Source organism: Paraburkholderia sp. UCT31, assembly GCF_014397655.1.
Classification (GTDB): Bacteria; Pseudomonadota; Gammaproteobacteria; order Burkholderiales; family Burkholderiaceae; genus Paraburkholderia; species Paraburkholderia tuberum.
This window is the reverse complement of the sequence record NZ_VZQP01000011.1, coordinates 1-56,408: the sequence shown is the minus strand read 5'-3', so window position 1 is coordinate 56,408 and position 56,408 is coordinate 1. Positions and strand designations below refer to the sequence as shown.

The following is a 56,408-nucleotide window of genomic DNA, read 5'->3' as shown; positions in this document are numbered from 1 at the left end:
GATCGCACGACATCGGCACCACAGCAGCACTTCATCGACACGCCACCCACTATCGCTACTACGACACACGGGTTTGACTTACATGAAAAAACAGATCTCGTTCATCGCACCAGGACAGACGGCCAAAGCGCTGATCCTCGTGTATCTGACGTTCTCGGTGCCGATCGTGCTGCTCGGCGTGGTGGTCGCGTTCGTGCGCTATGGCTCGGTCGAGCTGAGCACGGTGTTCAGCGCGCTGCTGCTGAACGCGATCCTCGGCTTCGTGCTGTTGTGGATCGCGTGCCACGCCTACAACTGGGTCGCGTCGCGCTTCGGTGGTATCGAAATCCATCTGGCCGACGCACCGGAAGAAGCGTAATGCCCGCGACGATCCGCGCCGCCAAGCCCGCGGATACCGGCGCGATCTTCGCGCTCACCTACGAACTCGCGCAGTTCGAGAACCTCACGCACATCTTCGTCGCGACGGAAGATAGCCTGCGCGACGCGCTGTTCGGCAGCTTCTATCAGAAGATGGGGGCGACGGTGTTGCCGGACTGGCGCGTCGTGCGCGTGACGGGCGATGCGCTGGTGCGGCTGGCTGCAAGGGCCTGAATTCCAGCGCCTCGCCCCTCATTGCTCCTCAGGCTCCGCATTCGACAGCGCATCGCCGAGCAACCCGCTCGCCTCGTCGCCCGGTAACGCCTCGACGTCGCGCAGCTTGCGGTTCATCATGCGCGTGCGCGTTTCCGCTGCCTCGATCGAACGCGTGACGGTTTCGAGCTGCGCCTTGGTCTTCGCGAGCACGTCGCCGAATTTGCCGAACTCCGTCTTCACCGCGCCGAGTACCTGCCACACCTCGCTCGAACGCTTTTCGATCGCGAGCGTGCGGAAACCCATCTGCAGACTATTGAGCAACGCGGTCAGCGTGGTCGGCCCCGCAATCGTCACGCGATAGTCCCGCTGCAGCAGATCCGTGAGTCCCGGTCGGCGCAGCACTTCCGCGTACAGGCCTTCGGTCGGCAGGAACAGCAGCGCGAAGTCGGTCGTATGCGGCGGCGCCACGTACTTCTCCGCGATCGTGCGCGCCTCCGCGCGAATTCGCACTTCGAGCGCGCGCGATGCTTCCTCGACCGCGACCGGATCGGCGCGCTCCTGCGCTTCGATCAGCCGCTCGTAGTCCTCGCGCGGGAATTTGGCGTCGATCGGCAGCCATACCGGCGTATTCGCGCCGCCGGGCTCCGGCCGCCCCGGCAGACGAATCGCGAACTCCACGCGATCGGCGCTCTTCGGCACCGTCGCGACGTTCTTCGCGTATTGATCGACGGTCAGCAGTTGTTCGAGCAAGGCTTCGAGCTGCACTTCACCCCACGTGCCGCGCGTCTTCACGTTGGTCAGCACGCGCTTCAGATCGCCGACGCCGGCCGCCAGCGTCTGCATTTCACCGAGACCGCGATGCACCTGTTCGAGCCGGTCGGACACGAGCTTGAACGACTCGCCGAGACGCTGCTCAAGCGTTGCGTGCAGTTTTTCGTCCACGGTGCGGCGCATTTCCTCGAGCCGCGTCGCGTTGTTCGCCTCGATGTCCTTCAGACGCTGCTCGATCGTCGCGCGCACTTCGGCGAAGCGCCGGTCGTTCGCCTCGGTTAGTTGCCCGAGTTGCAGGCTCAGCGTGTCGCCGAACTGCTTCAGCGAGCGGCCCTGCTCGTCGCGCGCCTGCTGCGCCTGCGCCTGCAGGCTGTGACGCACGGCGTCGAGCTGTTGCGCGAAGCCGTCGATCTTGCCGCCCTGCACCGTCGTCATGCTGCTGAACTGCGCGGCGAGCGTCTGCTGAAAATGCGCGAAGCCGCTGCTTTGCTCGGTGCGCGACACGCGCGCGGTCTCGGCGATGTCGTTGCGCAGTTGCCGCTCGAGCCGCTCGGCGGTATGCGCCTGCGCGTCGACGACGGCATCGACGCGTTCATTCAGCATCTCGAACTGTTCGCGCTGCTCCGTGCGGTCGTGACCGCGTAGCAGCAAGGCGAGTGCGATCACGAGGGCAACCGCCAGCACCGCGACGGCCGCCACCAGAATCATTGTCATGAACGCGCCTTGCCGATCACGTCGGGGTTGATCGGATTCGGCGGCTGACCGGCGCGCGGTCCTGCGCCGAGGCCGGCGATCAGGTTGTCCGCGGCAAGATTCGCCATGGCGCGGCGCGTGGTTTCGGTCGCGCTCGCGATGTGCGGCGTCAGCACGACGTTCGGCACGTTCAGCAGCGCCGGGTGCAGCTGCGGCTCGCCTTCGAACACATCCAGACCGGCCGCCGCGATGCGCCTGTCACGCAGCGCGTCGGCCAACGCCGCATCGTCGACGATGCCGCCGCGCGCGATGTTGGTGAGCGTCGCGCTCGGCTTCATCAGCGCCAGTTCGGCCGCGCCGATCGTGTGGTGGTTGCCTTTGTTGTACGGCAGCACCAGCACGACGTGGTCGGCGCGCCGCAGCAGATCCTCTTTTGACACGTACTCCGCGTTCAGCTCGGCCTCGATTTGCGGCGCGACGCGCGAGCGATTGTGATAGATGACCCGCATGTTGAAGCCCTGCGCGCGCCGCGCGAGCGCCTGGCCGATGCGGCCCATGCCGATCACGCCGAGCGTCGAACCGTATAGGTCGCTGCCGAGGAAGCCATCGTAGCTCCACTTCTGCCAATGTCCGGCGCGCAGCCAGTGCTCCGATTCGGCGATGCGGCGCGCGGCGGCCATCATCAGCGCCCAGCCGAAATCGGCGGTCGATTCGTTCAGCACGTCCGGCGTGTTGGTGCCGAGTACGTTCGCCGCGTTGAACGCGGCCATGTCGAAGTTGTTGTAGCCGACCGCCATGTTCGACACGACGCGCAGACGCGGCGCCGCGGCGAGCACGCCCGCGTCGATCATCTCGCCGGCCGTCAGCGCGCCGTCCTTGTCCGCGAGACGGCGCTTCAGTTCGTCGGCGGGCAACACGTCGCCCTCGTTCCAGTCGACGTCGAAGTACTGCTTGAGCCGGTCGATCACGTCGGGAAAGATCGAACGGGCAACGAGGATTTTCTGCAATGCAAGTCTCCGTATCGCACGTCGAGGGATAGTCTCGGCGTTGCAGAGTCAGCGTTCAAAAAAGAGCCAGCCGGTCAGCGCGAACAACGGCACCAGCACCGCGCCGGACCAGCCCAGATACGCAAAAAAGCTCGGCATGCGCACACCGCGCGATTGCGCGATCGCCTTCACCATGAAGTTCGGCGCGTTGCCGATGTAGGTGTTCGCGCCCATGAACACGGCGCCGGCCGAAATCGCCGCGAGCGTGGTCGCGCCGGCGGTCATCAAGGTCTGCGCATCGCCGCCGGCCAGGTTGAAGAACACGAGGTAGGTCGGCGCGTTGTCGAGAAACGAAGATAGCAGGCCGGTCGCCCAGAAGTACATGATGTCGCGAGGCTCGCCTGACGGATCATTGACCAGATGGACGATGCCCGCGAACGCGCCGGCTTCTCCCGCGCGCAGGATCATGATGACCGGCACGATCGTCACGAAGATGCCGGCGAACAGTTTGGCGACTTCCTCGATCGGCGCCCACTTGAAGTCGTTGCCCGCGCGGGCGGCGCGCGGTGTCCACGCGAGCGATAGCAGCGTGACCACGATCAGCGCGGCGTCGCGCACGATGTTTTGCAACGCGACGTGCGTGCCGAGCACGTCGAATGTAATTTGCGGGCGCCACAGTCCGCTCATCAACACGAGCGCGATCACCGCGGCGAGCAGCACGAAATTGATCTTGCCGTCGATGCCGAGCGGCGCGCCGTCGGGCGTCGGATCGAGGAAAGCCGAACGCACTTCCTCGCGCTGGTGAAAGTAGTACGAGTCGAGTGCATAGAAAACGGCAAGTAGCATGCCGCTCACGAACAGCATCGGGAGCGCGAGATGCGTAGTGGTCCAGAAAAAGCTCACGCCTTCGAGAAAACCGAGGAACAGCGGCGGGTCGCCGAGCGGCGACAGCGAGCCACCGACGTTCGCGACGAGGAAGATGAAGAACACGACCACGTGGGTCACGTGGCGGCGATTGTCGTTTGCGCGCAGCAACGGGCGGATCAGCAGCATCGCCGCGCCGGTCGTACCCATCACGCTCGCGAGCGAGGTGCCGAGCGCGAGGATCGCGGTGTTCAGCCGCGGTGTGCCATGCAGGTTGCCGCGCACGCAGATGCCGCCCGCGACGGTATAGAGCGCGCTCAGCAGGATGATGAACGGGATGTACTCGTCGAGCATGGCATGCGCGAGCGCGCCGAGCGCCGCGCTCGCGCCGAAGCTCACGGCAAACGGCACGATGAACGCGAGCGCCCACGCCGCGGCGATCTTGCCGAAGTGGTGATGCCAGAGGGCTGGCGCGATCAGCGGAACGATCGCGATCGACAGCAGCACACCCGCGAAGGGCAAGCCCCACAACGCCGACAAGCGCGCGCCGTCGAGCGTCTCAGCCTGCACGGACGGCGAGCACAGCGCAAGGATCGACGCAACGGCGAGCCACCGGCCCGCCTGCGAATTCATGCCGATACAGGCCGCGCGACGGCTTGCAACCGCACGCACGACAGATAACGCGTGTGTCGCGTATGCGCTGGCACGCCGCCGCGCGACGCGTTCAAGCATCCTGCACGACGATCGCATGCACCCGGTAGGGGCCGTGCGCGCCCAGCACGATGGTCTGCTCGATGTCGCCGGTGCGCGATGGTCCCGACACGAAATTGACCGCGCGCGGCAGCTCGCCGCGTTCCTTGCGGATCAGGTCGAACGCCTCTTCATGACCCGCGACGATCCGCGAGCCCGGCACGATCGCGATGTGCGTCTCCGGCAGCAGCCCGGCCGACGCATACGTCTCGGGACCGGACAGCAACACGAGCGTGCCGGTCTCCGCGGTCGCGCAGAAACAGCCGGTGAGACCGACCACGTCATTGTCTTGCGGTTTGCGAAATTCGACGGCGAGGCCGGCTGCGGCCCACGGCAGATCGCGCAGCGTTTGCCACGCGATGGCCTGCAACGGCAAACCGTGTTGCGTCAGATAGCGATGCGCGGCGGCGGGTACATCGGCGAAGGTTTGAACGGTGTCGACAGTACTCGCCATTTTCTGCGCTTCCTCGATGAAGCGCGCGCGCAGATCGGTGGGCATGTCCGGACGTGGACCGGCCGGATGACGCGCGAGATAGTCCGCCGCGGCTTCGCGCTCGGCGGCGCTCGGTTCGGGCTCGCGCTCTTGCGCGGCGCGGATGCGCGCCAGGATGTTGCGGCGGGCAATCGATGTGTCCATGGGCGAAATCCTCGTGTCGACGGCCGTGCGATATGGCGAGGATTATACCGGCCGCGCTCCGCGCGAACACCCTGGCCGAACGGCATATTGCCGCCAGTCGATAGCGCGGCGACACTGTTCGCCGTGCCCCCGAACGCGAGCAGATCATGGTCAGGCGATGAACCGAAAAGCAGTCCGCAAAGCGCGCTACCTGGTCGCCTCTTCTTCCGGCTGCGCGATGCCGAACACCTGGCGCAGATACGCGAGATACGCCTTGTCCTCGCACATGTTCTTGCCCGGCGAGTCCGACAATTTCGCGACCGGCTGACCGTTGCAACGAACCATCTTGATCACGATCTGCAGCGGGTTGTAGCCGAGGTCGTTGGTCAGATTGGTGCCCACGCCGAACGCGAGCTTGCAGCGGCCGCGGAAGCGCTCGTATAGCTGCAGCACCTTCGGGATGTCGAGCGCGTCGGAGAACACGAGCACCTTGGTGCGCGGGTCGCAACGATTCGCCTCGTAGTGTTTGAGCAGGCGCTCGCCCCAGTCGAATGGGTCGCCGGAATCGTGGCGAGCACCGTCGAACAGCTTGCAGAAGTACATGTCGAAGTCGCGCAGGAACGCCTGCATGCCGTACACGTCGGAGAGCGCGATCCCGAGGTCGCCGCGATATTCCTTCGCCCACATCTCGAAGCCGAAGATCTGCGAGTCGCGCAGCCGCGGACCGAGCGCCTGGCAAGCCTGCAGGTACTCGTGCGCCATCGTGCCGAGCGGTGTCAGGCTGTGCTTCATCGCGTAGAAGACGTTGCTCGTGCCGGCGAACTGCTCGCCGAGACCGTCCTTCAGCGTGAGGATCACTTCCTCGTGCCACTGCTTCGAGAAGCGGCGGCGCGTGCCGTAATCGGCGATCTTGCAGTCGGCGAACTCCGGACGAGCGCCGAGCAGTTGAATCTTGTCGAGCAGACGGCCACGGCCTACGTGATAGTCGGGCGTTTGCTGGGTGTTGCGGAAATAGACTTCGTTGACGATCGCGAGCACCGGAATTTCGAAGAGGATCGTATGCAGCCACGGCCCCTTGATGTCGATGTCGATTTCGCCATTGCCCTTCGGCGACGGCGTGATCGAAATGTACTTCTCGTTCAGATGGAACAACGCGAGGAACTCGATGAAGTCGCCCTTGATGAAGCGCATGCGGCGCAGGTAGTCGAGTTCGTCGTCGGTGAAACGCAGTTCGCAGAGCTTGCGCACTTCGTCGCGAATCTCGTCGATGTACGGCACCAGATCGACTTTCGGCGTGCGGCAGCGGAAGCGGTACTCCACGTTGGCGGCAGGGAAGTGATGCAACACCACCTGCATCATCGTGAATTTGTACAGATCGGTATCGAGCAGCGAAGTAATAATCATGATGGTACGAACTGGACCGCTGAAAAAACGAAAAGGGCTCACTGCACCCTTGCAACGGACGCGCTGAGCCGAGCGGCGCGCCAACCTGATGCATGTTACCCGAATGCGTCCGCATCCAGCGTGCCACCGGGCCTTCGCCGCCATTGCGCGGCCGCTCGCGGCACCCCATAAACTAATCACAAAAACATATAAGACGCACGGCCCGATGCTTTATGCGCCTGTTGACGTTACGTTACAATAGTTCTTTTGGCGTCCGCGCCCTCCCCGATTCCGCATGCAGGAGCTGCCTGAATGACTCACGTTGTGACCGAAAGCTGCATCAAGTGCCGCTATACCGACTGCGTCGATGTGTGCCCGGTGGACTGCTTTCGCGAAGGTCCCAACTTCCTCGCGATCGATCCCGATGAATGCATCGACTGCGCCGTGTGCGTGGCCGAGTGCCCGGTGAACGCCATCTATGCCGAAGAAGACGTGCCGGGCGACCAGCAGGACTTCATCGCGCTGAACGCCGACCTGGCGAAAGCGTGGCCGAGCATCACGAAGACCAAGGCACCGCTGCCGGAAGCCGAGGAATTCAAGGATGTGAAGGAAAAGCTCGCGCTGCTCACGCGCTGAGCGCGGCCGCCTGTCACCTGCCTTGGCCGTTCAGATTCAGTATCAGGATGAACGCCGAGGTATTGACAGACGTTTCAGCTGCCTCTACAATTTCGCTTCTCTGCTGTTGTTGTTCTGTTCCTCGATAGCTCAGTCGGTAGAGCGCCGGACTGTTAATCCGTAGGTCCCTGGTTCGAGCCCAGGTCGAGGAGCCAAGAATTGCAAAAGCCCGTTAATCAAGACGGGTTTTTTTATGTAGATCAAGTTGTACTGCTGTTCCTCGATAGCTCAGTCGGTAGAGCGCCGGACTGTTAATCCGTAGGTCCCTGGTTCGAGCCCAGGTCGAGGAGCCAAAAAATTTGAAAGGCCCGCATCCATGCGGGCCTTTTTGTTTTTGTGCCACGATGGACAGCCTCACGCGCGCCGCGCGCCGTTATACGATGGCGACTTCACGGCGCACGTTTCGCCCCGCTCTGGCGCCGGCCCACTCCAGACACTCAACCGGCACGCTCATGAAATCCACCTCGCTACGCATCGCGCTCGCGGCCGCCGGCACCCTGCTGCTTTCTTCGGCGCGGGGCGAAGAAATCGCCAGCGTCAATACGAATTTTCACGTTACCGGCTCCGACCGCGTGGTCGTGGAGGCCTATGACGATCCCATCGTGCAAGGCGTCACCTGCTACGTGTCGCGGGCGCGGACGGGCGGCATCAAAGGCACGCTCGGCATCGCCGAAGATCCGACCGAGGCGTCGATTGCGTGCCGCCAGGTCGGGGAGTTGCATTTCACCGGCCCCGTCAAGCAGAAGGACGACGTGTTCTCGGTCAGCATGTCGCTGATCTTCAAGTCGCTGCACGTGGTGCGCGTGGTCGACACGAAGCGCAACGCCCTGGTCTATCTGACCTACAGCGACCGCGTCGTCAGCGGCAGCGCGAAAAACAGCGTGAGCGCCGTGCCGATGCCCACTGGCACGACGATTCCGGTCAAGTAAGGGCAAGTCAGGACAAGTACCGGCAATTGACGGCACCAGCGGCACGCGGCGCGGCGCTGCACACCCGCCGCCGTCCCCGACAACGACGCGTTAAACTGACCGGTCTAGCCAGACTTTCGTCATGACCGCCACCCCTCGTTTCCGCGATTCCGCCCGCTACTGGCGCACGCCGCTACTGCCCGGCGCGGATCTGCTCACCGCCGAATATCACGATCACGAGTTCGCGCCGCATTGGCACGACGCCTACACGATCCCGGTGATCGTCGCGGGTGCGGAATGCTATCGGTATAGCGGCGAGCACCATGTCGCCGAAGCGGGCAGCGTGCCGGTCATCAACCCGGGCGAGTTGCATACGGGGTCGAAGGCGGTCGAGGCGGGCTGGCGTTATCGCGTGATGTATGCGCCGGTCGGGTTCCTCTGCGCGCTGGCCGACGAAGTCGCCGGCAAGCCGCAGGCCTTACCGTGGTTCGCGCCCGGCGTGATCCGCGATTCCGATCTCGCGACGCGGCTCGCGCACGCCCACCGTCTGCTCGAAGCCGGCGACGACGCGCTCGCCGCCGAAACCGCGATGCTCGACGCGCTGTCCACGTTGCTGGTCCGCTATGCGCGGACGCGCCCCGCCACCGCGCGCGTCGCCACCGACGACACTCGCGTCGCACTGATGCGGGAGCGTCTGACCGGCGACCTCGTCGAACCGGTGACGCTCGCCGAGGTCGCGAAGGCAGCGGGTCTGTCGCCGTTCCACGCGGCGCGGCTATTCACCCAATCGACCGGCCTGCCGCCCCACGCGTGGCGCAATCAGGTGCGCCTGCAGCGCGCGCTCGCGCCGTTGCGCGCCGGCGTCCCGGTGACCGACGTCGCCGCCGCGAGCGGCTTCACCGATCAGAGCCATTTCACGCGGCATTTCCGGCGCATGTTCGGCGTGCCGCCGGGCCAATGGCAAGGAACGCAGCGCGGTTCGTAACGCGATGCGGCACCGCCGGCGCCTGCACCGCGCGCCGTGAGCGTGCCGCCGCAATCCGTCAGCCCGTCATCAGCCATCCCCCGCTACACCGTTGCACCCCATCAGCAATCCGCCGCAAGAACGTACAAGTCCGAACGCCGGTCAGCCGCTATGCTTCCGACATCAAGGAGGCTTAGATTGACCGATTCCACCCAAGGCCAGCCCACCCGGGGCGGCCATCTCAAAGAATTCGCCGCCGGCGCGCGCGACATCATCCCGATGATGGTCGGCGCCGCGCCGTTCGGCGTCATTTTCGGCACGCTCGTTACCTCCAGCCCGCTGCATCTGTGGCACGGCCAGTTGATGTCGCTCGTCGTTTTCGCGGGCTCCGCGCAGTTCATCGCGCTCGGCCTGATCGCCGGGCATGCGAGCTTCGCCGTGATCTGGGCGACCACGCTCGTCGTCAATTTGCGTCACGTGCTGTATAGCGCGACGCTCGCACCGCACGTCGCGCATCTGCCGAAGCGCTGGCGTTGGGCGCTCGGCGCGCTGCTCACCGACGAAGTCTTCGCGGTCGCGTGGGAGCATTACCGGCATCGCGAGCCGGGCACGGTCGGCCCGTACTACTTCTGCGGCGCCGGCGTCGCGATGTATCTGAACTGGCAGCTATGGACCATCGCCGGCCTGCTGTTCGGCGCGGCCTTCCCCGGCCTGCAGTCGCTCGGTCTCGACTTTGCGATGGTTGCGACGTTCATTGCGATCGTCGTGCCGCAACTGGTCGCGCTGCGCTATATCGCGGCGGCCGTCACCGCCGGCACGCTGGCGTTTTTCTGGCAGGCGTGGCCGTATAAGCTCGGCCTGCTCGGCGCGGTGTTCGCGGGAGTCGCGGTCGGCGTGCTGCTGTCGATGTCGCGTCTGAACCTGCGTGGCGCGCGCCGTCCCGTGGAGGCCACGCGATGAACTACGTCGTTCTGATCGTCGGCATGGCCGCGATTACGTGGTTGATCCGCGCGGCCGTGTTCGTGCTCGGCGACCGGCTCGTGTTCCCGCCGCTTCTGCGCGCCGCGCTTAGCTTCGTGCCGGTCACCGTGCTGACCGCGATCATCGTCCCGATGGCCGTGTCACCGCACGGCAACAACGCCGAGCTGAACTGGCGCAATCCGCAGCTGGTCGGCGCGCTCGCCGCGATCGTCGTTAGCGCGCTGACGCGCCGGCCGCTGCTGACGATCGCAGTCGGTCTAGGCGTGTTCTTCGTCTGGCAGTGCGTGGTGCTGAAGTAAGCGCGCCCTGTCTCTACGCTCATCGACTCATCAGCGGTCCGTCGACGCCTCGCCGCGTCGCGGGCCGCGCACTCCCGTTCAAGCGACTCCCAAGCGGGCCATTGCCCGAAGCTTCCCTCCAAAGCGTCCGCGCGTCGCCGGGCCGCCCTCAAGTTTCCCGCCACCCCGCCGATATGCAGTCGAGGTCCGCTCATCGGGAGTCGTCCCGCTGGTTACGCGGCAACAGGCTGGAATCAAGCGCGTCGGCAACCGGCGTCGCATCGCCTCGGTCCGCGCGCGGCCGGGCGATCTTGCGACGGAGCGCCGCGCGCAGCCGCATTAAACGGGATAACACATGGGTCAAATCACCCTGAAGCTCAAGGACGAGACCGTCGCGTCGCTGCGCAAGGACTTCGAGGCCTTTTTACGGGTCTCGCTGAAGCTCGATCCGCAGTTCGCGACGCCGTCGTTCGAGGATTTCTTACGCGCCAAGCTGCTCGACAACATGGTGCCGCTCACCGAGCACGCGGTACAGCGGATGCTGCAAGGCGGCCAGTACGCGTGGGCCAAACGCACGCTCGACAAGGAATTCCCGGACGTCGTGTCGATCCTGATGCGGCAGGCGGGCGAGTTCGGGTTCGGTTTCGCGGCGCGCTCGGAATGGACGCCCGAGGAGCTCACCAAGCAATGCCGCGACTGGGCCGCCGCAATCGTCAAGGAAGCGGAAGGCGACGCGACGCTGGTCGACCCCCTCGCCTCGCAGATCAAGAGTACCGTGCAGGACATTCAGGCACTCGAGGAAGTGATGCAGACGCCGGCATGGCGGCTCGTCGAATCGCTGCGCCAGCGCGTCTACGAGGCGAAGGTCGCGTGCGAGACGAGCGTGGGCAGCACCGCGCGCGAGAAGCTCGGCGAACTGCGTGGGCTGTTGCGGCTAGGCATTTCGCACGGCACGTTCCAGAAGCAGGAAGCGCAGCAGATCATGGAGTATCTGCGGCTCTTGAAGCCGGAGATTTTCGTCGAGGAGCCGTACGACGTGTTCTCGCGGCTCGCGGCATGGCTGCGCAATTTCTTCGTGCCGCCGCCTCCGGTCGCGCAGCAACAGCAGCGGCAGTCGCGCTGAGCTTCCACTGACCCGCGCGGCGCGCGTCCCTTCGTCGGAGAAACGCGCCCCTGCCCGCGCGTCGATCCCAACGCGCGGTGCTAGCCGCTCAATCCCACATCTTCCTGAGCTTCGTCGCGATCTCGATCTTCGCCTGCGCGGCCGCGGCGAGCCCCGCCGCGCTCGGCGCGCTCGCCACCGCAATGCGCGGCCATGCATAGGCGTCGAACAGCGGCAGCATCGGCGTGGCGATGAAGCGCGTGCGCGACGCCCACACATGGCGGTCGCCCAGATGCGTCTGGTTGTGCACGTAAAAGCGCTGCGGCGCGACGATGTGCAGGTCTTCCTTCGCGCGCGTCATCGCCACGTAGAGCAGGCGCCGTTCCTCGTCGATTTCCTCGTCGCTGCCGGTGCTGAGATCGGAAGGAATGCAGCCGTCGACGCCGTTCAGCACGAACACGTTGCGCCACTCCTGACCCTTCGCCGAATGGATCGTCGACAGGATCAGGTAGTCCTCGTCGATCAGCGGCACGCCGGATTCGTCGCTGGTCGCGTCGGGCGGATCGAGCGTCAATTCGGTCAGGAAGCGTTCACGCGACGGATACGTACCCGCGATGCTTTCCATCTGCAGCAGGTCCGCGTGACGGATCGCGGCGTCCTCGTGATTGCGCTCCAGATGCGGCTCGTACCAGCGCCGCACCATCTCGAACTCGGCGGGCCACGGCGTTTGCCGGCCGTACACGCTCGACATCAGCTTGACGAACGGATGCCAGTCTTCCTGCGTGCGCGCGGGCGCCGCAAACGCGGCCAGCACACCGCCCGCGGTCGCGACCGGATCGCCGCCGTCCGCGCGCGCGACGATGTCGTCGAGCACCTTCGCCGCGGTGGCCGGGCCGACGCCCGGCAGCAGCTGCACGACGCGAAAGCCGGCGACGCGATCGCGCGGATTCTCGGCCCAGCGCAGCACGGCGAGCACGTCCTTCACATGCACCGAGTCGAGAAATTTGAGCCCGCCGAACTTGACGAATGGAATGTTGCGGCGCGTGAGCTCGATCTCGAGCGCGGCGCTGTGATGCGCGGCGCGAAACAATACCGCCTGCGACTTCAGCTTCACGCCCTGCTCGCGCGCCTCGAGCACCTGCTCGACGACGTAGCGAGCTTGCGCGGCATCGTCGGCGACCGTAACGAGGCGCGGGCGCTGCGCCGACGCCTTGTCGGTCCACAGATTCTTGGTGTAGCGCTCGCTCGCGAGTTCGATCACCGCGTTCGACGCGGCGAGAATCGGCTCGGTCGAGCGATAGTTGCGCTCGAGCGTGACCTGCCTGGCGGGCGGCTCGAACTGCGTGGGAAAGTCGAGGATATTGCGCACCGTCGCGCCGCGAAACGAATAGATCGACTGCGCGTCGTCGCCGACCACGGTCAGGCCGCGGCCGTCCGGCTTCATTGCGAGGAGGATCGACGCCTGCAGGCGGTTGGTGTCCTGGTATTCGTCGACCAGAACATGATCGAAACGCGCCGACAGATCGGCCGCGATGCTCGGCTCGGCGGCCATGTGCGACCAGTAGAGCAGCAGATCGTCGTAGTCGAGCACGCTCTGCTTCTGTTTGGCGTCGACGTATGCGGCGAACAGCCGGCGCAGATCGTCCTCCCACTCGCGACACCACGGAAACGCGCGGTCCAATACCTGGCCGAGCGATGCGCCGGTGTTGACGACACGCGAGTAGATCGCGAAGCAGGTGCCCTTCGCCGGAAAGCGCCGCTCCTTCGCGGACAGTCCAAGCTCGTGGCGCACGAGGTTCATCAGGTCGGCGGAGTCTTCGCGGTCGTTGATCGTGAACGCGGGCGCGAGGCCGATCAGATCCGCGTATTCGCGCAACAGCCGCGCGCCGACACTATGGAAGGTACCTGCCCACGTGAGCCCTTGCGCGAGCGCGGCGCGTGGGCCGACGGTAGCGGCCGCGGCGCCCGCGATGCGGGTCACGCGGCGGGTCATTTCGAGCGCCGCGCGGCGCGAGAAGGTCAACAGCAGGATGCGCTGCGGATCGGCACCCTTCACCACCAGATTGGCGACGCGGTGCGCAAGCGTGTTGGTCTTGCCGGAGCCGGCGCCCGCGATCACGAGCAGCGCGCCGGGCAGCGCGTCTGGCGTGTCGGTCCCGTATTCGACGGCTTCGCGTTGGGCGTCGTTGAGCTTCGCTAGCCAGGCGGCGGTATCGAACGACGGAGCGGATTCGGCGACGGTGGACACTGATCGGTTTCGCGGGTTGGATGGATCTTCAGGATGCGACGCACACTGTATATCCATACAACCTCATGCGACAAGCGCCCCTTTTTTCGGGCGCCTATCCGCCGGTCTACGCCGCGCACTACTGTTTCTTCGCGTCCTTCAGGTTGGCAGCAGCGCTGGCCTTGTCGGCGTCGGCCTGCGCGTCGGCTTTGGTCTTGTCCGCTTTCGCCTGGGCGAGCGCGGCTTTCTTGTCGGCCTTCGCCTGTGCTTTCGCGGTCTTTTTGTCCGCATGCGTGGGGGGCGCCGCGGCCGGGTGGGTCAAGCGACCGACGCCCGCGGCGCGCGCGCCTCGCAGACCCACGCGCCGCGGCATCCAGCAGGGCTTAGTGCTTGACGTCCGCGCCGTCGCCTTGCGCGGCAGCCTGCCCTTCCATATTCATCTTCATTTCGTTATTGGCGGTCTGTTTGTCCGCCTTCTGGTTCAGCTTCGCGCCGCGCACCTGCTCCTTGTACTGGTCCTTCGCGGCCTTCTGCTCCGCCTTCAATTCCGCTTTCGAGGACTTCCTGGCCGCGCGATACTCGGCGTTGGCCTTCGCGTCGGCGTCGCGCTTCTGCACGAGCGGGTCGGTGGAGCCCGAAGCCGTCAAACGGGTCGGCGGCGGCGCCTCGACGCCTTGCGCGGCGGGTGCGCCCGGGACTTGCTGCATGCCTTGCGTCGAAGGCGGCACCTGCATGCGCTGGGCGCCAGCCGCGGACGGCGGCGCCATGCCGGCGGCGCCCTGGCTCTGGATCTGCGCCTGAGCGCCGATGCCTGCTGCCGGCTGCGCGGTCTGCGCAACGGCGGCCGTCGCGGCAAAAGCAGTGAGGGCGGTACCGATCAGGAGCGAACGAATCTGGGTCATGGCTATCCTCTCTGGAGTTGTTGTGACACGGGCGGACTCTCTGGCGTCGTGATGACGGAACGTCGCGCGCGCCTCGTCCGGTCTGTGCGTCGCTGGATGGGCGGCCGGGGAGCGATCCCGGAAGCCAGCGGGCTTTGCTGCTGAACTGCACTCTAGGAGTGAAATCCGTCCGGTGCGACCAGCGTTACGGAACGTTTCACTTTCCGACAACTGAATAACATCTACTTTCATTTGCTTGCGCGAAGGGCTCGCAGGATGGCCGCGCCGCTCCGGGTGCGCTTGCTTTATGATGCGAACCCCAACGCGACCCCGTGCCCAAAGGTGCAAACGCCATGCCCAACCTCAATTTCACGCTGACCGGCGAATACGTCGAACTCCACAATCTGCTGAAGATCACGGGCCTCGCGGATAGTGGCGGCTCCGCGAAAATGATGGTTGCCGACGGCGCCGTGATGGTCGATGGCCGGGTCGAGACGCGTAAGACCTGCAAGATCCGCGCGGGCCAGGTCGTGCTGCTCGGCGATACGCGGATCGCGATCCACGAAGGCTGACGGCAGTCCGGAAAATCGCAGGACGGCACGCACCAGAATTGTGCGTCGTCCATCGACAGCGGCCGGGGGAGGCAATAAGCTGTCGGTTTCGACAGGTAAACGACGGACCGCGCCACGGGCGAGGAGTCGGCTGACCGGCTCGGCGCCGCGTCGCGTTTTTTTCCCGCCCGCTGCCCGGCCGCTCCAACGCCCGTCGGAGCGCGCGGCGAGATGCAATGCGGCGCCGCTTGCGCCCGCCTTTCGCTGACGCCACCGCTGTTGCCACCGCTGCCACTTTTCGCCGTCAGACATTCGATGACTCAACCCAGCTTCGCCCGCGCGGCCAGCCGGCCGCCGACCCTATCCCGCCACGCGGCCGACACCGCGCGGCTCGCCGCGCCGCTCGCGATCGCGCAACTGTCGCAAATGGCGATGAGCGTCACCGACACGATCCTGCTCGGCTCGCTCGGCCCCGATGCGCTCGCCGCCGGCGGCCTCGGCGCGAACCTCTTTTTCGTCGTCGTCACGCTGCTGCAGGGCGTGCTGACCTCGGTCAGCGTCAGCGTCGCGCACGCGCGCGGCGCGCGGGACGACGGCCGGGTGCCGCATATTTACTGGACCGGTTTCGTGCTGTCGGTGCTGCTGTCGGTGCCGGCGTTCATCCTGCTGTCGTTCGCGTCGAGGATCCTGCTCGCGGTCGGCGAGCCGGGCCTGCTCGCGCACAACGTCGGCCGATACGCGGCGGTGTTGCGCTGGGGCGCACCCGCGAGCCTGATCGGCGTCGGCCTGATGCGCTCGTTTCTGCCGGCGATCGGCGCGGCACGGCGCCTGTTGTGGGTGTCGATCGCGAGCGTCGGCGTGAACGGCTTCCTGAACTACGGGCTCATCCACGGCGCGTACGGGCTGCCGCGGCTGGGTTTTCTCGGCTCGGCGGCCGCGACCACGATCACCGTGTGGCTGACCGCGCTCGTGCTGATGGCGCTGCTGCATCTGCGGCCGCGCTTCCGCCATTTCGTCGTCGCGACGCGGCCGAAGCTGCCGTTGATGGGCGAATTGTTCGGCATCGGCTGGCCGGTCGCGATCACCTACGGCGTCGAGTCGACGCTGTTCCTCGCCACTGGCCTGATGGTCGGGCTGCTCGGCGAATCGCAACTGGCCGCGCATCAGATCGCGCTGAACGTCGCGTCGGTCGCGTTCATGGTGCCGCTGTCGATCGGCCAGGCGGCCAACGTGCGGGTCGGCTACTGGGCCGGCGCCGGTCAGCCGCTCGCCGCGCGCCACGCGGGCTTCGTCGCGCTCGCCCTCGGCGTCGGCTTCATGTCGATGTCGGGCCTCGTGCTGATCACCGCGCCGCACTGGATCGTCGGGCTATATCTGCATCTGGACGACCCGGCCAACGCGCCGACCATCGCGCTCGCCAGTTCGCTGCTCGGCGTGGCGGCGATTTTCCAGATCGTCGACGGGATGCAGGCGGTGGGCTCCGGTTGTCTGCGCGGCCTGAAGGACACGCGCGTGCCGATGATCGCCGCCGCGTTCGGCTACTGGGTGATCGGTTTTCCGACCGGCTATCTGCTCGCGTTTCACGCCGGCCTCGGCGCGCGCGGCTTGTGGTGGGGGCTCGCCGCAGGTCTCGCCAGCGTCGCGCTGCTGATGACGCTGCGTTTTCACAGGCTGAGCCGGCGGCAGGCGCCGACGGCCGCATCGGCCACGCCGCCCGCGCGCTCGGTTCGAGCAAGGTAGCCGTACGCTCCACTCCTGAAGCACTCCCTGTAAAAGGTAAAATGGCCGCCGCGGCCCGCGAGCGCCAACCCGCGCTCACGCGCCACGAACCGCACGACGGCGCGCCTCACGAAGGCAGGCGCCGGACTGGCGCCGCTCGCGCACTCACCATTGCCCGCTTCGCGTGCGGCTTCAATTGGCCGCCCGTTTTTGCCGCGCTTTCGCCACGGCGCTTGGCCGTAGCCGCCTCACCCGCTTTGGCGCGGCAAACGCCGCAACGCCAGCCGACACCCGGCCGCGCCGCAGCCCCCGCTTTCCCGCGATACAACATAACCAGGGACCACCCGCCATGCTTGCCCGCGTCACCCGCCTATTCCCGCTCTGGGCCGTGCTCGTCTCGGTCGCCGCGTACTTCTCGCCGGCCTCGTTTTCCGGCGTTGCGCCGCACGTCACCACGCTCCTCACGATCATCATGCTGGCGATGGGCGTCACGCTGTCGGCCGGCGATTTCCTGCGCGTGTTTTCGCGGCCCGCGCCGGTGATCGCCGGCATCGTGCTGCACTACCTCGTGATGCCGCTCGCCGCGTGGGTCATCGCCAGGGCGCTGCGCATGCCGCCCGACCTGACCGCCGGCATGGTGCTGGTCGGCAGCGTCGCGAGCGGCACCGCGTCGAACGTGATGATTTATCTCGCGCGCGGCGACGTCGCGCTGTCGGTGACGATCAGCGCGCTGTCGACGCTCGTCGGCGTGTTCGCGACCCCGCTGCTCACGCGCCTTTACGTCGACGCGTCGATCGTCGTCGACGTGCACGGCATGCTGATGAGCATCCTGCAGATAGTCGCGCTGCCGATCGTCATCGGTCTCGTCGTCAATCATCTGTTCGGCAAGCTCGTGCGCAAGATCGAACCGATCCTGCCGCTCGTGTCGATGGTCGCGATCGTGCTGATCATCGGCGCGGTGGTGGGCGGCACGCAGAAGAGCATCGCGTCGGTGGGCCTCGTCGTGATGGTCGGCGTCATCCTGCACAACGGCATCGGCCTGCTCGGCGGCTACTGGGGCGGCCGTCTGCTCGGTTTCGACGAAGCCGTCTGCCGTACGCTCGCGATCGAAGTGGGCATGCAGAACTCCGGTCTCGCCGCGACGCTCGGCAAGCTCTACTTCACGCCGCTCGCCGCGCTGCCGGGTGCGCTGTTCTCGGTCTGGCACAACCTGTCGGGCTCGCTGCTCGCGGGAGTGTGGGCGGGTCGCCCGGCGACAGGCTCGACCCATCCCGACGGCGAGCGCGCGCTGCACGCCGGGCGCGTCTGATAGAGCGGCGGCGCGCCGCGGTTCGCATCAGGTGATGGATCACCGAACCGCGGCGCCCTCCGACCGACGCGCGGCACTCTGCTGCGTTTGCAGACGAACGACGAACACGCGCCCCAATTCCCTTAGAATGGTTTTCTCGACAGCGTGCGCAGGCCTTCGCTGTCGCCACGCGAAAAGCTTGCAAAACAAGGGGAAAACAGCGTGCAGGGCCAATTCGAACAACATCGGCGGGCCGCGCGCCGCCACTCGATAGTCAGCACGACGAGGCAATTTTTCCTGCTCTGTTGCGCGGCGGCATGTGTGACCGCCTGCGCGACGAAGCCGCCCGCCACCGCGTTCGACCGCCAGCTCACGCACGCACTCCCGGCCACCGCGGATACGCCGCTGCGCGAAGCGCTCGCGCCGTTCGAGGCGAAGCATCCGGAGCAGTCGGGCTTTCGCGTGCTGGCGAACGGCACCGACGCGCTGCAGATGCGCATCGCGCTCGCGCGCGCGGCGACCAAAACCCTCGACATGCAGTACTACATTGCCAACGAGGACACCACCGGCAAGCTGCTGCTCGGCGCCGCGCTGTATGCGGCCGATCACGGCGTGCGCGTGCGCATGCTGGTCGACGATCTGAACTTCAAGGACATCGACCGCATCATGGCGGGGCTGAACTCGCACGACAACATCGAGATTCGCGTCTTCAATCCGTTCGGCAGCGCCCAGCAAGGCATGTTCGAGCGCACCACGAACGTATTCACGCAGATCGGCCACTTCACGCGCCGCATGCACAACAAGGCGATGATCGCGGACAACCAGCTCGCGATCGTCGGCGGGCGCAATCTTGGCGACGAGTACTTCAGCGCCAGCGAAACGCTGCAGTTCCGCGACATGGACGTGCTCGCGGCGGGCCCGATCGTCGCCGACGTCTCAGCGAGTTTCGACGACTACTGGAACAGCGACCTCGCCTATCCGCTGCGTGCGCTGAACAGGCAGAAATTCGACCAGAAAGAACTCGACCAGACGCGCGACGACCTGCGCCACCATTGGCGCACCAATGCCGATCCGTACAACGCGAAACCGCTGAACGCGACGCCGCTCGCCGCGCAGATTACGAGCGAGCAGCTCGGCCTCACGTGGGCGGGTGCGGAATTCAGGGCGGACCCGCCGGAGAAGATCGCGCATCCGTCGCCGGACTACGTGAGCCCGCCGCTCGCGCGGCTGCGCGAACTGATGCGCGACGCGCAGCACGACTTCCTGATCGTGTCGCCCTACTTCGTGCCGCACGCGTCGGGCGTGCAGGCGGCCGGCGAGCTCACGCGCCGCGGCATCCGCATCGCAGTGCTGACCAACTCGCTCGCGGCTACCGACGCGGTCGCCGTGCAGGCCGGCTACAGCCCGTTCCGGGTGCCGCTGCTACAGGCAGGCGTCGAACTGTACGAATTCAGGTCATACCAGGAGACGCCGAACGTGGGGCTGGTCGGCTCGCGTTCGCGCGCGAGTTTGCATGCGAAGACTTATGTGATCGACCACCAGATTCTCGTCATCGGCTCGATGAACCTCGACCCGCGCTCGGCCAATCTGAACACCGAGCTCGCACTCGTGATCCACAGCCCCGAACTCGCGAATCAGGTCGCCGGCATCTTCGAGCGTGCCATCCAGCCCGATCACAGCTACCACGTGACGCTCGCCGACGCGGCCCAGCTCGCCTATCTGCGCTCGATCGGCGCGCCCCTGTCGCCGCTCGTCTGGACCGACGTCGAGAACGGCCAGACACGCACCTACATTTTCGATCCGCAGGCCGGTTTTTACCGGAATGCGCTAACGGGTCTATTCTCGTTATTGCCTGTCAACTCGGAACTTTGAGAAGCGGAGTCAACCATGACTGAAGACGTACGGATGGAGCGCGACACGTTCGGCGAAATCGCAGTGCCGAACGCCCGCCTGTGGGGCGCGCAGACGCAGCGCTCGCTGCAGAACTTCAAGATTTCGACGGAAAAGCAGTCGCCCGAGCTGATCACCGCGCTCGCGGTGATCAAGCGCGCGGCCGCCGAGGTCAACCTCGGCCTCGGTGTGCTCGACGAGCAGAAGGCCCGCGCGATCATGCAGGCGGCCGACGAGATCATCGACGGCAAGCATCCGGACGAATTTCCGCTGGCGGTCTGGCAGACCGGCTCGGGCACGCAGACCAACATGAACCTGAACGAGGTGATCGCGAACCGCGCGAGCGAGCTGCTCGGCGGCGAGCGCGGCGAAGCGCGCAAGGTGCATCCGAACGATGACGTGAATCGCGGGCAGTCGTCGAACGACGTGTTTCCGACCGCGATGCACGTGGCTGCCGCGGATGCCATCGTCAAGCATCTGCTGCCCGCGCTGAAGACGTTGCGCGACACGCTCGACGGCAAGGCGAAAGCGTTCACCGACGTCGTCAAGATCGGCCGCACGCACCTGCAGGACGCGACGCCGCTCACGCTCGGCCAGGAATTCTCGGGCTATGTCGCGCAGCTCGAGCACGGCATCCGGCACGTCGAGTCGGCGTTGCCGCATCTGTACGAGCTTGCGCAGGGCGGCACCGCGGTCGGCACGGGACTGAACGCGCACCCGAAGTTCGCCGACGGCGTCGCCGCCGCGATCGGCAAGCTGACCGGTCTGCCGTTCGTGTCGGCGCCGAACAAGTTCGAGGTGATGGCAGCCGCCGACGCGCTGGTATTCGCGCACGGCGCGCTCAAAACGGTGGCCGCGAGCCTGAACAAGATCGCCAACGACATCCGTTGGCTCGCGAGCGGCCCACGCTGCGGTCTCGGCGAGCTGTCGATCCCCGAAAACGAGCCGGGCAGCTCGATCATGCCGGGCAAGGTCAATCCGACCCAGTCCGAAGCGTTGACGATGCTGTGCGCGCAGGTGTTCGGCAACGACGTCGCCGTGAACATCGGCGGCGCGAGCGGCAACTTCGAGCTCAATGTGTTCCGTCCGATGATCGCGCACAACGTGCTGCAGTCGGTGCGCCTGCTCGCCGACGGCGCGCACAGCTTCAACGACAACTGCGCGGCCGGCATCGAGCCGAATCACGAGCGCATCGATACCTTGCTCAACGAATCGCTGATGCTGGTGACGGCGCTCAATCCGCACATCGGCTACGACAAGGCCGCGCAGATCGCGAAAAAGGCGCACAAGGAAGGCACGACGTTGAAGGCGTCGGCGCTGGCGCTCGGCTATGTCACCGAGCAGCAGTTCGACGAGTGGGTGCGACCGAAGGATATGGTCGGACGCACCGCATGATGATGCGCTGCGCTTAGATCTTTCCCTGCGCGACTTCTTCCGGCTTCAGCTCGACGATCGCGTCGAGCGCTTCCTTCACGTCCATCGCGTACCTGGCGAGGCGTTTCTGCTCCTCGGTCTCGGGCAGGAAGGCGGACACCGGCACCGGATGGCCGTTCTCGTTGACGGCGACCATGACGACGAGACAGTCGGTGGTCTGCAGCAGTTCGCCGCCCTTCGGGTCGCCCGCGTGCACCGACACGTGGATGTGCATGCTGGTGCGGCCCGTCGCGACGACGCGCGCGCGCAGCTCGACCAGATTGCCGACGAGGATCGGCCGGCGGAAACGGATATTGCCGACGCTGACCGTCACGCAATAGCGCCCAGACCATACCGCCGCGCATGCGTAGGCGGTTTCGTCGATCCACTTCATCAGCGCGCCGCCATGCACCTTGCCGCCGAAGTTGACCGAGGTCGGCTCGGCGAGAAAGCGGAAGGTGGTTTCCGAACGGTCCAGCGGTGCGGTGGGAACAGTGCTCATCTTGACTCCGGTCAATCGGATGCATTGAAAGGAGACGATTATACGAGCGCAATATTGCGCGCGGCGCGGCGTCGATTGGGGACGCGGCGCGAAGCGCGCCGATGGGCCGAGGGTGGGCCTAGTTGTGGACGCTGATCCCTGTGTCGACGGTACCGTACATGTTGATGCTGCCGCTGCCGGCCGACCCCGAGCCGGCTCCGCCCCCCGCGCAGGCGCTGGACAGCAGAACCGCCGCGGCGACGGCGAGAAGAGTTTTCATCACATCGATTTCCTGCAAGGACAGGCTTCGATTCTAGCCTGGTGGCTCGCGACGACGCGCAAACGCGGACCGAGCCGGACACGTCCGTCGCATCGATTGTTCACGCGAAGCTGAAACATCGAATACCCGATGCGCGTAGAGTAGGAATCGTGGCGGCGGGCTTTGCGATTGGACCGCGCTGTCCCCTGTGCCGCCCATTCAGGAGACGCGCCATGACCGCCCCCCTCTTAGACGACCAGAACCACTTCCCTGGCCTGAGCCGCATCGGCGCGCTACTCGCCGATCCCGGCCGCGCCGCGATGCTGTGGGCGCTAATGGACGGTAGCGCCCGCCCAGCCGGCGAACTGACGATGATCGCGGGGCTGTCGCCATCGGCGGCGAGCGCCCATCTCGGACGGCTCACCGACGGCGGGCTGCTCGCGCTCGAAGTGCGCGGCCGACATCGCTATTTCCGTATCGCGTCGGCGGACATCGCTGCATCGATCGAAGCACTCGCCAACGTCGCGCAGGTCAGCGCGCCACAGCGCTCCGTGCCGCGTCCGGCACGCACCGTGCCACTGGAAATGCGCTATGCGCGCACCTGTTACGACCACATGGCAGGCGAGCTGTCGGTGCGCATGTTCGAGCGCATGCTCGAGCGCGGACTGTTGACGCAAGACGGCGCATCGCTCGAAGCGACCGCGCAGGGCGTCGCACGCTTCGCCGACTGGGGCATCGACATGGCCGCGCAGAAGACCCGACGGCGGCGCTTCGCTTGCACCTGCCTCGACTGGAGCATGCGCCGACCGCATCTGGGCGGCGCGCTCGGCGCGGCGTTGCTCGATGCGTGGTCGGCGCATGGCTGGGTCGAGCGGACCGAGCGGCCGCGCGTGCTGCGCGTCACGCCGGCAGGCCATCAACAATTCGATGCGTTTCTGGCCGGATAGACCGTTCACCTGCCGGCGGCCCGACGTGGCGAGACCTTTTGTTACACGCCAGTGAATCCACCTTACAAATGAGCGATTCTTGAAACATAGGCGGCAAGTACAGTGACTGAACGGACCCGGCCCATTGCCACGTCCGTCGGAGATCAGTCATGACACACGCCAAGCAGCCCGTGCAGCATGCCGGGATCCGACGCCGGATGAGCGGCTATACGCTGATCGCGGCCGCCGTCGTCGCGCTCGCGACGCAGAGCGCCCTGGCGCAGCAAGCGACACCCGCGCCACAAGCCGCGGCGGCCGTCGGGCCGGGCGGCGATCCGTCGGGCGGCGATCCGTCGGGCGGCGATCCGCCGGGGCGCATCGCCCGGCTGAACTACACGGCCGGCGCCGTGACCACCGAGCCCGCCGGCGCGACCGACTGGTCGTACGCGCAGATCAACCGGCCGCTGACGACCGGCGACCAGCTATGGAACGACCAGAACGCACGCTCCGAGCTGCACATCGGCTCGACCGCGGTGCGCCTCGGCCAGAACACGAGCCTCGACGTGCTCAATCTCGACGACACGACCGCGCAACTGAAAGTCGCGCAAGGCACGCTATCGACGCGCGTGCGCGAGCTCGCGCCGGGCTCGTCGTATGAAATCGACACGCCGAACCTTGCGCTCGGCGTAAATGGTCCCGGCGACTACCGCGTCGACGTCGCGCCGGACGGCAGCAGCACGACCGTCACCGTGCGCAGCGGCAGCGCGATCGCGTACGGCGACGGCGGCCAGGTGCCGGTCGCGGCGGGTCAGCAGATCCGCTTTGCCGGCACCAGCCTGCAGCAGCTCGCCGACAACCGCGCCCCCGCTGTCGACGAGCTCGACCAGTGGGCCGCCAGCCGCGACGCGACCGAAGACCGCTCGCTGTCGGCGCGCTACGTGTCGCGCGACATCCCCGGCTACGAGGACCTCGATGCCAACGGCACATGGCGCGAGACGCCGCAGTACGGCGAAGTGTGGTTGCCGAACGCGACGCCGGCCGGCTGGGCGCCGTATCACGACGGCCACTGGGTCTGGCAGGCGCCGTGGGGCTGGACCTGGGTCGACGACCAACCTTGGGGCTTCGCGCCGTACCACTACGGCCGCTGGGCCGAGGTCGACGGCACGTGGGCCTGGGTGCCAGGTCCGCTCGAAGCGGACGCGGCGCCGGTCTATGCGCCGGCGCTGGTCGCATTCGTCGGCGACGACGACGGCGGTGTCGACTGGGGTGTGAACCTGGCGGTCGGCGGGGTCATCGCGACGGGCGTCGCGTGGTTTCCGCTCGGGCCGGGCGAGCGGTGGCATCCGCATTGGGGCGCTCACGACCGCTGGAGCGCTGGGTACTACAACCGCGTGAACCGCACGACGATCGTCAACGACTACCGCCGCAACGTGAACATCCACAACACATACGTGAACTATCGCGTGCCGGGCGGGGTGACAGCCGTGCCGGCGACAGCGTTCGTGCACGGTCAGCCAGTCCGACGCTTTTCGCAGAAGGTCGATCCGGCGCAGTGGCGCAACGCGCGGATCAACCCGGGCGCACCGGGGATCGCGCCGGTGCGCGAAAGCTTCGGGTCGGATCTGCGGCGCGCGAACTACCGGCCACCGGCGAGCGTCGTCGGCCGGCCGGTCGTCGCGACTCGCAATCCCGTCATGCCGGCCGCTTATCACGACGAACTCGCGCAGCGCTTCGCGCAAAGCGGCGGTCGGGTGCCCGGCGGCGGCCAGCCGGTCGTGCGCACCGCGGTGCCGGCGCATATGACCGGCGCACCGAGCGCGCTGCCGATGGCGAATGTGCGGGTCGTGCAATCGCATGTGCCGGGACGTCCGCCGGGGATGGCCGCGGGTGCGCCTGGCGCGCCTGGCGCCCCCGGCGCAATGGGCGGTAACGGCCCGCATGGCGTCGAGCAGGCTGGCCAGCGGCCCGGCGAAGCCGGCGTCGTGGGGCCGCATGGCGAAGCGCCGCAAGCGCGTCAGGGCATGCCGCCGCAGATGGTCGGCAAGCCGCGTCCGCCGCAGCCTGGCGAGAGTGGGCTCGCGGGCAATATGGGCCATCCGTCGAATGGTGTGCCGCGGCCGCCGCAAGCAGCCGGTGGGAATTCAGCCAACGCGGCGGCGTACGCACGGCAGCGCGGCGCGCCGCAGGAATGGGGCGCGGTCGGCAGGTCTCAGCCGGCATGGACGCAGCCGCATACCCCGATGGCGCAGCAGGCACCGCGCATGGCGCAACCGGGCGGCCCGCAACAGCCGCGCTTCGCGCAACAGGCCGGTATGTCCCACCCGCCGGACAACCCGGCCGCGCAGCAACAGGCGCGTGTGCCAAACCGGCATCCGCCTGTGACGCAACAGGCGCCGCGCGCCGTCCCGCCGCAGCAACCGCGTCCCGAACCACAAATGCAGCAGGCGCAACAGCCGCGTGTCGAACCGCGTCCGCAGCCGATGCCGCAAGCCTCTCGGCCCGAACCGCAGTTCCAGCAGGCGCAGCAGCCGCATTTCGAACCGCGTTCACAGCCGATGCCGCAAGCCCGGCCCGAGCCGCGTCCGCAGATGCAGCAGCCACGCCCCGAACCGCGGCCCCAGCAGGTGCAGCAGCCACGTCCGCAATCCCAGCCGCAACCGCAACATGCCGAGCAGCACCAGGGCGGCGGCAATCGCGACGAGCATCACAAGAGCTGAGCAGAGCTGAGCAGGACGCCTGCCGTCCCGGCAACAATAAAGCCCCGCGATGCAAACCATCGCGGGGCTTCTGTTATTCGACGACGACGAGAGCGAGCGCTACCGCCCCGCTCCCACCGACATCAGATCGCCATCGGCGCCGTCAGCGGGTCGTGATGCCGATAGCCGACCAGAGAGAAATCCGCAGGCTCGATCGTCTCGAGCCATTCCGGCTCGTACACGCCGGTCTTCGCGTAGTCGGGCACGCGATCGGAAATCGCGAGCCGCGGACTCTCGTACGGCTCGCGCTCGAGCTGCTGGTGCAGCATATCGAGCTGATTCTCGTAAATATGCGCATCGCCGATGAAATAGCTGAACCAGCGCGGCGTATAGCCCGTCAGCCGTCCGACCAGATGCAGCAGCGCCGCGCCCTCGGTCAGATTGAAGGGCGTGCCAAGCCCGACGTCGTTGCTGCGGATATACAGGCACAGCGAAATTTCGCGGCGCGTAACGTTCGGCAGAAACTGGTACAGCAGATGGCAAGCCGGTAGAGCGATCTGGTCGAGCATAGCTGGGTTCCAGGCATGGAACAGAATGCGTCGATCGGCGGGATTCTGCATGATCGTGTCGAGACACTGGCGCAGCTGGTCGATCGCCTTGTAAAGCAGCACCTTCGAGCGGCCTTCTTCGTCGAACTGCGTGATCACGCGAAAACCGCGCGCCTGCGCGTCAGCGAGTTGCGCACTCGCGCTGGCGTCGAGCACCTTGTAGGCCGGCCACTTGCGCCATTGCACGCCGTAGACATCACCGAGATCATCCGGGCCCTCGCGATACGGATTGGCGAGCCACTGTGCGTTCTGATTCGCGTTCCCGTCCCACACCTTGCAGCCGAGCTCGCGGAAATCCGCGGCGCTGCGCGAAGCACGCAGAAACCCGACCAGCTCGCCGATCGCCGACTTGAACGCGAGCTTCTTCGTCGTGACCGCTGGAAAGCCTTGTTGCAGATCAAAGCGCAGCATCGCGCCGGGCATGCTGATGGTGCGGATGCCGGTGCGGTTCTCCTGCCACGTGCCGGTGTCGAGAATCGTACGGACGAGGTCCAGGTATTGTTTCATGCAGTTTCCTTCTGCGCGGCGCGAACCCGATCAGGCGCGCACACGGAATTGAGCAAAACCCGATTCTAACAAGCGCGACCGCACGCCGCCGGGGCATGGCGCGCCCCATGGGGAATATCGAGGGAAATATCAGACGGAAAGGAAAACACCGCCGTACGCGATATACGGGCGGCAAACACGTGCATGCAAAAGTGCTTCGACGCGACGCTTGGCCGGCTGGCGTCGCTGCGCCCGGAAGGCACAGTCAATCCGTCCGAACCGGCACAGCCCGAGACCCCCGGCGACGCGCCAGACCTTCACATGCCACGTCGCCCGTCTCGCCGCTCGCCCGCGCCGCCTACAGATGCTGCACCGACGCCGGCAAATCGCCGTGCGGCGGCGCCATCGGCTCGGCTTCCATATGACGCATGCCGTGCGAGCACAGCAGCCGGTAGAGCGTTACTCGTGAGATGCCAAGTTCCTGCGCCGCGTCTCCGAGCCGCCCGCGATGCCGCAGCAACGCAAGCTCGATCGCCTGACGCTCGGCCGCTTCGCGCGCCTGCGCGAGCGACACCGGCACGATCTCGACGTATTCGGCAAGTTCGAGGTCGCGCGCGGTGATCGCGCGTCCCTCCGACATCACGATCGCGCGCCGCACCCGATTGATCAGTTCGCGCACGTTGCCGGGCCAGCCGTAGTTATGCAGCGCGGCGATCGCGTCGGGCGCGAAGCCACGCAGGCGGCGGCTCGCATCCTTCTTGAAACGTTCGAGCATGTGCCGCGCGAGCAGTTCGATGTCCTTGCCGCGCGCGCGCAGCGGCGGCTCGTCGATCTGCAGCACGCAGAGGCGGTGATAGAGGTCGGAACGGAAGCGCCCTTCGATCATCGCCGCGGTCATGTCCACGTGCGTGGCCGAAATGATGCGCACGTCGACGTCGATCGCGCCATGGCCGCCGAGCCGCTCGACCTTGCGCTCCTGCAGGAAGCGCAACAGGCTCGCCTGGCTTTCGAGCGGCAGATCACCGATTTCGTCGAGAAACAGCGTGCCGCCGTTGGCCGCCTCAACCCGGCCGATCTTGCGCTGGTTCGCGCCGGTGAACGCACCGCGCTCGTAGCCGAACAGTTCCGATTGCAGAAGATGCGGCGGGATCGCACCGCAATTGATCGGCACGAACGGCGCGTTGCGCCGCGCCGAGCGTTCATGAATGGCGACTGCCGTCAGCTCCTTGCCGGTACCCGATTCGCCGGAGATGAACACCGGCGCGTCGGTCATCGCGACCTTGCGGATCGAGCGGAACAGCGCGAGCATCGCGTCGCACGAGCCGACCATCTCGCCCTCGGCGCCTTGCGAGCCGTCGTGCGACGCCGTTTCGCTCAGCGAGATCATGCCGTACGCATGACCGACCGAGTCGACAATACGGTCGCCAGAAGACGGCACCGTCACGTAATCAAAACAGTAGTCGCGCACGAGCCGGCGCAACGCGGCGTCCTGGAGTTGGCCAGGCGTAGTGGCAGCGACCCAGCCGACGTTCGGCATGGTCAAACAGGATTCAAAAGCAGCGATTTCGTGCGGCTGGAAATCACTGGACAGATCGAGCAGGCCACCAGCAGCCGAGCCGGTGCGCACTGCCCGGCGCGCATCGCGCGCCGATCCCACGACTTCGACATGCCAGCCACGCTGCATAAAACGCGTATTCAGTTCCGCGCTCGGGTCACGCGAAACGTAAATCAGTTGCCGCGTTGCGGGTTCCATTATTCAGATCCTCTCGCCAACGAACGTTAAGGACGACGCATGCACCTGAAATTGCGGTTCAGACACGCTGACTCGTCCAGGATTCGCGAATCGCAAAACCCGAACGGCCATTCCATTCCGTGCGGACAGCTGATCCCCAAGAAAGCGGCGTGTGTGTTCGAGACGGCCCGATATGGGCCTTTTTTAAATCTGAAGCTGTTTTCGAGAGCTTACTATACGCGCGCCGCTTCGAAAACAATTATGCGAATTTAATCGATTGACCCGTTGCCCATCAAGGCTTAGCGGCCGATCGCGATTTATTCAGCCGACAAATAAAACATTAGTGGAAGCGCTTTTCGTGGCGTTCTCGCGACAGTATTTCGTACGTCGCGGATTAACGAATTACAGGTATTTTCTGCTGATCCGTTTCAGGGCTGCAACGTTTTTTCCCGATTTGGAACGCATTAGTCGTGTTTGCGCTGGTTGGCGCCAGACGTATCAATGGATTGCGAGCGATGGCACACGTTTCGCTAATTGGCGTGCACCAGGGAGACACATCATGCGACTCGCATTCCGCATCGATCTGATAAGCCGCCGCGCACCATACTTCGCGATCTGCGCAGCTCTCGCGTTCAGCGCCCTGCCGGCGAGTGCCGGCACTCCGACAGCGCAAGCCGCCCCGGCGCGATTCGCCACGCTGACGGATTCCAGCGATGCCGCCGACCCCGCCTCCACCAGCCTGCAAGCCACCGCGCCGGTTGCCGCGGAGGACGACAGCCAGATTGCCGCCAACCCGTCGAGCCCGGCTGCCGATGCTGCATCCATGAACGATATTTCGCTCGACGACCAGATGCTGTCGCGGCAACGCGGCGGCGCGGTCGGCATGTTGATGGTCGCCGCGACGCCCCGGTTGATGCAAAGCGGCGGCAACCAGGTGACGTTGTGGGACGAGATCGCGCCACCCTCGCCGCTGCCGGTGCCCGTCGATGCCGCGCGCGCCGCCCAGGGCAACGTCGCGACCTACCAGCGCAAGTAAGCAGGACGAAGCCACGAACAGACGGCAAATAACCAGGCAATGCAGGACCGGTGGCCGCGCGAGCAGTGACGCGCCCCACGACGGCGGGACACAGGCAACAAGAGAGAAGGGACCGGGACATGAGTACGAACCAACAGACGCCGCACGCCCTCGGGCTGCCGGCGGCGTCGTTCAGCAACGCTCCCGTCTTGCCGCGCGCCGCTTCGGCCGGCACCGCCCTTCTCGCCAGTGTCCTCGTCACCGCCTGCTTCACGAGCCATGCCTATGCCGAGCAGGTTGCCAATCCGGGCGACCTCGTCGTCGAGCGCAGCGTCACGCCGCGCGACGCGTTCGTCCCCGTGCCGCACGACCAGGACCCGGTCGCCGTGCGCGCCACCACGTTCCCGGCCAACTCGTTCGATCCGACGATCGCGACGCTCGTGGGCGACACCGATCTGACGAACGCGCACGGCTCGAACGGCGTCGCCGCCGGCGGCGTACTCGGCGGCACCGGCATGCAGGCCGTCACGCAGATCCTCTCCGGCAAGGCGACCGGCAACACGATCCCGCTGAACTCGGGCGGCATCGGCGGACCGGCGACGGGCGTAGGCGGCACGATCAGCTCGTCGGTGACGGGCGCGCTCGCGCCGCTATCGAACGTCCTCGGCGGCGCGCTCGGAGGTCTGAAATGAGCACACGCCTGCGCCCCTCGCTGCGCTCGCGGCAAATCGCTGCGGCACGCCCGGCCCTGCGCGTCTGCGCGTGCCTGTGCATGGGCGTCGCTGCGTTCGTCGCCGGCGCGGCTCACGCGCAGGCGCAAGCGGTGCCCATCGTCGGCGCCATCGCGACGATCGGCACCGGCGCGGGCATGGGCGCGACGGGCGCGCTCACGGTCAACGAAACGGCTGGCCTCGACAACGCGCAGGCCAACCAGATCACGGTGACGAACGGCGCCGCGGTCGGCAACGCGAACGCGAGCGTGCAAAGCGCGTCGGTGGTCGCGAACGTGCCGCGCGCGCAAGCGTCGATCGAAGCCAATGCGTTTTCGAACACATCCGGCGCGGTGCTGGTGAACCAGTCGGCCGGAGCAGGGAATCTGCAGCGCAACAGCACCCAGATCGGGACTGCGGCGCTCGGAGTCGAGACCGTCTCGGATGGGGAGCTATCCGCGACGGCCCCGAAAAACGGCAGTCCGGGGCAGTCGAACGCGATTCACGGCGTGCGCGAGGCAAGCATTTCCAGCGATGCCTTGCGCAACGCGAACGGAATCGTGCAAATCAACCAGGCAGCCGGCGCCGGTAATGCCACGGCAAACAGTTTTGTGCTCCGTCCCCCGGCGGGCACTTTTTTTAACTGACCACACTTAAGTATCGGAGCGAATCATGAAGCGCACTCTTATTGCCACGGCCGTTCTCGTTGCCGCGTCCGGCAACGTGCTTGCCGCGCCGCAGAAGGCCTACCTGTTCAATACGACGGTCGTCGGCGAGATGGTCGGCGTCGAAGGTCTGGTCGGACTGTTTGGCTGCGTGCACGTCTCCAGCACGGCTAACGCGGTGATCAACAACAATCAGACCGTCAACGTGAATGCGACGCTCGATCCGCAGGCGCAGACCTACACCAGCGGCAACGTGACCACGACCCTGAACAACAGCAGAACGTCGGTCAGGGGCGGCGGCTCGGCATTCGCGTTCACGACGCAAAACCATACGTCGTCGAGCTCGGGCTCGCAGGGCTTCGAAGCCTCCGGCGGCTATGCGTACGGCAGCCAGAGCGCGAGCGTGACGAGCGGCGGCTATGAAACCAGCCAGCAGGCAGCCGGCATCGCGGGCAGCTTCTCGCACACAAGTCAGAACTCGGGCGGCCATCTGTCGGCCGGCGGCTCGATCGGCGGCAGCTACAGCTATCAGGACCACAACACGTTCTCGCACGGCAGCGGCTCGTTCAGCGCCCGCGGCGGCCTGCAGGCCGGTTATCGCGAATCGAGCTACGCGAACTCGTCGGGCGTCGCCGGCGGCTTCGAAGCGAGCGAAGCGTCCGGGCAAAGCCGTTCATGGGGCTTCAGGGCGAGCGAAGGCTCCGGCTATGCGATGGTCGGCGAGCAATCGTCGGGCTACTCGCGCAGCCGCTCGTCGTCGAGCGACTCGTATGGCGCCGCCTGGGGCATCGACGCAGGCATGTCGACGACCGACGTGACGACGCGCGGCTCGATCACGCAGCACATCAACAACGAAGCTGCCGCCACGCTGAATGCAACCACCGGCACCAACGCAGCCAGCAACGTGTCGGGCAACCTCGGCATCAACATCGCGGAAGGCATCGACAACGCGCAGAGCAACGACGTGTCGCTCGCCTCGGTCGACGTCGGCAACGTGTTCGGCAACGCGCAGGCCTTCAACGTGCAGTCCTCGGGCGGCAGCGCAACGATCCACAACTTCAATCTGAACGCGTCGGTCGGCAACGGGTCGCTGTCGGGTGTGACGGGCAACGTCGGTGTGAACATCGCGTCCGGTATCGGCAACGCGCAGGACAACGCGCTTGCCGGCGCCGTGACGACGACCTCGCCGGGCAAGGCGCTGACCACCGCGATGGATGCGACGGACGACAACTCGCAATCCGCGACGATGACCGTCCACGGGCAATTCCAGGGCACCGCGAGTCTGGGTGCCGATACGCTGAAAGGCGCCTCCGGAAACATCGGCGTGAACATCGCCGGCGGCGCGGGCAACTTGCAGCACAACGGCCTCGCCATCGCGGCGCTGAACAGCGGCAAGTAAGCCGACGACGCGGCGAGCGCGGGCAAGCAGAAGAAGCACTAAGCAGTCGGAGGGGCGCGCCGGCAGCCATCGAAGCTGCCGGCGCGGATCGGGCAGGAGACCAGCATGACCGGGTTCAAGGGGTTCCCGGCGCTACCGTTCGCCGTAGCGCTGGCAGGGTGCGTGCTGTGCGCGGATCACGCCGCCGCACAGTCGAGCATCGACACGTCCACGTTCGCCGGCGTGCCGTTGACGAAGACGGTCCGTTCGATGAAGGACCTGCGCTACAACCACATCGTCAATCAGCAATTCGATTACAGCTGCGGCGCCGCGGCGCTCGCCACCCTCCTTAAGTACGGCTACGGCATCGATATTCCGGAAACCGAACTGATTCGCCGGATGATGGTCTTTTCAACCCCCGAAGTCGTCGTCAAGAACGGCTTCTCGATGCTCGACATGAAGCACTTCGTCGAGACCATCGGACTGCGCGGCCGCGGCTTTCGCGTCAACGTCGAAGCGCTCCACCATCTTCAGATCCCCGTGATGGTCCTGATGAACATCGACGGCTACGAGCATTTCGTGATCGTCAAGCATGCGCAGGACGGCCGCGTGTTCATCGCGGATCCGGCGCTCGGCAATCGCATCGTGCTCGAAGAGGACTTCGCGAAGACCTGGAACGGTCTCGTGTTCGCGGTCCTCGGCAAACCCTTCAGGGAGGATTCACCACTGTTGCAGGACAACGAGTCGCTCGCGCTGAAGCTGCGCGCCGCTGCGCTGGCAGCCGGCACCGCCGCGACTCCCTTTTTCGAGTACGGCTTGAACAAGGCAGACATGTTCTGATCCCGCCATGAAGTCACACTTCACACAGCTTGGGTTCGTGCTCTGCGCCGTCGCCTGCGGCGCAGGCGGCCTCGCCCACGCTTCGGAGGGCGCCGCCTCGCCACCGGCTCCCGAACTTTCGATACCGCCCGAGCCAGGCGCCGCGCCCCTGCGGGTGCAACTCGTCGGCGACGACGTGCTCGCGACCCAGACCGGCAAATACGCCGGCGCGACGATGATCTCCGGCTTCGTGCTGAACGTCATTTCGCAATGGCAGTTGCCCAACGGCGCGAGCGCGCTCGCCCAGGGATCGCTGAGCGCGGTGCAGAACGGCGGCGGCCAGCTCACGAGCTCCGTCAGCACGTTCGCCAGCGTGAGCGGCGGCGCGCACGGCCAACCGGGCGATTCGGGCGCCAACCCGAATGCCCAGGCGCGCGGCGGCCAGAGCGTCGGCGTCAATGGCGTGTCGCAGGTCACCCAGGTCGCGGGCGATCGAAACAGCGGCACCAACGCCGCGCTAATCGACTTCAACAACAGCGCCGTGACGCTGACGGGCTCCGCCAACGCGCCGTCGGCATCGGCCAGCAATTCGACCGGCTCCGTGAAAGCCGGCATTTCGTTCGGCAGCAACGGCGTGAACGTGGCGCTGCAGACACCCGCTGGGCTCGCCACCCAGACCATCGCGCCGAGCAACGGGCAGATCGCCCAGTTGCTGCAGATTGCAGGCAATAACCAGCAAGTCGCCAACGCCCTGCAACTGCATCTGCAAACCCAGCAGATGTCGGCTTCGATGCTTCGTCAGTTAGGCGTACTGCAGGCACTGCAAAACAGGAGATGACGAAGCGGGCCGCCACCCGCCAGTTGCAGCAAAAGCAGTAAAGAAACGGCCGCGCAGTCAGCACCGCGCGGCCGGACCACCGGGGGAGCAAAAATGAAAAAAGTGTCATCGACCAGGGCACCGCGCATGGCTCTCGCGGCCATTCCGGCCGCCGTCATGCTGTGGGCTCTTTCTCAGACGGCGAGCGCGCAGGCGCTCGCCGGTCAATCCGTGGAGGACCGTCTGAACACGCTGATGCGCGTCGTCGACGAGCAGCAGCGGCAGATCCATTCGCTCGAACGGCAGGTCACCGAACTCGAGATGGCGCAGCGCGGACGCGGCGTGCCGGGCGCCGACGCCCCCGCGGGCAGCGACACGGTGGCCGAGCAGCCCGGCGCCGACGGCCTGCCGGTGCCGCTGCCGCCGCTCGCGCAGATCGCGCCCGGCGCGCCCGCGCCGGCGGGCACCACCGGGACCGCGACCGGCGTGCCGGTCAATCCGCCGACGCCGGACGGCAGCAATGCAGGCAACGCCAGCGCCGGCGGCCTGCCCGCCGCCACGGACGGCAGCGGCGCGGTCGGCCGGACCCAGCGCGCGAATGAACCGGTGCGCACCCAGGCCGAGCAGGCGGTCGTGCAACGCGAGCATGCGCCGCTCTTCGACCACAAGCTGACGATGGACTTCGGCATCAGCGACACCTACTACGACCGTCGCCAGTTGCAGTTGTCGGGCTTCCTCGCGCTCGACGCGATTTTCCTCGGCAACATCAACCTCGGCCAGACCAAGTCGCACCAGGTAATGGCGGACCTCGACACGCGCTACGGCGTGTCCGACCGCATCAATGTCGACGTCGACGTGCCGTACCTGTATCGGCGCAGCACCTTCATCGTCGGCGGCGCGGGCGGCGCGGCGAGCACGCTGTCGGACGCGACGGTGTCGAGTCACGACATCGGCGACGTGAACTTCGGCATCTACTACCAGTTCGTCAGGGAAACCAATGCCTTGCCGGACGTGGTCGGCAGTCTGCGCGTGAAGGCGCCGACCGGCAGCTCGCCGTTCGGCGAAAAAGTCGTGCAGGTCGACGCGGACAACACCAACCTCGTCGCGCCGACCAGACTGCCGACCGGCACCGGCTTCTGGAACATCACGGCGGGTCTGTCGGTGCTGAAGACCTACGACCCGGTCGTGCTGTTCGGCAGCGTTTCCTATACCTACAACCTCGCGCGTTCGTTCGCGGACATCTCGTCGGTGCAGGGACAAACCGAACCGGCGACGGTCAAGCTCGGCGACATCGTGCAGTTCGGCGGAGGCGTCGCGCTCGCGTTCTCCGACAAGGATTCGGCCAGCGTGTCGTTCACGATGGCGCTCGAACCCGCGTCGCAGACCAAATCGCCGGGCGGCAGCTATCAGAAGGTGCCGGGCAGCGAAACCACGGCCGCGGCGATGAATTTTGGCCTGAACCACGTCGTGAACAAGCATCTGACCATCAACGGCTCGGTATCGATCGGACTCACACCCGACGCGCCGAACTTCGTGGTCGGCATGCGCTTTCCGTACACCTTCTGACGTGCCAACGATACGAGGTCGAACGTGCGTGAATCACCTCATCTGAACAGTGTGGCTTCCGTCGCGGCAGCGGGATCGCATCTGTCGCTCGCGGTGCCGAAGCAGCGCGCCGCCGTGTCGTCCGCTGGGTCCGCGGCGGCGCCGGGCGTTCTCCCACCGGCAAGCAACGAAGCCGGCGGCCCGGCGAGCGCCGCGGTGCGCGGCGTCGAGCGACAGTTGCTGTACGTCGCGCGCACGCCCGACGAAACGCTGATCGCGCATCTGCAAAGCCGCGGCTGGCAGGTCGCGGCGGCGCGCTCGGCGCACGAACTCGGGCGGCTCGTGAAACCTGACATCGCATGCGCGGGGATCGTCGATCTGGCGAGCTTCGCGCCGCGCGACATCGGCGGGCTCGAGGCGAGCCTGCGTCAGCAGCAGATCGGCTGGATCGCGCTGGCGACCAACGAGCGGCTCGACGATCCGCTCGTGCGACGCCTCGTGCGCCACTACTGCTTCGACTTCGTGAAGCTGCCCGTCGCGCACGCCACGATCGACTATCTGGCCGGCCACGCGTTCGGCATGGTCGCGCTGTGCGACCCGGAACTTCCGCCGCCCGTCAGCGAAGCGGGCGACGAGGAAATGGTCGGCACCTGCGAGGCGATGCAACAGCTTTTTCGCACGATCCGCAAGGTCGCGAACACCGACGCGAGCGTGTTCATCGCGGGCGAATCGGGCACTGGCAAGGAGCTGACCGCGCTCGCGATCCACGAGCGCTCGCCGCGCCGCAAGGCGCCCTTCACGCCGATCAACTGCGGCGCGATCCCGCATCATCTTCTTCAATCCGAACTGTTCGGCTACGAGCGCGGCGCCTTTACCGGCGCGAATCAGCGCAAGATCGGCCGCGTCGAGGCGGCAGACGGCGGCACGCTGTTTCTCGACGAGATCGGCGATCTGCCGCTCGAAAGCCAGGCGAGCCTGCTGCGCTTTCTGCAGGAAGGCAAGATCGAGCGGCTCGGCGGACGCGAATCGATTCCGGTCGACGTGCGCATCATCTCGGCGACCCACGTCGATCTCGACGGCGCGATGCGCGAGGGCCAGTTCCGTGCGGATCTGTTTCATCGCCTGTGCGTGCTGCGCGTCGATGAGCCGCCGCTGCGCGCGCGGGGGCGGGACATCGAGATTCTCGCGTACCACATGCTGCACAAGTTCAAGACCGACAACGCGCGCAAGATTCGCGGCTTCACGCCGTCGGCGATCGAGGCGCTCTACAACTACAACTGGCCCGGCAACGTGCGCGAGCTGATCAACCGCGTGCGCCGCGCGATCGTGATGGCCGAGAACAAGCTGATCTCGGCCGACGACCTCGACCTCGCGGGCTACACCGGGCAGGAAAGCATGACGCTCACGCAGGCGCGCGAGGCTGCCGAGAAGCGCGCGATCGAGGCCGCGCTGCTGCGCCATCGGCACCGGTTGAACGAGGCGGCGGTGGATCTGAACATTTCCCGCGTGACGCTGTATCGGCTGATGGGCGTGCACGGCTTGCGCGAACCGGGCAGCGCCGACGACAAGGGAGCGCTCCCCGCGGAGGGGCCGGCGCGGGCGTGAGCGGCGGGTACGCGTCGGTGTGGATCGACGGCTCGGGTAGAATCGCCCGGTTACCCTCCTCTTTCCATTCGATGACGACGCTCACCCTGATCGTCGCTCGCGCCAGCAACGGCGTGATCGGCCGAGACAACCAGTTACCCTGGCGACTGCCCGAAGACCTCAAATTCTTCAAGCGCACGACGATGGGCGCGCCCATCATCATGGGCCGCAAAACGCATGAATCGATCGGCCGGCCACTGCCGGGACGCCGCAACATCGTCGTCACGCGCGATGCCTCGCGGCGCTTTCAGGGCTGCGACACCGCGACCAATCTCGACGAAGCGCTCGCGCTCGCCGCGCAGGACCAGGCGCCGCAGGCGTTTCTGATCGGCGGCGCAGAGCTCTACGACGAAGGGCTGCGCCATGCGGACAAGCTGATCGTCACCGAAATCGCCGCCGACTTCGACGGCGACGCGACCTTCCCCGCGATCGACCCGCAGGTGTGGGAAGAAATCGCGCGCGAAGCGCATCACTCGAATGCGCCCAACGACTTCGATTACGCATTCGTCACGTATCAGCGCAAGGACGTCTGACGGCGCGCGCCGCGCAAGCGATAAAAAACGCCACGCAACGTTCAGTTGCGTGGCGTTTTCGTTTGATACCGGGCTGCGTTGGAACGAGCCGTCCGGCTTACTGCCCCGCGATCGTCATCCGCTCGATCAGCACCGAGCCGGTCTGCTTGGTGCCGCGCGTGATCGTATCCGCGCCGACCGCGACGATATGACGGAACATCTCCTGCAGCGTGCTCGCGACCGTGATTTCCTCGACCGGATACTGGATCTTGCCGTTCTCGACCCAGAAACCCGACGCGCCGCGCGAGTAGTCGCCGGTCACGTAATTGACGCCCTGCCCCATCAGTTCGGTCAGCAGCAGACCCGTGCCGAGCTTCTTCAGCATCGCCTCGAAGTCGTCCTCGGGGCGCGTGTTCGAACTGAGCAGCGACAGGTTGTGCGAGCCGCCCGCGTTGCCGGTGGTCTTCATGCCGAGCTTGCGCGCCGAGTAGGTGGACAGGAAGTAGCCCTCGACGACGCCGTCCTTCACGACCGGGCGCTGGCGCGTGCGCACGCCTTCCTCGTCGAACGGCGCGCTGCCCATCGCGCGCGCGACGTGCGGGTCTTCGACCACCTGCACGTGCGGCGCGAACACCGGCTTGCCGAGGCTGTCGACCAGAAACGAAGTCTTGCGATACAGCGCGCCGCCGCTCGTCGCCTGCACGAATGCGCCGAGCAGGCCCGCCGCGAGCGGCGCCTCGAACAGCACCGGCACCTTGCGCGTGTCGAGGCCGCGCGCGCCGATGCGCGCGAGCGCGCGCTGCGCCGCGTAACGACCGACCGCTTCGGGATCGGCGAGTTCGTCGGCGCTGCGCGTCGACGTGTACCAGTCGTCGCGCTGCATGTTGCGACCGCTGCCGGCGATCGGCGCGCACGCGACGTAGTGGCGCGAATACGGATAGCCGGCGAGGAAGCCGCGCGAGGTCGCCAGCACGAACTGCGAGTGCTGTGCCGACACGCTCGCGCCTTCCGAGTTCTTGATCTGCGGATCGGTCGCGAACGCGGCGTCTTCGGCGCGGCGCGCGATTTCGACCGCTTCGTCGGCGGACAGATTCCACGGGTGGTACAGATCGAGGTCGCGCGGCGCGGTTTCGAGCAGCTCCGCTTCGGCGAGGCCCGCGCAATTGTCTTCGGCGGTGAAGCGCGCGATGTTGTAGGCGGCCGCGACCGTGTCCTTCAATGCCTGCGGCGAGAAGTCCGAGGTGCTCGCGTTACCGCGTTTGTTGCCGATGAACACCGTCACACCGACCATCTTGTCGCGGTTGTGCTCGATCGTCTCGACTTCGCCGCGCCGTACCGAGACGGACAGGCCGTCGCCTTCGGAGATTTCGGTCGCGGCGTCGGTGCCGCCGAGCGCCTTCGCGTGACGAAGGATGTCCGAGGCGATTTCCTTCAGCTCATCCTGGGTATGCGGAAAAAAGCGCTGCTTGACGTCCATGTCTGCTGCCATTGTGGTTGCCGTCCTGTTGGGGCCGCGCGGCCCGGATATGCGCACCGTATTCGGCGCGGGCGCGCGGGTGCGCGGGTGCGGGATAAATGCATCCCGCGATCATAGCAAGGTACGCGCCGCCGCGGGTCGGGCCGGCGCGGCAAGTTACAATACCGGCATGACACGCAAAACCCGCATTCAACCGATCGAATCCGTCGTCACGGAAGTCGACGAAAACGGCTACGATCGTCCGAGCAAGTCCCAGGTCAAACGCGAAATGCAGGCGTTGCAGGATCTTGGCTTGGAACTCGTCGCGCTGCCGAAAGACGCGCTCAAGCGCATGCCGATGCCCGAAAAGCTCGACGAAGCCGTGCGCGAAGCGCGCCGCATCACCGACCACGAAGGCAAGCGCCGCCAGATCCAGTACGTCGGCCGCGTGATGCGCTCGCTGCTCGACACCGAAACCGCCGCGCTGCGCACCGCGCTCGACACCTACAAGGGCATCAACAAGTCGGAGACGGCGAAGCTCCATTGGATCGAGCGCACCCGCGAAAAGCTGCTGGCCGACGACGCCGCGCTGACCGAGTTCATCCGCCAGCACCCGAGCGCCGACCCGCAGCAGGGCCGCACGCTGATCCGCAACGCGCGCAAGGAAGCGGAGCAGAGCAAGCCGCCGCGCTACTTCCGCGAGTTGTTCCAGTGGATCAAGAGCGCGGCCGGCACCGACGACGAAGCGCAAGACGCGCACGACCCCAACCTCGCCGCGGAAGACGACGATGACGACCGCGACGCCTGATCAACGTAAGCAACGTCAGCACCCCGACGAAATCGTGATCGGCCTCGTGTCGATCAGCGACCGCGCGTCGACGGGCGTATACGAGGACAAGGGCATTCCGGGGCTGCAGGAGTGGCTCGGCGCGGCCTTGAGCTCGCCATGGCAGGTGGTCACGCGGCTGATCGCCGACGACGCGCCGACCATCTCGGCGACGCTGATCGAGCTGGTCGACGAAGTGGGCTGCGATCTGGTGCTGACGACCGGGGGCACCGGACCGTCGCGCCGCGACGTGACGCCCGAGGCGACGCTCGCTGTCGCGACCAGGGAGATGCCCGGCTTCGGCGAGCAGATGCGGCAGATCAGCCTGAATTTCGTGCCGACCGCGATCCTGTCGCGCCAGGTCGCGGTGATCCGCGAAACCGAACGACACGCCGCGCTGATCATCAACCTGCCCGGCCAGCCGAAATCGATCAGGGAAACGCTGGAAGGCCTGCGCGATGACGGCATGGTCAAGGTGCCAGGGATTTTCGCGGCGGTGCCGTACTGCATCGACCTGATCGGCGGCCCTTACGTAGAAACGAACGTCGACGTGGTCAAGGCGTTCCGGCCGAAAAGCGCGCAACGCGCGCCGCGGCAAGACTGAGGTTCGAGGTTCGGGGCCGGCCCGTGCAGGCCCGCGCTTTACTGAGCGCTCGCGGCGGCGTCCGGCGCCGACGGCACGAGGAAATGCTCGCGGTAGTACTTCAGCTCGTCGATCGACTCGTGGATATCGGCCAGCGCCGTATGCATCGCGCGCTTCTGGAAGCCCTTGTAGATGACCGGCTGCCAGCGCCGGCACAGCTCCTTCAGCGTGCTTACGTCGAGGTTGCGGTAGTGGAAGAAGCTCTCCAGATCCGGCATCCAGCGCGCCATGAAGCGGCGGTCCTGGCAGATCGAGTTGCCGCACATCGGCGACTTGCCCGGCGGCACGTACTGGCCGAGGAACTCGCGGATCTGCGCGGTCGCGTCGGCCTCGCTGACAGTCGACGCCTTCACGCGATCGATCAGCCCCGAGCGGCCATGCGTGTTCTGGTTCCACTCGTCCATCTTCGCGAGCGATTCATCGCTCTGATGAATCGCGAGCACCGGACCTTCGACCATCCTGTCGAGCGTCGAATTCGTCACCACCACCGCGATCTCGATGATGCGGTCGGTGTCGGGCTCGAGCCCGGTCATTTCCATGTCCAGCCAGACGAGATTCATGTCGCTGCGCACGAGCGGCGGCTGTTCGGTGGATGCGAGGATGTCAGTCATGAAGGCAACCCTGAGGGCCGCGCGGCGGGCTTAGCTGGAAACCCGCGCGGCGCGGCATGTGTTCGTTTGAAATCGATTCGCGCGGTTCGAGCCGGGCCGGCCGCGCCAAAGCGCCGCCCTGAACTGCTACCCGGAGCTCTTGCGTTGAACCGTCGCGTTAAACCGTATCTCCGCCGCGAGGCGGGAAGAAACATATAATTCTCGCATAGATACCACGGAATCCCCGGATGCCTACCCTGTACTTCACCGCCCTGTTCGTCGTCGCCGTCGTCGCGATGGTCGGCACCAAACTCTGGCTCGCGTCGCGGCAGATCCGCTTCGTCGTCGCGCATCGCGAACAGGTGCCGAGCCAGTTCGCGAACACCGTCGCGCTCACCGCGCATCAGCGCGCGGCCGACTACACGGTCGAGCGCACGCGGCTCGCGATGGTCGAGATCGTCGTCGGCGCGGCCGTGCTGATCTGGCTCACGCTGCTCGGCGGCGTGCAGATGCTCGATCTCGCGATCTCCGACTGGCTCGGCCGCGGCTACGTCGGTCAGATCGCGCTGGTTGCCGCTGTGATCGCGATCACGAGCGCGATCGACCTGCCGTTCGATTACTACCGGCAGTTCGTCGTCGAGCAACGCTTCGGCTTCAATCGCATGAGCAAAAGCCTGTTCTTTTTCGACCGTGTGAAGGGCGCGCTGCTCGGCATCGCGTTCGGCCTGCCGTTGTTGTTCGTCGTGCTGTGGCTGATGAACCGCGCGGGCAACCTGTGGTGGCTGTGGGCATGGGTCGTGTGGGTCGCGTTCCAGATGTTCGGCCTGCTGATTTTCCCGACCTTCATCGCGCCGCTCTTCAACAAGTTCGAGCCGCTGAAGGATGAAGCGCTCGTGACCCGCATCGAGGCGCTGATGAAGCGCTGCGGCTTTGCCGCGAAGGGCCTGTTCGTGATGGACGGCAGCCGCCGTTCGGCGCACGGCAACGCGTACTTCACCGGCTTCGGCGCGAGCAAGCGCATCGTGTTTTTCGACACGCTGCTCGCGCGCCTGTCGGGCCGCGAGATCGAAGCGGTGCTCGCGCACGAGCTCGGCCACTTCAAGCGTCGTCACGTGATGAAGCGCATGCTGGTCACGTTCGCGATCAGCCTCGCGATGCTCGCGCTGCTCGGCTGGCTGACGCAATGCGTGTGGTTCTACGAAGGGCTCGGCGTGCGGCCGTCGCTCGTCGGCGGCAATAGCGGACTCGCGCTCGTGCTGTTCTTCCTCGCGCTGCCCGTGTTCATGTTCTTCGTCACGCCGCTTGGCAGTCTCAGCTCGCGCAAGCACGAGTTCGAAGCCGACGCGTTCGCGGCGACGCAAACCGACGCGCACGATCTCGTCAACGCGCTCGTCAAGCTGTACGAGGACAACGCGTCGACGCTGACGCCCGATCCGATCTACACCGCGTTCTACTATTCGCATCCGCCGGCCTCGCAGCGGATCGACCGACTGCTGCAGCACGCATGAGCGGCCGCGCTCCGAAGAAGGCGGCGCGCGGCGCGTCGGCCACCGCATCCGGCATGCACGGCACGCGCACGGGCGGCCTCGTGGTGGCCGCGCACGGCCGCCACTATCTGGTCGCTCCTGAAGACGGCGGCGCGTTGCTGCAATGTTTCCCACGCGGCAAGCGCAGCGAGGTCGCGGTCGGCGATCGCGTGATCTATGAGCCGACCTCGGCGGATCAAGGCGTGATCGTCGAGATCGGCGAGCGGCGCAATCTGCTGTATCGCTCGGATCAGTACAAGTCGAAGCTGTTCGCCGCGAACCTCGACCAGTTGCTGATCGTGCTCGCCACCGAGCCGCATTTCAGCGAGGATCTGCTCGGCCGCGCGCTCGTCGCCGCCGAGGCGAACGAATTGAAGCCGCTGATCGTGCTGAACAAGATCGACGTCACCGATGCTCTGGACGGCGCGCGCAAGCGGCTCGAGCCGTATCGCGCGCTCGGCTATCCGGTGCTCGAAGCGTCGATCCGGATGCAGCCCGAGGCGGCACGCGCCACGCTGACCGAACATCTGCATGGTCACGCGACGTTGCTGCTCGGCCAGTCCGGCATGGGCAAATCGACACTCGTGAACCTGCTGATTCCCGATGCCGAAGTCGCGACGCGCGAGATCTCGACCGCGCTGAACAGCGGGCGCCATACCACGACGTTCACGCGTCTTTATCCGCTGCCGCGGTCGGAGGGCACGACCGGCGTGAATGGCGTCAATGGCGCGGCCGGCGCGCTGATCGACTCGCCGGGCTTTCAGGAATTCGGCCTGCATCACCTGAGCGAAGGCCGGCTCGAACGCGCGTTCCCCGAGTTCCGGCCGCTACTGCCAAACTGCCGTTTCTATAACTGCCATCATTTGCACGAGCCTGGCTGCGCGATCCTCGAAGCGGTCGCCGACGGGCGCATCCGCCGCGAACGGCATGCGCTTTATGCGCAGCTCGTGCACGAGGCGAGCCAGATTGTCCGCTGACATGAAACTGATGCGCGCGCCGAACCTGATCATCGGACAGCATTGGGTCAACGTGCTGGAGAGCGCGGGCATCGCTTGCGAGCTGCACAACCGCTATCTGAACGGGGCGCTCGGCGAGATTCCGGCCGACCAGTGCGCGCCGGAGTTGTGGCTCGTCGATGAACGCGATGAGGCGATCGCGCGGCGGCTGATCGAAGCGGCCTCGCGAGGACCGGCGCCGGGCGCGCCTCCATGGCATTGTCAGCAGTGCGGCGAGGTGCTCGAGGCGCAGTTCACCGTGTGCTGGCAATGCGGGACTGTGCGCGATCCGTTGAAGGGGTGAAGCGGAGTCGGGAATTGAAGAAGCCGGGCATTGCCCGGCTTCTTCTTGTGCTGCGCGCGTGGCCTGGCCGCTTCAGGCGAGCCACACCGCGATGGTCAGCATCAACAGCAGGATCATCCACAGTACGACTGCACGCCACACCAGCCCCACTGCCGATTGCAGCGTGCGCGGCGTGCAGTCGTCGCCGACCTGCATCGGACCGCCGTCGCCCGTGGCGAGCGCGTCGAGGCTCGACGGCTCCGCGAGTGGCCCGGCCAGACGCGCGCCGAGCGCCCCGCTGCCCGCGGCGAGCAACACGCCGTCGTTCGTATCGGGCCACTGCCGCGCATGATTGCGCCACGCGTAAATCGCATCCTCGAAATTGCCGACGATCGCAAAGCCCAGCGACGTCAGCCGCGCCGGCACCCAGTCGATCACGAAGAACGCGCGCTGCGCGAAGCTCGAAAACGCGACGGTGCGGTCGTCGGCCGGCCGCGCCCATGCGCGCGCGAGATATTCCGCGCAACGGTACAGCACCGCGCCAGCGGGACCGACCGGAATCAGAAACCAGAAGAACACGCCGAACACATGGCGATGCGACGCGACCACCGCGTGGATCAGCGTGTGACGCACGATCTCGCTGACCGGCATGTCGACGGTATCGAGCCCCGTCCATTCGTTGAGAATTTCGCGCGCGCGTGGCACGTCGTCGTTGTTCAACGCGAGATGGATGTCGGTGAAGTAATGGCTGAACTGCCGGAAGCCTAGCGTGAAGTACAGCACCACGACGTTCCACAGGAACGCGAGCATGAAGTGAATGTGATACAGCACGTAGTAGACGAGCGCGACCGCGAGCGTCCAGGGCACCACCACGACGAGCCACGCGAGCAGACCGTGACGTTGCTTGCCAGCATCGAATCCTTGCGCCGCCGACTCCGCATGGTATTGAAGCAACGCGGACAACGGATTGTTCGGCGACAGCGCGCGTACCTGTTCAATGATCAGAGCCAGCAATACGGAGAAAAAAGTCATGCGATGCGCCGTGCTTTTTAAGTTTTTACGATTGTTTTATAACGATAGCACAGGGTCGGATGAGTCTGAACGCGGATGCTGACAAAGCGCCGACAAGTGCGTCGTTCGCGCAACTGTGCATCGTCGACGCGGCGATGCGAGTCACGTAATTTATGCGGCGAGGAACCGATACAGGTTGCGCAGCATCGCCGCCGTCGCGCCCCAGATGAAATGATGGCCGCCTTGCACGGCTGCTGGCGTGACCGTCTGCGCGTGGTGCGCGCCGCGCTGCTCGGCGGCCTCCGGAGCCGCCGTCAATTCGCCGCGCGGATACGGCATCGCGAAGAAGCGGCGCTCTCCGCCCTCGTAGCGGAACAGGCGCTCTTCGTGGTTGGACGGGTCCATCAGGAACGCGAGCGGCACTTCGAAGACCTCGGCCACTTCGAGCGTATCGATCTCCAGCGCGAACGGCGGGTGCACAAGAGCGATGACCGGCGACACGCGAAAGCCGGTGCCAGTGAGATAGTCGGGCAACGCGCCGAGAACTTCGACGCGCGACGCGTCGAGGCCCACCTCTTCGCGCGCTTCGCGCAGAGCCGTAGCAGTCGCATCAGCGTCGAACGGTTCCTGGCGGCCGCCGGGAAAACTCACCTGACCGGCGTGATCGTTCAGATGGTCCGCGCGCTGCGTGAGCAACACGGTAAGACCACGCGCGCGCACGACGAGCGGCACCAGCACCGCGGCCACGCGCGGATCGAGATCGGTATTGCGCCACGGCGCATCGGCAATTTTCTCGGGTGTCCAGGCAAGCTGCCGATCAAAGCGCGCCCGCAGTGCATCGGGCGTCAGACGCTCGCGCGCGACCGGTGGCAGATCGGCGCCTGTCGCGATGACAGGCAGAGTTTCGGGCTCAAAGACGGGGCGGATCAACGGGTCTCTCTGATGAGCGTGGACATGCCGCTATTTTGACCTGGCCAACAAAAAAGCACCCGCGAGGGGTGCTTTTTCTTACAGCATTTACGCTTGGGAAGCAGCGCGGTCTTTCGAGACCAGCTTTTCCTTGATTCGAGCCGACTTGCCCGAACGCTCGCGCAGATAGTACAGCTTCGCACGACGCACATCGCCGCGACGCTTGACGACGATGCTAGCCAGCAGCGGCGAATACGTCTGGAACGTACGCTCGACGCCTTCGCCCGACGAAATCTTACGCACGATGAACGACGAATTCAGACCACGGTTACGCTTGGCGATCACGACGCCTTCGTAAGCCTGCACACGCTTACGCGTGCCTTCAACCACGTTCACGCTGACGATGACCGTATCGCCCGGACCAAAATCCGGAATGGTTTTTTCGCCGAGAACGCGCGCGATTTCTTCCTGCTCGAGTTTTGCAATCAGATTCATCACTGACTCCTAGATCCATCTTGTCGGCGTTCGTACCTGCCTCACGCGCTTACTGCGTTGGGCTACGGCCCCGATAGAGGATGGGTTCACATCTGGCACCGCACACGCATGCACGGCACCACCTTGTGTCCGCTTGAAAGACCGGGCCTCAGGCCTTCGGCTCTTCCTTCGCGAGACTCGCGAGCCACGCCTCGTCGGCACGGCTCAGCATTCTGTTCTTTCTGGCCTTCAGGATCAGATCGGGCCGCTTGTTCAACGTGTTGCGCAATGCTTCGCGCCGCCGCCACGCTTCGATTTCCGCATGATGGCCGCCGAGCAGCACATCAGGCACCCGCACGCCCTCGTATTCCTCGGGACGCGTGTAGTGCGGACAATCGAGCAGCACATCGACGAAGCTATCCTGCACCGCCGACTGTGAGTCGTTCAGCACGCCAGGCAACTGACGCACGACCGCATCCATCAACGCCATCGCGGGCAACTCGCCGCCCGACAGCACGAAGTCGCCAAGGCTTACTTCTTCGTCGACGACACGGTCCAGCAGACGCTGGTCGATCGCTTCGTAGCGCCCGCACAACAGGATCAGACCGGGTTCGGCCGCGAACTTCATCACGCGCTCGTGATTCAGTGTGGCGCCTTGCGGCGACATCATCACGACGCGCGCCGCGCCGATGCCCTGCTCCGACTGCGCCGCTTTCGCGGCACTGATCGCGTCTTCGAGCGGCCGGGCCAGCATAACCATGCCGGGGCCGCCGCCGTATGGGCGATCGTCGATCGTGCGGTAGTTGTCGGTCGTGAAATCGCGCGGATTCCACGTACGCAACCCATAGCGCTGCTGCTTCGCGGCCCGGCTGGTGATACCCCAGTCAGTCAGCGCGCGGAACATTTCTGGAAAGAGCGTCACGACATCGAACTGCATCGCTCTCCCCGCTCAACGATAGATTTCAATAGTCAGCTTCCCAGTCGACGACGATATGCTTTGCCGCCTGGTCCACCGTTTTGACAAAGACGCCGACGAACGGGATCAAACGCTCGCCTGCGACCGGCTTGCCGTTTTTGTCGGTAGCCGGATATTCGATGCGCAGCACCGACTGCGCGCCGTTGTCGATCATGCTGGCGACTTTGCCGAGGTTGAGCCCGGCGAGATTCACCACGTCCAGGCCGATCAGATCGACCCAGTAGAATTCGTCGGCTTCGAGCGCCGGAAATTCGCTACGGCCAATGTATACGCGAGAACCGCGCAAAGCCAACGCCGTATCGCGGTCAGCGACGCCACCCAGACGGGCGACCACGCTGTCGCTATGTGTTTTGGCCTGCAAGGACGGCGCCGATTTGCGCTCCTGGCCTTTCAGCAGCCACCAGCGCTTCGCGCTCAGCAAGACGTCGCCGCCTTGCCCGGCATCCGCATGCGCGGCTACCTTGACCCAGCCTTTGAGACCATAGGCGTCGACGATTGCGCCGACTTCGACCGCATCGGCCGGCCAGCTTGCGGCCGTTTCGATGCGCATTTCTGCAGCTTCGAAATCGGCGTTCGCGGCACTGGCTTGCGCCTCTTTCGCCTTGCCGTCGGTTCGTTCGACCGGCTTGCGGACGAATGCACCGAACGACGCCTGACCAGACGCCTTTGCGCGCGAAGCTGCCTTGACGCTACCAGAACTGCCGGAATCACGCACAGACATCGAATAACCTCGACAACAACTTCGCAGCCTGCTTTGGCGTCTGCTTCAGTAAAACAAATTGCGCATCGGACTGCTCACGCGAGTTGCGCGAGCCGCCGGCCGAACCGACGACGATACGCCTGCGGGCCGCCATATCAAGCAGCCGGCTGCGCCTTTTGCGCTTCCTTCACGAGACGTTCGACGGTCGGCGACAGTTGCGCGCCAACACCTTGCCAGTACGTCAGGCGATCCTGAGCGATACGCAGGGACTCGCCCTTCGTAGCGACCGGGTTGTAGAAACCGACGCGCTCGATGAAGCGGCCGTCACGACGGCTGCGCGAGTCGGTGGCGACGATGTTGTAGAACGGGCGCTTCTTGGAGCCGCCACGAGCCAAGCGGATGATGACCATACTAGAATCCTTGAAAACCGGGGTTCGGAACGACTGAAACACGCGATTATAGCGGGAAACCAACGCCATAACAAACACTTACCGGGATAAACTGCGGAACCGGGCTGCACCCACCTTCTACAAGAGGTGCGAGAACCGGTTCAAACGCCCGAATTACCTGAAGGAGCGCCTGTGCAACGCCAGCCGAAACTCCCGTTTCCGTTCGCCTTTTGTGCCTTTTTCGTACGCTTTGCTGGACTTTCGCGCACCTCGTGCAGCCGGATTCTACGTGCGGTAGCGGCCGCGGTTATCGCCGCGCAGGCGTTGACGGCAATCGCCGCGCTGCCCATCGAGAAAATCAAGCTGCCGCCGGGCTTTCACATCGAAGTGTTGTCGGACGAGGTGCCGAGCGCGCGCGCGATGACGTTGTCGCCCAAGGGCATTCTCTACGTGGGCAGCGACGATGGCCATGTGTATGCGCTCGAGCTGCGGAACGGCCGCGTGACGGGTCACCACGTGATCGCGTCCGGGCTGCAGATGCCCGCCGGCGTCGCGTGGCGCGACGGCGCGCTGTATGTGTCGGCCGTGTCGAAAATCGTGCGCTTCGATGCGATCGACTCGCACCTGAACGATCCGCCGAAACCCGTCGTTGTCACCGACAAGCTGCCGACGGACACGCATCACGGCTGGAAATTCATCGCGTTCGGCCCGGATGGCAAGCTGTACGTGCCGCAAGGCGCGCCGTGCAATATTTGCCAGAGAGATCCGGACCGCTTTGCGATGATTGGCCGCATGAACCCGGACGGCAGCCACTACGAGGTCGTCGCGCGCGGCATCCGCAATTCGGTCGGCTTCGCGTGGCATCCGGTCACCCACGAACTTTGGTTCACCGACAACGGTCGCGACCTGCTCGGCGACGATATTCCGAGCGACAAGCTCAACCGCGCGCCGCTAGTCGGCATGAACTTCGGCTTTCCGTACTGTCACGGCGGCGACACGCCCGACCCCGAGTTCGGCAAGGATCATCCGTGCAGCGAATTCACGCCGCCAGTGGTCAAGCTTGGCGCGCACGTGGCGGCGCTTGGCATGCGCTTCTACGACGGCCCGATGTTTCCAGCCGACTACCGCAACAATATCTTCATCGCCGAGCACGGCTCGTGGAACCGCAGCAAGAAGGTCGGCTACCGCGTCGTGCGCGTGATCACCGACCCTGACGGCAGCCACGCACGCCAGCAGGTCTTTGCCGAAGGCTGGCTGCAACCCGGCGAATCGGTCTGGGGCCGCCCCGCCGACGTGTTGCCGCTGCCAGACGGTTCGCTACTGATCAGCGACGATACCGCCGGCGCGATCTATCGCGTCACGTATTCAGCGCCGTAATACGCGGATGCACGCATGTCCGGCTGAACGGCTGCACTCACCTTGAGCCAGGTCCGGCGCATCTCGCCACCCCGCTTTCAGCCTGGGCGATCGTCCTCCACGTGACCACCCGCGCGCCGCAGGCGTAGAATGCGCGTCGGCCCGCGCCCCCGCGGCGCGCCGCTCCTTTCGACCGCCCGTCACTCTGCCCACGCGTTCATGCCCACCGCTGCCTCGACTTCCCCGCGCTTCAGATCCAAGACGCTCACCGCCGCGTTGGCGTTCCTGTTCGGCAGCCTCGGCGCCCACCGCTTCTATCTGTACGGCACCCGAGACATCTACGGCTGGGCGCATCTACTCGGCACGCTGGTCGGCATTCCCGGCGTGATGCTGCTGGTCGCGACCGAGCGCGCGTCGATCCTGGGCTGGGCGCTCGCGCCGATCGGCGCGGTTTCGCTGTTTGCCGCGTTTCTGGCGGCGCTCGTCTACGGGCTGCGTCCTGATCAGAAATGGGATGCGCAATTCAACACCCACACGCAACGCAAAAGCCGCTCCGGCTGGACGGTCATTTTCGTCGTGATCTTTTCGCTGCTGATCGGTGCGTTTCTGCTGATGACCGGTCTCGCGCTCGCGTTCCAGACCTACTTCGAAAGTCAGGTTGAAGCGGCCAAAGCGATTTCGCAGTAATGCCCCCCGTCGCGGGACCCGCAGACGTTCCTGCGCGCTAGAAAAGCCTCAGTTGCGGATTGTCGCGCGCCGGTGCGCTCACCTGCTCGGCGCGCGGCGGCTCGATCCGGCGGAAATGCGACATGTCGAGAATGCCGCGGTCGCGCCCGTTCAACCCTAACCGGCGCACGGCCTTGTGAAAGCGCTGCCTGAGCAGATCCGCCCATAAGCCCTCTCCCTTCATGCGGGTCGAGAACGAAGAATCGTAATCCTTGCCGCCTCGCATGTCGCGCACACGGCTCATCACGCGCTCGGCCCGATCCGGGAAATGTGCGCCCAGCCAATCCTTGAACAGCGGCGCGACCTCCCACGGCAGCCGCAGCACGATATAGCTCGCATTGCTGGCGCCCGCTTCGGCGCATGCTTCGAGCACGCGCTCCATATCCGGTTCGGTGACGAACGGGATCACCGGCGCGATGCTGACGCCGACCGGAATGCCCGCCTCGCTGAGCGTACGGATCGTGCGCAGCCGGCGCGACGGCGTGGCCGCGCGCGGTTCGAGCGTGCGCGCGATGTCGGCGTCCAGCGTCGTGATGGTGATCGCCGCCATGAATTGCCCGCGCCCGGCCATCGGCGCAAGCAGGTCGATGTCGCGCTCGATCAGCGATGATTTGGTGATCGCCGCGAACGGGTGGTTGCGCTCGCTGAGCACCTCGATCACACGACGCGTAAGACGCAAGTCACGTTCGGCCGGCTGCCATGCATCGGTGACGACGCCGAGCGCGATCGGCTCGGGTACATAGGATTTCTTCGACAGTTCCCGCTCGAGCAGTTCGGGCGCGTTGATCTTCGCGTAGATGCGGCTTTCGAAATCGAGCCCGGGCGACAAGCCCAGGTAGCTGTGCGTGGGCCGCGCGAAGCAATAGATGCAGCCGTGTTCGCAGCCCCGGTAAGGATTCAGCGACACATTGAACGGAATGTCCGGCGACGCATTGCGTGTGAGGATGGTTTTTGCGCGCTCCTCGAACACCTGCGTGCGCAGGACCTTCGGCTCCCCGTCTTCGTCGGCCGTCTGCCAGCCGTCGTGGACGGCTTCGCGCTGGTCGACTTCGTAGCGGCCTTGCAGGTTCGTGACCGCGCCGCGCCCCTTGCGAGGCGCCGGCGGCGCGATCGGAAATTCGGGAATGTCAGGGGTGTCGGGGTCATCCACGGCGGGCCACGCAAAGCAAACGCAAACGCAAACAGGAAGCGCCAAAGGAAAGCGGCGCAACACACCTGTATAAATATACAGTGTTTACGCCGTTTGTCGAGCACTTCGTTGGTCGCTTGATGCGCGTCCAACCCCTCAGTGAACCGGCAACCTACTCGCCCACCGCGATCGTCAGCGTCTCCTTGATTTCCTCCATCACCACATAGCTCTTCGACTGCACCGCGCCCGGCAGCTGCAGCAGGATGTCGCCGAGCAACTTGCGGTAATCGGCCATTTCGCCGATGCGCGCCTTGATCAGATAGTCGAAATCGCCCGACACGAGGTGGCACTCGAGCACCTCGGGGATCTTCTGCACCTCGCGCCGGAACAGATCGAACATGTTGCCACTCTTGTGATCGAGCGTGATCTCGACGAACACGAGCAGCGCCGCGCCCAGCTCGGCCGGGTTCACGCGGGCGTAGTAGCCGGTGATCACGCCGTCGCGCTCCATCCGCTTGACGCGCTCGATGCACGGCGTCACCGACAGACCGACCTGCTCCGCCAGGTCCTTCATCGCCATACGGCCGTCCTGCTGCAGGAGCCGCAGGATCTTGTGATCGAGCTTGTCGAGAGCCCGCACGGGCTGGCGCTGGGTACGCATGGTGTTTTTTCTAAAAATGATGAAAATACGATAACAAAACCTGTCTCACAGTTAATAGTATAGCGGTTAACACTGGGCAAACGGCATTTCACCTCACATTGCAGCTCGCCGGATCGAATCAGATCGAACCTCCGACGAGCGCCTTGCCCTCACTCAATTTTTGGATATCTGGAGCAGCTATGCGAGTCGTCGTTTTGGGCAGTGGCGTCGTCGGCGTGACGAGTGCGTATTACCTCGCGCGCGCCGGTCACGAAGTGACCGTTATCGATCGCGAGGCCGGCCCGGCGCTCGAAACCAGTTTCGCCAACGCGGGCCAGATCTCGCCGGGCTACGCTTCGCCGTGGGCCGCCCCGGGCGTGCCGCTGAAGGCCGTCAAGTGGATGTTCCAGAAGCACGCGCCGCTAGCGATTCGCGTCGACGGCACCGCGTTCCAACTGCAATGGATGTGGCAGATGCTGCAGAACTGCACGGCGCCGCGCTATGCGGTGAACAAGGGCCGTATGGTGCGGCTGGCCGAATACAGCCGCGACTGCCTGCAGACGTTGCGCGCCGACACCGGCATCGAGTACGAAGGCCGCACCGGCGGCACGCTGCAGGTATTTCGCACGCAACAGCAGTTCGACGGCGCCGCGAAAGACATCGCCGTGCTGCAGGAAGCCAACGTGCCATACGAGCTGCTGACGGCCGACGAACTCGCCAAGGCCGAACCAGCACTCGCCGCGGTGTCGCACAAGCTCACCGGCGGCCTGCGCCTGCCCGGCGACGAAACCGGCGACTGCCAGATGTTCACGACGCGCCTCGCGGCGCTCGCCGAGGAACTGGGCGTCAAGTTCCGCTACAACACGTCGATCGACGCGCTCGCGATGGCGGGCGGCCGCATCGCCGGCGTGCAGTGCGGCAGCGAACTCGTGCGCGCGGATTCGTTCGTGGTCGCGCTCGGCTCGTATTCGACGCGCTTCCTCGATGGCATAGTGAAGATTCCGGTCTATCCGCTGAAAGGCTATTCGATCACCGCGCCGATCGTCGACGCGGCTGCGGCGCCGGTGTCTACCGTGCTCGATGAGACCTACAAGATCGCGATCACGCGCTTCGATGACCGGATTCGCGTCGGCGGGATGGCCGAGATCGTCGGCTTCGACAAATCGCTGCGCCAGGCGCGCCGCGAGACGCTCGAGCTTTCTGTGAATGACCTGTTCCCGGGCGGCGGCGACACCTCGAAGGCGACGTTCTGGAGCGGTCTGCGGCCGATGACGCCGGACGGCACGCCGATCGTCGGCCGCACGCCGGTGCCGAACCTGTTCCTGAACACCGGCCACGGCACGCTTGGCTGGACGATGTCGTGCGGCTCGGGCCAACTGCTCGCCGACTTGATATCGGGCAAGCAGCCCGCGATTCGCGCGGACGATCTGTCGGTGCATCGCTATCTCGGCGAGACCGCGGGCGAGCATCGGCCGGCGTATGCGTGAGTTTGAGTGCGTGCGCTGACGCGGCCCGGGCCGCGGCGCAGGCCGCAACAAACAGCAGCCGGACAAACAAACGGCGCCTCGCGGGGCGCCGTTTGCATTTCAATGTGCTGCCGCGATCGCGGCCGGCATCGAGGCATGCTCAGAACTGGTCTTCCGACAAAGCCAGCACGCCCTCGCCCCCCTTCGCGCTGACGATCGCCACTTCGAGCGCCGCCGCCTGCGGCAGCACGTGCTCGGCGTAGAACCGCGCGGTCGCGATCTTCGCGTCATGAAACGCTGGGTCCTCGTCGCGCTTCGCCGCCGCGGCAAGCTGCGCACGCGCCATCTGCCAGCCGCCCAGCACGATGCCCGCGAGCTTCAGATAGGGCACGCTGCCCGCGAACACCGCATTCGGATCGCCCTTCGCATTGGTGACGACGAAATCGACGACCGCGCCAAGCGCGCGCTGGCCCTGCGCGAGCTGTGTGCGCATCGACACGAACGCCGCGCCCTGCTGCGCGCCAAGCGCTTCAACCGTTTCGGCGACGCCAGCGAGCAGTTCCTTCGCGACCTTGCCGCCGTCGCGCAGCGTCTTGCGACCGATCAGGTCGTTGGCCTGGATCGCGGTCGTGCCTTCGTAAATCGGTAGAATGCGCGCGTCGCGGTAGTACTGGGCAGCGCCGGTTTCCTCGATGAAGCCCATGCCGCCATGCACCTGCACGCCGAGGCTCGTCACGTCGATCGACAGCTCCGTGCTCCAGCCCTTCACGATCGGCACGAGGTATTCGTAGATCGCCTGATGCTTCGCGCGCGTCGCATCGTCCGGATGACGATGCGCGATATCGCAGTGCGAGGCCGCGAGGTAGGCGAGCGCGCGCGACGCCTCGGTGAGGCTGCGCATCGTCGACAGCATGCGGCGCACGTCCGGGTGCTGGATGATCGCGACCGACTGCTTCGCGGAGCCGTCCACGGGACGGCTCTGCACGCGCTCTTTCGCATACGCGACCGCTTTCTGATATGCGCGATCCGAGATCGCGACACCTTGCATGCCGACCGCGAAACGGGCGGCGTTCATCATGATGAACATGTATTCGAGGCCACGATTCTCTTCGCCGATCAGCTGACCGAGCGCGCCGCCGTGATCGCCGAACTGCAGCACCGCGGTCGGGCTCGCCTTGATGCCGAGCTTGTGCTCGATCGACACGCAATGCACGTCGTTGCGCTCACCGAGCGAACCGTCTTCGTCGACGAGAAACTTCGGCACAAGGAACAGCGAAATGCCTTTCACGCCATCGGGCGCGTTCGGCGTGCGTGCGAGCACCAGATGCACGATGTTCTTCGCCATGTCGTGCTCGCCCCACGTGATGAAAATCTTCGTGCCGAACAGCTTGAACGAACCGTCGGCCTGCGGCTCGGCGCGCGTGCGTACGAGCGCGAGATCGGAGCCGGCCTGCGGTTCGGTCAGGTTCATCGTACCGGTCCATTCGCCGGAAATCAGCTTGGGCACATAGGTCTGTTTTTGCGCTTCGCTGCCAGCGGTTAGCAGCGCTTCGATGGCGCCGTCGGTCAGCAACGGACACAGCGCAAAAGAGAGGTTCGACGCGTTGAGCATTTCGATGCAAGGCGTCGCGATCAGCTTCGGCAGGCCCTGGCCTTCGTAGTCGAGCGGATGTTGCACGCCCTGCCAACCGCCTTCGGCAAACTGGCGGAAGGCTTCCCTGAAACCCGGCGTCGCAGTGACCACGCCATCCTTCCAGCTGCTCGGATTGCGATCGCCGTCGACGTTCAGCGGCGCGAGCACTTCGCCGCATAGTTTCGCCGACTCGTCGAGCACGGCCTGCGCGGTGTCGAGGTTCGCGTCCTCGAAGCCGGGCAGCTTCGCGATGTCTTCGAGTCCGGCCAGTTCTTTCATCACAAACAGCATGTCCTTGATGGGCGCCGTATAGCTCATTTCGGTTCTCCTCCCTTGATATGAAAAAAGGGCGCGGGACTTGGTCGGTCCTGCGCCCTTCGCTTGCTTTCGGCGGCCTCTTTCAGGCGCCGCGGCGCTTAGCCGAGTTCGCTCACGAGTTCCGGCACGAGGGTAAACAGATCGCCAACCAAGCCGTAATCGGCCACGCTGAAAATCGGCGCTTCTTCGTCCTTGTTGATCGCGACGATGACTTTCGAGTCCTTCATGCCGGCGAGGTGCTGGATCGCACCCGAGATGCCGACCGCGACGTACAGTTGCGGCGCGACGATCTTGCCCGTCTGGCCGACCTGATAGTCGTTCGGCACGAACCCCGCGTCGACGGCCGCACGCGATGCGCCCAGTGCCGCGCCGAGTTTGTCGGCCAGCGGCTCGAGCACCTTCATGTAGTTCTCGCCATTGCCGAGACCACGGCCACCCGACACGATGATCTTCGCGCTCGTCAGTTCCGGACGATCGAGCTTCGTCACTTCGCGGCTCACGAACTGCGAGAGGCCTGCGTCGGCTGCCGCTTCGATCTTCTCGACCGCTGCGCTGC

General features: G+C 65.7%; 56 protein-coding genes and 2 tRNA genes. 34 read left to right on the top strand and 24 right to left on the bottom strand.

The features are described 5' to 3' along the window. Positions 1-82: 82 nt before the first annotated feature. Together F6X40_RS11675 and F6X40_RS11670 are read left to right on the top strand one after the other, a co-directional pair. The gene (locus F6X40_RS11675; protein WP_008923126.1) at positions 83-358 is read left to right on the top strand and encodes a hypothetical protein; all 276 of its coding nucleotides are present in this window, start codon (positions 83-85) and stop codon (positions 356-358) included. Continuing rightward, entirely contained in the window at positions 358-591 is a 234-nt protein-coding gene (locus F6X40_RS11670) for a hypothetical protein (RefSeq protein WP_187627967.1), read from the top strand. The genes F6X40_RS11675 and F6X40_RS11670 overlap by 1 nt, the downstream gene beginning before the upstream one ends. Before the next feature lie 18 nt (positions 592-609). On the opposite strand, the gene F6X40_RS11665 is transcribed toward F6X40_RS11670, so the two are convergent. The 5 genes from F6X40_RS11665 to pncB all read right to left on the bottom strand — a co-directional run bounded on the left by F6X40_RS11665 (position 610) and on the right by pncB (position 6,657). Continuing rightward, positions 610-2,058: a DNA recombination protein RmuC gene (locus tag F6X40_RS11665; RefSeq protein WP_187627966.1), complete on the bottom strand. Its 1,449-nt coding sequence runs from the start codon at positions 2,056-2,058 to the stop codon at positions 610-612. Further along, positions 2,055-3,044, bottom strand: coding sequence for a 2-hydroxyacid dehydrogenase (locus F6X40_RS11660; RefSeq protein WP_090801203.1), 990 nt, complete (start codon positions 3,042-3,044; stop codon positions 2,055-2,057). Before F6X40_RS11660 ends, F6X40_RS11665 begins: the two co-directional genes overlap by 4 nt. 48 nt (positions 3,045-3,092) lie before the next feature. Beyond that, entirely contained in the window at positions 3,093-4,520 is a 1,428-nt protein-coding gene (locus tag F6X40_RS11655; protein WP_187627965.1) for a sodium:proton antiporter, read from the bottom strand. Positions 4,521-4,611: 91 nt separating this feature from the next. After that, on the bottom strand, positions 4,612-5,274 hold the full coding sequence (locus F6X40_RS11650) for a lactate utilization protein C (protein WP_187627964.1): 663 nt from the start codon (positions 5,272-5,274) through the stop codon (positions 4,612-4,614). A 186-nt stretch (positions 5,275-5,460) separates the two neighbouring features. Next, positions 5,461-6,657 (bottom strand): nicotinate phosphoribosyltransferase, encoded by a 1,197-nt coding sequence (pncB, locus tag F6X40_RS11645; protein ID WP_187627963.1) that lies wholly within the window; start codon positions 6,655-6,657, stop codon positions 5,461-5,463. Positions 6,658-6,948: 291 nt separating this feature from the next. On the opposite strand from pncB, the gene fdxA reads away from it, so the two are divergent. The 8 genes from fdxA (at position 6,949) to F6X40_RS11605 (ending at position 11,565) form a co-directional block, all read left to right on the top strand. After that, entirely contained in the window at positions 6,949-7,272 is a 324-nt protein-coding gene (fdxA, locus tag F6X40_RS11640; RefSeq protein WP_184027901.1) for a ferredoxin FdxA, read from the top strand. Positions 7,273-7,390: 118 nt separating this feature from the next. Further along, positions 7,391-7,466, top strand: a tRNA-Asn gene (locus F6X40_RS11635). Positions 7,467-7,528: 62 nt separating this feature from the next. Further along, positions 7,529-7,604 (top strand) — tRNA-Asn (locus tag F6X40_RS11630). Between the two features lie 159 nt (positions 7,605-7,763). Next, the gene (locus tag F6X40_RS11625; protein ID WP_184027898.1) at positions 7,764-8,240 is read left to right on the top strand and encodes a CreA family protein; all 477 of its coding nucleotides are present in this window, start codon (positions 7,764-7,766) and stop codon (positions 8,238-8,240) included. Between the two features lie 121 nt (positions 8,241-8,361). Beyond that, positions 8,362-9,204 (top strand): helix-turn-helix transcriptional regulator, encoded by an 843-nt coding sequence (locus F6X40_RS11620; RefSeq protein ID WP_187627962.1) that lies wholly within the window; start codon positions 8,362-8,364, stop codon positions 9,202-9,204. Positions 9,205-9,381: 177 nt separating this feature from the next. After that, on the top strand, positions 9,382-10,143 hold the full coding sequence (locus tag F6X40_RS11615) for an AzlC family ABC transporter permease (protein ID WP_187627961.1): 762 nt from the start codon (positions 9,382-9,384) through the stop codon (positions 10,141-10,143). Then, complete coding sequence (locus tag F6X40_RS11610; protein ID WP_184073774.1) at positions 10,140-10,463, top strand: AzlD domain-containing protein; 324 nt, start codon at positions 10,140-10,142, stop codon at positions 10,461-10,463. The genes F6X40_RS11615 and F6X40_RS11610 overlap by 4 nt, the downstream gene beginning before the upstream one ends. 334 nt (positions 10,464-10,797) lie before the next feature. Beyond that, complete coding sequence (locus F6X40_RS11605; protein ID WP_090801217.1) at positions 10,798-11,565, top strand: DUF4088 family protein; 768 nt, start codon at positions 10,798-10,800, stop codon at positions 11,563-11,565. An 88-nt stretch (positions 11,566-11,653) separates the two neighbouring features. Here F6X40_RS11605 and F6X40_RS11600 read toward each other — a convergent pair whose 3' ends face one another. The 3 genes from F6X40_RS11600 to F6X40_RS11590 form a co-directional block, all read right to left on the bottom strand. Next, entirely contained in the window at positions 11,654-13,849 is a 2,196-nt protein-coding gene (locus F6X40_RS11600) for an ATP-dependent helicase (RefSeq protein ID WP_187627960.1), read from the bottom strand. 61 nt (positions 13,850-13,910) lie between these two features. Then, complete coding sequence (locus F6X40_RS11595; protein ID WP_184073778.1) at positions 13,911-14,093, bottom strand: hypothetical protein; 183 nt, start codon at positions 14,091-14,093, stop codon at positions 13,911-13,913. Positions 14,094-14,154: 61 nt separating this feature from the next. Beyond that, the gene (locus tag F6X40_RS11590; RefSeq protein WP_187627959.1) at positions 14,155-14,673 is read right to left on the bottom strand and encodes a hypothetical protein; all 519 of its coding nucleotides are present in this window, start codon (positions 14,671-14,673) and stop codon (positions 14,155-14,157) included. A gap of 332 nt (positions 14,674-15,005) precedes the next feature. Here F6X40_RS11590 and F6X40_RS11585 point away from each other — a divergent pair, with 332 nt between their 5' ends. The 5 genes from F6X40_RS11585 (at position 15,006) to fumC (ending at position 21,495) form a co-directional block, all read left to right on the top strand. After that, entirely contained in the window at positions 15,006-15,224 is a 219-nt protein-coding gene (locus tag F6X40_RS11585; protein ID WP_187627958.1) for an RNA-binding S4 domain-containing protein, read from the top strand. Positions 15,225-15,518: 294 nt separating this feature from the next. After that, positions 15,519-16,943, top strand: a complete 1,425-nt coding sequence (locus tag F6X40_RS11580) for an MATE family efflux transporter (protein WP_187627957.1) — start codon at positions 15,519-15,521, stop codon at positions 16,941-16,943. Between the two features lie 328 nt (positions 16,944-17,271). Next, complete coding sequence (locus tag F6X40_RS11575) at positions 17,272-18,231, top strand: bile acid:sodium symporter family protein (protein WP_187627956.1); 960 nt, start codon at positions 17,272-17,274, stop codon at positions 18,229-18,231. A 249-nt stretch (positions 18,232-18,480) separates the two neighbouring features. Next, a complete protein-coding gene (locus tag F6X40_RS11570; RefSeq protein WP_187628038.1) occupies positions 18,481-20,082 on the top strand; it encodes a phospholipase D family protein in 1,602 nt (533 codons plus the stop codon). 15 nt (positions 20,083-20,097) lie between these two features. Further along, positions 20,098-21,495, top strand: a complete 1,398-nt coding sequence (gene fumC, locus F6X40_RS11565; protein WP_184073786.1) for a class II fumarate hydratase — start codon at positions 20,098-20,100, stop codon at positions 21,493-21,495. Positions 21,496-21,508: 13 nt separating this feature from the next. Here the strand turns inward: fumC and F6X40_RS11560 are convergent, their stop codons facing one another. Both F6X40_RS11560 and F6X40_RS11555 read right to left on the bottom strand, forming a co-directional pair. After that, positions 21,509-22,015 (bottom strand): acyl-CoA thioesterase, encoded by a 507-nt coding sequence (locus tag F6X40_RS11560; protein ID WP_184073788.1) that lies wholly within the window; start codon positions 22,013-22,015, stop codon positions 21,509-21,511. A 118-nt stretch (positions 22,016-22,133) separates the two neighbouring features. Next, positions 22,134-22,274: a hypothetical protein gene (locus F6X40_RS11555; RefSeq protein WP_167368602.1), complete on the bottom strand. Its 141-nt coding sequence runs from the start codon at positions 22,272-22,274 to the stop codon at positions 22,134-22,136. A 212-nt stretch (positions 22,275-22,486) separates the two neighbouring features. On the opposite strand from F6X40_RS11555, the gene F6X40_RS11550 reads away from it, so the two are divergent. Continuing rightward, positions 22,487-23,200: an ArsR/SmtB family transcription factor gene (locus F6X40_RS11550; protein ID WP_184061380.1), complete on the top strand. Its 714-nt coding sequence runs from the start codon at positions 22,487-22,489 to the stop codon at positions 23,198-23,200. A 149-nt stretch (positions 23,201-23,349) separates the two neighbouring features. Then, positions 23,350-25,896 carry a DUF6600 domain-containing protein gene (locus F6X40_RS11545; RefSeq protein WP_187627955.1) on the top strand — a complete coding sequence of 849 codons (2,547 nt, stop codon included), beginning with the start codon at positions 23,350-23,352 and terminating at the stop codon, positions 25,894-25,896. Positions 25,897-26,018: 122 nt separating this feature from the next. On the opposite strand, the gene F6X40_RS11540 is transcribed toward F6X40_RS11545, so the two are convergent. Both F6X40_RS11540 and F6X40_RS11535 read right to left on the bottom strand, forming a co-directional pair. Then, on the bottom strand, positions 26,019-26,990 hold the full coding sequence (locus F6X40_RS11540) for a thymidylate synthase (RefSeq protein WP_187627954.1): 972 nt from the start codon (positions 26,988-26,990) through the stop codon (positions 26,019-26,021). Between the two features lie 337 nt (positions 26,991-27,327). Continuing rightward, complete coding sequence (locus tag F6X40_RS11535) at positions 27,328-28,722, bottom strand: sigma-54 dependent transcriptional regulator (RefSeq protein WP_184073796.1); 1,395 nt, start codon at positions 28,720-28,722, stop codon at positions 27,328-27,330. A gap of 538 nt (positions 28,723-29,260) precedes the next feature. Between F6X40_RS11535 and F6X40_RS11530 the strand changes: the two genes are divergently transcribed. The 9 genes from F6X40_RS11530 to F6X40_RS11490 all read left to right on the top strand — a co-directional run bounded on the left by F6X40_RS11530 (position 29,261) and on the right by F6X40_RS11490 (position 37,827). Then, positions 29,261-29,737 (top strand): hypothetical protein, encoded by a 477-nt coding sequence (locus F6X40_RS11530; RefSeq protein WP_187627953.1) that lies wholly within the window; start codon positions 29,261-29,263, stop codon positions 29,735-29,737. 119 nt (positions 29,738-29,856) lie between these two features. Next, positions 29,857-30,408, top strand: coding sequence for a hypothetical protein (locus F6X40_RS11525; protein ID WP_187627952.1), 552 nt, complete (start codon positions 29,857-29,859; stop codon positions 30,406-30,408). Continuing rightward, the gene (locus F6X40_RS11520; protein ID WP_187627951.1) at positions 30,405-31,073 is read left to right on the top strand and encodes a hypothetical protein; all 669 of its coding nucleotides are present in this window, start codon (positions 30,405-30,407) and stop codon (positions 31,071-31,073) included. The genes F6X40_RS11525 and F6X40_RS11520 overlap by 4 nt, the downstream gene beginning before the upstream one ends. Positions 31,074-31,098: 25 nt before the next feature. Continuing rightward, positions 31,099-32,490: a hypothetical protein gene (locus tag F6X40_RS11515; RefSeq protein ID WP_187627950.1), complete on the top strand. Its 1,392-nt coding sequence runs from the start codon at positions 31,099-31,101 to the stop codon at positions 32,488-32,490. Positions 32,491-32,595: 105 nt separating this feature from the next. Continuing rightward, positions 32,596-33,309: a C39 family peptidase gene (locus F6X40_RS11510; protein WP_187619761.1), complete on the top strand. Its 714-nt coding sequence runs from the start codon at positions 32,596-32,598 to the stop codon at positions 33,307-33,309. A 7-nt stretch (positions 33,310-33,316) separates the two neighbouring features. Beyond that, the gene (locus F6X40_RS11505) at positions 33,317-34,126 is read left to right on the top strand and encodes a peptidase C39 (RefSeq protein WP_187627949.1); all 810 of its coding nucleotides are present in this window, start codon (positions 33,317-33,319) and stop codon (positions 34,124-34,126) included. A 93-nt stretch (positions 34,127-34,219) separates the two neighbouring features. After that, a complete protein-coding gene (locus F6X40_RS11500; RefSeq protein WP_187627948.1) occupies positions 34,220-35,671 on the top strand; it encodes a hypothetical protein in 1,452 nt (483 codons plus the stop codon). Positions 35,672-35,695: 24 nt separating this feature from the next. Further along, entirely contained in the window at positions 35,696-37,255 is a 1,560-nt protein-coding gene (locus F6X40_RS11495; RefSeq protein WP_187627947.1) for a sigma-54 dependent transcriptional regulator, read from the top strand. Positions 37,256-37,326: 71 nt separating this feature from the next. Next, the gene (locus F6X40_RS11490; RefSeq protein WP_018421333.1) at positions 37,327-37,827 is read left to right on the top strand and encodes a dihydrofolate reductase; all 501 of its coding nucleotides are present in this window, start codon (positions 37,327-37,329) and stop codon (positions 37,825-37,827) included. Between the two features lie 97 nt (positions 37,828-37,924). On the opposite strand, the gene pmbA is transcribed toward F6X40_RS11490, so the two are convergent. Further along, entirely contained in the window at positions 37,925-39,295 is a 1,371-nt protein-coding gene (pmbA, locus tag F6X40_RS11485) for a metalloprotease PmbA (protein WP_187627946.1), read from the bottom strand. A 157-nt stretch (positions 39,296-39,452) separates the two neighbouring features. On the opposite strand from pmbA, the gene yjgA reads away from it, so the two are divergent. Next, a complete protein-coding gene (yjgA, locus tag F6X40_RS11480; protein WP_184073814.1) occupies positions 39,453-40,070 on the top strand; it encodes a ribosome biogenesis factor YjgA in 618 nt (205 codons plus the stop codon). Further along, positions 40,051-40,692, top strand: a complete 642-nt coding sequence (mog, locus tag F6X40_RS11475) for a molybdopterin adenylyltransferase (protein ID WP_187627945.1) — start codon at positions 40,051-40,053, stop codon at positions 40,690-40,692. Before yjgA ends, mog begins: the two co-directional genes overlap by 20 nt. A gap of 38 nt (positions 40,693-40,730) precedes the next feature. Here the strand turns inward: mog and orn are convergent, their stop codons facing one another. Further along, positions 40,731-41,342 carry an oligoribonuclease gene (orn, locus tag F6X40_RS11470; protein WP_184073818.1) on the bottom strand — a complete coding sequence of 204 codons (612 nt, stop codon included), beginning with the start codon at positions 41,340-41,342 and terminating at the stop codon, positions 40,731-40,733. 227 nt (positions 41,343-41,569) lie between these two features. Between orn and F6X40_RS11465 the strand changes: the two genes are divergently transcribed. From F6X40_RS11465 to F6X40_RS11455, 3 genes are read left to right on the top strand one after another with little or no spacing between them, the layout of a single operon-like run. Next, a complete protein-coding gene (locus F6X40_RS11465) occupies positions 41,570-42,829 on the top strand; it encodes a M48 family metallopeptidase (protein ID WP_187627944.1) in 1,260 nt (419 codons plus the stop codon). After that, entirely contained in the window at positions 42,826-43,824 is a 999-nt protein-coding gene (rsgA, locus tag F6X40_RS11460; protein ID WP_187627943.1) for a ribosome small subunit-dependent GTPase A, read from the top strand. The genes F6X40_RS11465 and rsgA overlap by 4 nt, the downstream gene beginning before the upstream one ends. A 1-nt stretch (position 43,825) precedes the next feature. Then, positions 43,826-44,146: a DUF2007 domain-containing protein gene (locus tag F6X40_RS11455; protein WP_187627942.1), complete on the top strand. Its 321-nt coding sequence runs from the start codon at positions 43,826-43,828 to the stop codon at positions 44,144-44,146. 72 nt (positions 44,147-44,218) lie between these two features. Here F6X40_RS11455 and F6X40_RS11450 read toward each other — a convergent pair whose 3' ends face one another. From F6X40_RS11450 to rpsP, 6 genes are all read right to left on the bottom strand, one after another. After that, positions 44,219-45,157 (bottom strand): CobD/CbiB family protein, encoded by a 939-nt coding sequence (locus F6X40_RS11450; protein ID WP_187627941.1) that lies wholly within the window; start codon positions 45,155-45,157, stop codon positions 44,219-44,221. 150 nt (positions 45,158-45,307) lie between these two features. Continuing rightward, on the bottom strand, positions 45,308-46,066 hold the full coding sequence (locus F6X40_RS11445) for an NUDIX hydrolase (protein WP_187627940.1): 759 nt from the start codon (positions 46,064-46,066) through the stop codon (positions 45,308-45,310). A gap of 87 nt (positions 46,067-46,153) precedes the next feature. After that, positions 46,154-46,540 (bottom strand): 50S ribosomal protein L19, encoded by a 387-nt coding sequence (gene rplS, locus F6X40_RS11440; protein ID WP_013090115.1) that lies wholly within the window; start codon positions 46,538-46,540, stop codon positions 46,154-46,156. A gap of 148 nt (positions 46,541-46,688) precedes the next feature. Further along, a complete protein-coding gene (trmD, locus tag F6X40_RS11435) occupies positions 46,689-47,456 on the bottom strand; it encodes a tRNA (guanosine(37)-N1)-methyltransferase TrmD (protein ID WP_187627939.1) in 768 nt (255 codons plus the stop codon). A 25-nt stretch (positions 47,457-47,481) separates the two neighbouring features. Then, positions 47,482-48,216: a ribosome maturation factor RimM gene (gene rimM, locus F6X40_RS11430; protein WP_184073827.1), complete on the bottom strand. Its 735-nt coding sequence runs from the start codon at positions 48,214-48,216 to the stop codon at positions 47,482-47,484. 134 nt (positions 48,217-48,350) lie between these two features. After that, positions 48,351-48,605: a 30S ribosomal protein S16 gene (rpsP, locus tag F6X40_RS11425; protein ID WP_013090118.1), complete on the bottom strand. Its 255-nt coding sequence runs from the start codon at positions 48,603-48,605 to the stop codon at positions 48,351-48,353. A 171-nt stretch (positions 48,606-48,776) separates the two neighbouring features. Here rpsP and F6X40_RS11420 point away from each other — a divergent pair, with 171 nt between their 5' ends. Continuing rightward, complete coding sequence (locus F6X40_RS11420) at positions 48,777-49,961, top strand: PQQ-dependent sugar dehydrogenase (protein ID WP_184073829.1); 1,185 nt, start codon at positions 48,777-48,779, stop codon at positions 49,959-49,961. A gap of 198 nt (positions 49,962-50,159) precedes the next feature. Beyond that, positions 50,160-50,627, top strand: a complete 468-nt coding sequence (locus F6X40_RS11415; RefSeq protein ID WP_184073831.1) for an NINE protein — start codon at positions 50,160-50,162, stop codon at positions 50,625-50,627. A 37-nt stretch (positions 50,628-50,664) separates the two neighbouring features. Here F6X40_RS11415 and F6X40_RS11410 read toward each other — a convergent pair whose 3' ends face one another. Next, positions 50,665-51,816 (bottom strand): PA0069 family radical SAM protein, encoded by a 1,152-nt coding sequence (locus F6X40_RS11410; RefSeq protein WP_187627938.1) that lies wholly within the window; start codon positions 51,814-51,816, stop codon positions 50,665-50,667. Positions 51,817-51,967: 151 nt separating this feature from the next. Then, positions 51,968-52,456 (bottom strand): Lrp/AsnC ligand binding domain-containing protein, encoded by a 489-nt coding sequence (locus tag F6X40_RS11405; protein WP_090801287.1) that lies wholly within the window; start codon positions 52,454-52,456, stop codon positions 51,968-51,970. A 179-nt stretch (positions 52,457-52,635) separates the two neighbouring features. Here F6X40_RS11405 and F6X40_RS11400 point away from each other — a divergent pair, with 179 nt between their 5' ends. Next, positions 52,636-53,922, top strand: a complete 1,287-nt coding sequence (locus F6X40_RS11400; RefSeq protein ID WP_187627937.1) for a D-amino acid dehydrogenase — start codon at positions 52,636-52,638, stop codon at positions 53,920-53,922. A 139-nt stretch (positions 53,923-54,061) separates the two neighbouring features. On the opposite strand, the gene F6X40_RS11395 is transcribed toward F6X40_RS11400, so the two are convergent. Both F6X40_RS11395 and F6X40_RS11390 read right to left on the bottom strand, forming a co-directional pair. After that, positions 54,062-55,852, bottom strand: coding sequence for an acyl-CoA dehydrogenase (locus F6X40_RS11395; protein ID WP_187627936.1), 1,791 nt, complete (start codon positions 55,850-55,852; stop codon positions 54,062-54,064). A gap of 98 nt (positions 55,853-55,950) precedes the next feature. Continuing rightward, the coding region (locus F6X40_RS11390; RefSeq protein WP_222946046.1) for an electron transfer flavoprotein subunit alpha/FixB family protein at positions 55,951-56,408 on the bottom strand (458 nt) is incomplete at its 5' end.

Excerpts from the sequence above, each read along its gene's own strand:
- rsgA (WP_187627943.1), top strand. The coding sequence starts at position 42,826 with ATGAGCGGCCGCGCTCCGAAGAAGGCGGCGCGCGGCGCGTCGGCCACC.
- F6X40_RS11455 (WP_187627942.1), top strand. The coding sequence starts at position 43,826 with ATGAAACTGATGCGCGCGCCGAACCTGATCATCGGACAGCATTGGGTC.
- yjgA (WP_184073814.1), top strand. The coding sequence starts at position 39,453 with ATGACACGCAAAACCCGCATTCAACCGATCGAATCCGTCGTCACGGAA.
- F6X40_RS11585 (WP_187627958.1), top strand. The coding sequence starts at position 15,006 with ATGCCCAACCTCAATTTCACGCTGACCGGCGAATACGTCGAACTCCAC.
- mog (WP_187627945.1), top strand. The coding sequence starts at position 40,051 with ATGACGACCGCGACGCCTGATCAACGTAAGCAACGTCAGCACCCCGAC.
- F6X40_RS11405 (WP_090801287.1), bottom strand. The coding sequence starts at position 52,456 with ATGCGTACCCAGCGCCAGCCCGTGCGGGCTCTCGACAAGCTCGATCAC.
- F6X40_RS11500 (WP_187627948.1), top strand. The coding sequence starts at position 34,220 with ATGAAAAAAGTGTCATCGACCAGGGCACCGCGCATGGCTCTCGCGGCC.
- F6X40_RS11520 (WP_187627951.1), top strand. The coding sequence starts at position 30,405 with ATGAGCACACGCCTGCGCCCCTCGCTGCGCTCGCGGCAAATCGCTGCG.
- F6X40_RS11625 (WP_184027898.1), top strand. The coding sequence starts at position 7,764 with ATGAAATCCACCTCGCTACGCATCGCGCTCGCGGCCGCCGGCACCCTG.
- rimM (WP_184073827.1), bottom strand. The coding sequence starts at position 48,216 with ATGTCTGTGCGTGATTCCGGCAGTTCTGGTAGCGTCAAGGCAGCTTCG.
- F6X40_RS11415 (WP_184073831.1), top strand. The coding sequence starts at position 50,160 with ATGCCCACCGCTGCCTCGACTTCCCCGCGCTTCAGATCCAAGACGCTC.
- F6X40_RS11610 (WP_184073774.1), top strand. The coding sequence starts at position 10,140 with ATGAACTACGTCGTTCTGATCGTCGGCATGGCCGCGATTACGTGGTTG.
- F6X40_RS11590 (WP_187627959.1), bottom strand. The coding sequence starts at position 14,673 with ATGACCCAGATTCGTTCGCTCCTGATCGGTACCGCCCTCACTGCTTTT.
- pmbA (WP_187627946.1), bottom strand. The coding sequence starts at position 39,295 with ATGGCAGCAGACATGGACGTCAAGCAGCGCTTTTTTCCGCATACCCAG.
- F6X40_RS11525 (WP_187627952.1), top strand. The coding sequence starts at position 29,857 with ATGAGTACGAACCAACAGACGCCGCACGCCCTCGGGCTGCCGGCGGCG.
- F6X40_RS11600 (WP_187627960.1), bottom strand. The coding sequence starts at position 13,849 with ATGGATATACAGTGTGCGTCGCATCCTGAAGATCCATCCAACCCGCGA.
- F6X40_RS11575 (WP_187627956.1), top strand. The coding sequence starts at position 17,272 with ATGCTTGCCCGCGTCACCCGCCTATTCCCGCTCTGGGCCGTGCTCGTC.
- F6X40_RS11580 (WP_187627957.1), top strand. The coding sequence starts at position 15,519 with ATGACTCAACCCAGCTTCGCCCGCGCGGCCAGCCGGCCGCCGACCCTA.
- F6X40_RS11510 (WP_187619761.1), top strand. The coding sequence starts at position 32,596 with ATGACCGGGTTCAAGGGGTTCCCGGCGCTACCGTTCGCCGTAGCGCTG.
- F6X40_RS11490 (WP_018421333.1), top strand. The coding sequence starts at position 37,327 with ATGACGACGCTCACCCTGATCGTCGCTCGCGCCAGCAACGGCGTGATC.
- F6X40_RS11540 (WP_187627954.1), bottom strand. The coding sequence starts at position 26,990 with ATGAAACAATACCTGGACCTCGTCCGTACGATTCTCGACACCGGCACG.
- F6X40_RS11555 (WP_167368602.1), bottom strand. The coding sequence starts at position 22,274 with ATGAAAACTCTTCTCGCCGTCGCCGCGGCGGTTCTGCTGTCCAGCGCC.
- F6X40_RS11605 (WP_090801217.1), top strand. The coding sequence starts at position 10,798 with ATGGGTCAAATCACCCTGAAGCTCAAGGACGAGACCGTCGCGTCGCTG.
- F6X40_RS11665 (WP_187627966.1), bottom strand. The coding sequence starts at position 2,058 with ATGACAATGATTCTGGTGGCGGCCGTCGCGGTGCTGGCGGTTGCCCTC.
- F6X40_RS11450 (WP_187627941.1), bottom strand. The coding sequence starts at position 45,157 with ATGACTTTTTTCTCCGTATTGCTGGCTCTGATCATTGAACAGGTACGC.
- orn (WP_184073818.1), bottom strand. The coding sequence starts at position 41,342 with ATGACTGACATCCTCGCATCCACCGAACAGCCGCCGCTCGTGCGCAGC.
- F6X40_RS11400 (WP_187627937.1), top strand. The coding sequence starts at position 52,636 with ATGCGAGTCGTCGTTTTGGGCAGTGGCGTCGTCGGCGTGACGAGTGCG.
- F6X40_RS11560 (WP_184073788.1), bottom strand. The coding sequence starts at position 22,015 with ATGAGCACTGTTCCCACCGCACCGCTGGACCGTTCGGAAACCACCTTC.
- trmD (WP_187627939.1), bottom strand. The coding sequence starts at position 47,456 with ATGCAGTTCGATGTCGTGACGCTCTTTCCAGAAATGTTCCGCGCGCTG.
- F6X40_RS11545 (WP_187627955.1), top strand. The coding sequence starts at position 23,350 with ATGACACACGCCAAGCAGCCCGTGCAGCATGCCGGGATCCGACGCCGG.
- rpsP (WP_013090118.1), bottom strand. The coding sequence starts at position 48,605 with ATGGTCATCATCCGCTTGGCTCGTGGCGGCTCCAAGAAGCGCCCGTTC.
- F6X40_RS11620 (WP_187627962.1), top strand. The coding sequence starts at position 8,362 with ATGACCGCCACCCCTCGTTTCCGCGATTCCGCCCGCTACTGGCGCACG.
- pncB (WP_187627963.1), bottom strand. The coding sequence starts at position 6,657 with ATGATTATTACTTCGCTGCTCGATACCGATCTGTACAAATTCACGATG.
- rplS (WP_013090115.1), bottom strand. The coding sequence starts at position 46,540 with ATGAATCTGATTGCAAAACTCGAGCAGGAAGAAATCGCGCGCGTTCTC.
- F6X40_RS11505 (WP_187627949.1), top strand. The coding sequence starts at position 33,317 with ATGAAGTCACACTTCACACAGCTTGGGTTCGTGCTCTGCGCCGTCGCC.
- F6X40_RS11535 (WP_184073796.1), bottom strand. The coding sequence starts at position 28,722 with ATGGAACCCGCAACGCGGCAACTGATTTACGTTTCGCGTGACCCGAGC.
- F6X40_RS11650 (WP_187627964.1), bottom strand. The coding sequence starts at position 5,274 with ATGGACACATCGATTGCCCGCCGCAACATCCTGGCGCGCATCCGCGCC.
- fdxA (WP_184027901.1), top strand. The coding sequence starts at position 6,949 with ATGACTCACGTTGTGACCGAAAGCTGCATCAAGTGCCGCTATACCGAC.
- F6X40_RS11655 (WP_187627965.1), bottom strand. The coding sequence starts at position 4,520 with ATGAATTCGCAGGCGGGCCGGTGGCTCGCCGTTGCGTCGATCCTTGCG.
- fumC (WP_184073786.1), top strand. The coding sequence starts at position 20,098 with ATGACTGAAGACGTACGGATGGAGCGCGACACGTTCGGCGAAATCGCA.
- F6X40_RS11530 (WP_187627953.1), top strand. The coding sequence starts at position 29,261 with ATGCGACTCGCATTCCGCATCGATCTGATAAGCCGCCGCGCACCATAC.
- F6X40_RS11670 (WP_187627967.1), top strand. The coding sequence starts at position 358 with ATGCCCGCGACGATCCGCGCCGCCAAGCCCGCGGATACCGGCGCGATC.
- F6X40_RS11515 (WP_187627950.1), top strand. The coding sequence starts at position 31,099 with ATGAAGCGCACTCTTATTGCCACGGCCGTTCTCGTTGCCGCGTCCGGC.
- F6X40_RS11675 (WP_008923126.1), top strand. The coding sequence starts at position 83 with ATGAAAAAACAGATCTCGTTCATCGCACCAGGACAGACGGCCAAAGCG.
- F6X40_RS11550 (WP_184061380.1), top strand. The coding sequence starts at position 22,487 with ATGACCGCCCCCCTCTTAGACGACCAGAACCACTTCCCTGGCCTGAGC.
- F6X40_RS11395 (WP_187627936.1), bottom strand. The coding sequence starts at position 55,852 with ATGAGCTATACGGCGCCCATCAAGGACATGCTGTTTGTGATGAAAGAA.
- F6X40_RS11465 (WP_187627944.1), top strand. The coding sequence starts at position 41,570 with ATGCCTACCCTGTACTTCACCGCCCTGTTCGTCGTCGCCGTCGTCGCG.